The organism is Runella sp. R5_40, assembly GCF_057652295.1.
This window is the reverse complement of sequence record NZ_JBYFCH010000001.1, coordinates 921,006-978,676: the sequence shown is the minus strand read 5'-3', so window position 1 is coordinate 978,676 and position 57,671 is coordinate 921,006. Positions and strand designations below refer to the sequence as shown.

At 45.6% G+C, this 57,671-nt stretch carries 49 protein-coding genes (2 of these 49 cut by a window edge); 26 read left to right on the top strand and 23 right to left on the bottom strand.

Annotation, left to right across the window (positions count from 1 at the left end):
• The 5 genes from AC23N5_RS04245 to AC23N5_RS04225 form a co-directional block, all read left to right on the top strand.
• Positions 1–22, top strand: the end of a protein-coding gene (locus tag AC23N5_RS04245) for a serine/threonine-protein kinase (protein ID WP_487754583.1). It extends 869 nt beyond the left edge of the window; 22 of the gene's 891 nt are visible here — the last part of the coding sequence; its start codon lies beyond the left edge, outside the window; the stop codon is at positions 20–22.
• Between the two features lie 14 nt (positions 23–36).
• Positions 37–885, top strand: coding sequence for a Stp1/IreP family PP2C-type Ser/Thr phosphatase (locus AC23N5_RS04240; protein ID WP_487754582.1), 849 nt, complete (start codon positions 37–39; stop codon positions 883–885).
• 24 nt (positions 886–909) lie between these two features.
• Positions 910–2,694, top strand: coding sequence for a serine/threonine protein kinase (locus tag AC23N5_RS04235; RefSeq protein ID WP_487754581.1), 1,785 nt, complete (start codon positions 910–912; stop codon positions 2,692–2,694).
• A gap of 13 nt (positions 2,695–2,707) precedes the next feature.
• Positions 2,708–3,322, top strand: a complete 615-nt coding sequence (locus AC23N5_RS04230) for an outer membrane protein (protein ID WP_487754580.1) — start codon at positions 2,708–2,710, stop codon at positions 3,320–3,322.
• Between the two features lie 192 nt (positions 3,323–3,514).
• On the top strand, positions 3,515–4,624 hold the full coding sequence (locus tag AC23N5_RS04225; RefSeq protein WP_487754579.1) for a hypothetical protein: 1,110 nt from the start codon (positions 3,515–3,517) through the stop codon (positions 4,622–4,624).
• 6 nt (positions 4,625–4,630) lie between these two features.
• Here the strand turns inward: AC23N5_RS04225 and AC23N5_RS04220 are convergent, their stop codons facing one another.
• Positions 4,631–5,323 carry an SGNH/GDSL hydrolase family protein gene (locus AC23N5_RS04220; RefSeq protein WP_487754578.1) on the bottom strand — a complete coding sequence of 231 codons (693 nt, stop codon included), beginning with the start codon at positions 5,321–5,323 and terminating at the stop codon, positions 4,631–4,633.
• 62 nt (positions 5,324–5,385) lie between these two features.
• Between AC23N5_RS04220 and aat the strand changes: the two genes are divergently transcribed.
• The 3 genes from aat (at position 5,386) to AC23N5_RS04205 (ending at position 8,820) form a co-directional block, all read left to right on the top strand.
• Positions 5,386–6,006, top strand: coding sequence for a leucyl/phenylalanyl-tRNA--protein transferase (gene aat, locus AC23N5_RS04215; protein ID WP_183977273.1), 621 nt, complete (start codon positions 5,386–5,388; stop codon positions 6,004–6,006).
• 142 nt (positions 6,007–6,148) lie between these two features.
• Positions 6,149–6,640 carry a (2Fe-2S)-binding protein gene (locus tag AC23N5_RS04210; RefSeq protein WP_183977275.1) on the top strand — a complete coding sequence of 164 codons (492 nt, stop codon included), beginning with the start codon at positions 6,149–6,151 and terminating at the stop codon, positions 6,638–6,640.
• A 26-nt stretch (positions 6,641–6,666) separates the two neighbouring features.
• Positions 6,667–8,820: a xanthine dehydrogenase family protein molybdopterin-binding subunit gene (locus tag AC23N5_RS04205; protein WP_487754577.1), complete on the top strand. Its 2,154-nt coding sequence runs from the start codon at positions 6,667–6,669 to the stop codon at positions 8,818–8,820.
• Between the two features lie 58 nt (positions 8,821–8,878).
• On the opposite strand, the gene AC23N5_RS04200 is transcribed toward AC23N5_RS04205, so the two are convergent.
• Positions 8,879–9,877, bottom strand: coding sequence for a glycoside hydrolase family 43 protein (locus tag AC23N5_RS04200; protein WP_487754576.1), 999 nt, complete (start codon positions 9,875–9,877; stop codon positions 8,879–8,881).
• A gap of 257 nt (positions 9,878–10,134) precedes the next feature.
• Here AC23N5_RS04200 and AC23N5_RS04195 point away from each other — a divergent pair, with 257 nt between their 5' ends.
• From AC23N5_RS04195 to AC23N5_RS04185, 3 genes are all read left to right on the top strand, one after another.
• A complete protein-coding gene (locus AC23N5_RS04195; protein WP_487754575.1) occupies positions 10,135–11,928 on the top strand; it encodes an acyl-CoA dehydrogenase in 1,794 nt (597 codons plus the stop codon).
• 112 nt (positions 11,929–12,040) lie between these two features.
• On the top strand, positions 12,041–12,556 hold the full coding sequence (locus AC23N5_RS04190) for a uridine kinase family protein (RefSeq protein WP_487754574.1): 516 nt from the start codon (positions 12,041–12,043) through the stop codon (positions 12,554–12,556).
• Positions 12,557–12,643: 87 nt separating this feature from the next.
• A complete protein-coding gene (locus AC23N5_RS04185; RefSeq protein ID WP_183977285.1) occupies positions 12,644–13,048 on the top strand; it encodes an Hsp20/alpha crystallin family protein in 405 nt (134 codons plus the stop codon).
• Between the two features lie 104 nt (positions 13,049–13,152).
• Here AC23N5_RS04185 and AC23N5_RS04180 read toward each other — a convergent pair whose 3' ends face one another.
• Positions 13,153–14,709, bottom strand: a complete 1,557-nt coding sequence (locus AC23N5_RS04180; protein WP_183977286.1) for an OmpA family protein — start codon at positions 14,707–14,709, stop codon at positions 13,153–13,155.
• Between the two features lie 638 nt (positions 14,710–15,347).
• Here AC23N5_RS04180 and AC23N5_RS04175 point away from each other — a divergent pair.
• Complete coding sequence (locus AC23N5_RS04175; RefSeq protein WP_487754573.1) at positions 15,348–17,057, top strand: VRR-NUC domain-containing protein; 1,710 nt, start codon at positions 15,348–15,350, stop codon at positions 17,055–17,057.
• Between the two features lie 65 nt (positions 17,058–17,122).
• Here the strand turns inward: AC23N5_RS04175 and AC23N5_RS04170 are convergent, their stop codons facing one another.
• From AC23N5_RS04170 to AC23N5_RS04125, 10 genes are all read right to left on the bottom strand, one after another.
• Complete coding sequence (locus tag AC23N5_RS04170) at positions 17,123–17,845, bottom strand: SIMPL domain-containing protein (protein WP_183977291.1); 723 nt, start codon at positions 17,843–17,845, stop codon at positions 17,123–17,125.
• An 82-nt stretch (positions 17,846–17,927) separates the two neighbouring features.
• Positions 17,928–19,913, bottom strand: a complete 1,986-nt coding sequence (locus AC23N5_RS04165; RefSeq protein ID WP_487754572.1) for a family 10 glycosylhydrolase — start codon at positions 19,911–19,913, stop codon at positions 17,928–17,930.
• 141 nt (positions 19,914–20,054) lie between these two features.
• A complete protein-coding gene (locus AC23N5_RS04160) occupies positions 20,055–20,408 on the bottom strand; it encodes a calcium-binding protein (RefSeq protein WP_487754571.1) in 354 nt (117 codons plus the stop codon).
• Positions 20,409–20,452: 44 nt separating this feature from the next.
• A complete protein-coding gene (locus tag AC23N5_RS04155) occupies positions 20,453–20,674 on the bottom strand; it encodes a hypothetical protein (RefSeq protein ID WP_487754570.1) in 222 nt (73 codons plus the stop codon).
• Between the two features lie 94 nt (positions 20,675–20,768).
• Positions 20,769–20,903, bottom strand: a complete 135-nt coding sequence (locus AC23N5_RS04150) for a hypothetical protein (RefSeq protein WP_487754569.1) — start codon at positions 20,901–20,903, stop codon at positions 20,769–20,771.
• Positions 20,904–20,915: 12 nt separating this feature from the next.
• Entirely contained in the window at positions 20,916–22,928 is a 2,013-nt protein-coding gene (locus AC23N5_RS04145; protein WP_487754568.1) for a response regulator, read from the bottom strand.
• A complete protein-coding gene (locus AC23N5_RS04140) occupies positions 22,925–23,773 on the bottom strand; it encodes a hypothetical protein (RefSeq protein ID WP_487754567.1) in 849 nt (282 codons plus the stop codon). Before AC23N5_RS04140 ends, AC23N5_RS04145 begins: the two co-directional genes overlap by 4 nt.
• Positions 23,774–23,777: 4 nt before the next feature.
• The gene (locus AC23N5_RS04135) at positions 23,778–25,895 is read right to left on the bottom strand and encodes a reverse transcriptase domain-containing protein (RefSeq protein WP_487754566.1); all 2,118 of its coding nucleotides are present in this window, start codon (positions 25,893–25,895) and stop codon (positions 23,778–23,780) included.
• A 415-nt stretch (positions 25,896–26,310) separates the two neighbouring features.
• Positions 26,311–26,628 carry a hypothetical protein gene (locus AC23N5_RS04130; protein ID WP_487754565.1) on the bottom strand — a complete coding sequence of 106 codons (318 nt, stop codon included), beginning with the start codon at positions 26,626–26,628 and terminating at the stop codon, positions 26,311–26,313.
• Between the two features lie 53 nt (positions 26,629–26,681).
• The gene (locus AC23N5_RS04125; protein WP_487754564.1) at positions 26,682–28,025 is read right to left on the bottom strand and encodes an ATP-dependent DNA helicase; all 1,344 of its coding nucleotides are present in this window, start codon (positions 28,023–28,025) and stop codon (positions 26,682–26,684) included.
• Between the two features lie 87 nt (positions 28,026–28,112).
• On the opposite strand from AC23N5_RS04125, the gene AC23N5_RS04120 reads away from it, so the two are divergent.
• Entirely contained in the window at positions 28,113–29,093 is a 981-nt protein-coding gene (locus AC23N5_RS04120; protein ID WP_487754563.1) for a helix-turn-helix transcriptional regulator, read from the top strand.
• An 11-nt stretch (positions 29,094–29,104) separates the two neighbouring features.
• On the opposite strand, the gene AC23N5_RS04115 is transcribed toward AC23N5_RS04120, so the two are convergent.
• Positions 29,105–29,338, bottom strand: a complete 234-nt coding sequence (locus AC23N5_RS04115) for a DUF433 domain-containing protein (protein WP_487754562.1) — start codon at positions 29,336–29,338, stop codon at positions 29,105–29,107.
• A 140-nt stretch (positions 29,339–29,478) separates the two neighbouring features.
• Between AC23N5_RS04115 and AC23N5_RS04110 the strand changes: the two genes are divergently transcribed.
• A complete protein-coding gene (locus tag AC23N5_RS04110; RefSeq protein ID WP_487754561.1) occupies positions 29,479–30,522 on the top strand; it encodes an IS110 family RNA-guided transposase in 1,044 nt (347 codons plus the stop codon).
• 147 nt (positions 30,523–30,669) lie between these two features.
• Here the strand turns inward: AC23N5_RS04110 and AC23N5_RS04105 are convergent, their stop codons facing one another.
• Positions 30,670–33,264, bottom strand: a complete 2,595-nt coding sequence (locus AC23N5_RS04105) for a carbohydrate-binding domain-containing protein (protein WP_487754560.1) — start codon at positions 33,262–33,264, stop codon at positions 30,670–30,672.
• On the opposite strand from AC23N5_RS04105, the gene AC23N5_RS04100 reads away from it, so the two are divergent.
• Positions 33,263–33,415, top strand: a complete 153-nt coding sequence (locus AC23N5_RS04100; RefSeq protein WP_487754559.1) for a hypothetical protein — start codon at positions 33,263–33,265, stop codon at positions 33,413–33,415. The two genes, AC23N5_RS04105 and AC23N5_RS04100, sit on opposite strands and share 2 nt — an antisense overlap.
• Before the next feature lie 11 nt (positions 33,416–33,426).
• Here AC23N5_RS04100 and AC23N5_RS04095 read toward each other — a convergent pair whose 3' ends face one another.
• Positions 33,427–35,406, bottom strand: a complete 1,980-nt coding sequence (locus tag AC23N5_RS04095) for a M1 family metallopeptidase (RefSeq protein ID WP_487754558.1) — start codon at positions 35,404–35,406, stop codon at positions 33,427–33,429.
• 127 nt (positions 35,407–35,533) lie between these two features.
• On the opposite strand from AC23N5_RS04095, the gene AC23N5_RS04090 reads away from it, so the two are divergent.
• Positions 35,534–36,550, top strand: a complete 1,017-nt coding sequence (locus tag AC23N5_RS04090) for a CobW family GTP-binding protein (protein WP_487754557.1) — start codon at positions 35,534–35,536, stop codon at positions 36,548–36,550.
• 6 nt (positions 36,551–36,556) lie between these two features.
• Positions 36,557–37,834, top strand: a complete 1,278-nt coding sequence (locus AC23N5_RS04085; RefSeq protein WP_487754556.1) for a hypothetical protein — start codon at positions 36,557–36,559, stop codon at positions 37,832–37,834.
• Here the strand turns inward: AC23N5_RS04085 and AC23N5_RS04080 are convergent.
• On the bottom strand, positions 37,754–40,045 hold the full coding sequence (locus tag AC23N5_RS04080) for a T9SS type A sorting domain-containing protein (RefSeq protein ID WP_487754555.1): 2,292 nt from the start codon (positions 40,043–40,045) through the stop codon (positions 37,754–37,756). The genes AC23N5_RS04085 and AC23N5_RS04080 overlap by 81 nt on opposite strands.
• 52 nt (positions 40,046–40,097) lie before the next feature.
• Between AC23N5_RS04080 and AC23N5_RS04075 the strand changes: the two genes are divergently transcribed.
• Positions 40,098–41,183 (top strand): patatin-like phospholipase family protein, encoded by a 1,086-nt coding sequence (locus AC23N5_RS04075; RefSeq protein WP_487754554.1) that lies wholly within the window; start codon positions 40,098–40,100, stop codon positions 41,181–41,183.
• Here the strand turns inward: AC23N5_RS04075 and AC23N5_RS04070 are convergent.
• On the bottom strand, positions 41,172–41,870 hold the full coding sequence (locus AC23N5_RS04070; RefSeq protein WP_487754553.1) for a YjjG family noncanonical pyrimidine nucleotidase: 699 nt from the start codon (positions 41,868–41,870) through the stop codon (positions 41,172–41,174). The genes AC23N5_RS04075 and AC23N5_RS04070 overlap by 12 nt on opposite strands.
• A gap of 59 nt (positions 41,871–41,929) precedes the next feature.
• Here AC23N5_RS04070 and AC23N5_RS04065 point away from each other — a divergent pair, with 59 nt between their 5' ends.
• The 3 genes from AC23N5_RS04065 to AC23N5_RS04055 all read left to right on the top strand — a co-directional run bounded on the left by AC23N5_RS04065 (position 41,930) and on the right by AC23N5_RS04055 (position 45,370).
• Positions 41,930–42,775, top strand: a complete 846-nt coding sequence (locus AC23N5_RS04065) for an MOSC domain-containing protein (RefSeq protein WP_487754552.1) — start codon at positions 41,930–41,932, stop codon at positions 42,773–42,775.
• A gap of 27 nt (positions 42,776–42,802) precedes the next feature.
• A complete protein-coding gene (gene crtD, locus AC23N5_RS04060; protein WP_487754551.1) occupies positions 42,803–44,272 on the top strand; it encodes a 1-hydroxycarotenoid 3,4-desaturase CrtD in 1,470 nt (489 codons plus the stop codon).
• Positions 44,273–44,350: 78 nt separating this feature from the next.
• Positions 44,351–45,370: a PorP/SprF family type IX secretion system membrane protein gene (locus tag AC23N5_RS04055; RefSeq protein ID WP_487754550.1), complete on the top strand. Its 1,020-nt coding sequence runs from the start codon at positions 44,351–44,353 to the stop codon at positions 45,368–45,370.
• A gap of 5 nt (positions 45,371–45,375) precedes the next feature.
• On the opposite strand, the gene AC23N5_RS04050 is transcribed toward AC23N5_RS04055, so the two are convergent.
• Entirely contained in the window at positions 45,376–46,521 is a 1,146-nt protein-coding gene (locus tag AC23N5_RS04050; RefSeq protein WP_487754549.1) for a hypothetical protein, read from the bottom strand.
• 116 nt (positions 46,522–46,637) lie between these two features.
• Here AC23N5_RS04050 and AC23N5_RS04045 point away from each other — a divergent pair, with 116 nt between their 5' ends.
• Both AC23N5_RS04045 and rlmN read left to right on the top strand, forming a co-directional pair.
• A complete protein-coding gene (locus AC23N5_RS04045) occupies positions 46,638–47,651 on the top strand; it encodes a quinone oxidoreductase family protein (RefSeq protein WP_487754548.1) in 1,014 nt (337 codons plus the stop codon).
• A 78-nt stretch (positions 47,652–47,729) separates the two neighbouring features.
• Positions 47,730–48,797 (top strand): dual-specificity RNA methyltransferase RlmN, encoded by a 1,068-nt coding sequence (gene rlmN, locus AC23N5_RS04040; protein ID WP_487754547.1) that lies wholly within the window; start codon positions 47,730–47,732, stop codon positions 48,795–48,797.
• A 223-nt stretch (positions 48,798–49,020) separates the two neighbouring features.
• Here the strand turns inward: rlmN and AC23N5_RS04035 are convergent, their stop codons facing one another.
• The 3 genes from AC23N5_RS04035 to prfA all read right to left on the bottom strand — a co-directional run bounded on the left by AC23N5_RS04035 (position 49,021) and on the right by prfA (position 51,852).
• Entirely contained in the window at positions 49,021–50,145 is a 1,125-nt protein-coding gene (locus AC23N5_RS04035; protein ID WP_183977315.1) for an acyltransferase family protein, read from the bottom strand.
• Positions 50,146–50,210: 65 nt separating this feature from the next.
• Positions 50,211–50,645 (bottom strand): (4Fe-4S)-binding protein, encoded by a 435-nt coding sequence (locus tag AC23N5_RS04030; protein WP_183977317.1) that lies wholly within the window; start codon positions 50,643–50,645, stop codon positions 50,211–50,213.
• 130 nt (positions 50,646–50,775) lie between these two features.
• Positions 50,776–51,852, bottom strand: a complete 1,077-nt coding sequence (gene prfA, locus AC23N5_RS04025; RefSeq protein ID WP_122932851.1) for a peptide chain release factor 1 — start codon at positions 51,850–51,852, stop codon at positions 50,776–50,778.
• Positions 51,853–52,041: 189 nt separating this feature from the next.
• Between prfA and AC23N5_RS04020 the strand changes: the two genes are divergently transcribed.
• The 3 genes from AC23N5_RS04020 to AC23N5_RS04010 all read left to right on the top strand — a co-directional run bounded on the left by AC23N5_RS04020 (position 52,042) and on the right by AC23N5_RS04010 (position 56,993).
• On the top strand, positions 52,042–54,873 hold the full coding sequence (locus AC23N5_RS04020) for a sensor histidine kinase (protein ID WP_487754546.1): 2,832 nt from the start codon (positions 52,042–52,044) through the stop codon (positions 54,871–54,873).
• A gap of 25 nt (positions 54,874–54,898) precedes the next feature.
• Entirely contained in the window at positions 54,899–55,522 is a 624-nt protein-coding gene (locus AC23N5_RS04015; RefSeq protein WP_183977323.1) for a response regulator transcription factor, read from the top strand.
• A 115-nt stretch (positions 55,523–55,637) separates the two neighbouring features.
• Positions 55,638–56,993: a CotH kinase family protein gene (locus tag AC23N5_RS04010; protein ID WP_487754545.1), complete on the top strand. Its 1,356-nt coding sequence runs from the start codon at positions 55,638–55,640 to the stop codon at positions 56,991–56,993.
• Positions 56,994–56,999: 6 nt separating this feature from the next.
• On the opposite strand, the gene AC23N5_RS04005 is transcribed toward AC23N5_RS04010, so the two are convergent.
• A protein-coding gene (locus AC23N5_RS04005; protein WP_183977327.1) for an outer membrane beta-barrel protein crosses the window boundary here: on the bottom strand, positions 57,000–57,671 show its 3' portion. It continues 192 nt past the right edge of the window; 672 of the gene's 864 nt are visible here — the last part of the coding sequence; its start codon lies off the right edge, out of view; the stop codon is at positions 57,000–57,002.

Sequence of the window (57,671 nt, the reverse complement as noted above, 5' to 3'; positions counted from 1 at the left end):
ACGTTGGTTTAAAAACAGATAACTCCCTATAAAGCTATGTTTTGGAAAAAATGGTTATCGGGCAAAACAGCGGAAGCCTCTTCCTCAAATTCGGTGGATTTGCGCGCAGTGGTGGTGTCGGATGTCGGGTGTGTGCGGGTCAACAACGAAGATGCGGCGCGGTTTGTTCGCCCTGCCACGGCCTTGATTCGAACTACTAAGGGCTTTTTGGCCATTGTTGCCGATGGAATGGGTGGCCACGCTGCGGGCGAAATAGCCTCCCAATTAGCGGTAGAAACGGTCGCGAAAACCTATTACCAACGCGAAGAATCGCCCGAAGAAAGCCTGTTTTTTGCGTTGACCAAAGCCAATCGGGCTATTTGGCAAACAGCAAGCAAAAATACGCGCTACCGAGGCATGGGCACGACTTGCACGACGATTGCGGTATGTGAAGACCAACTGTTTTTGGCCCACGTGGGCGACAGTCGGGCGTATATCTTAAAAAATGGACAACTGTTACCGCTTTCCAGCGACCATACCTACGTTCAGTCGCTGGTTCAACAGGGTATTATTACGACGGCTGAAGCCGAAAAACATCCCGAACGTAATGTACTCACGAGAGCGATGGGTACGCACAACAAGGTAGAGATTGACGTGCAAGCGTTGCCCCAAGTATTTGAAAATGATGACCGCTTGCTGCTTTGCACCGACGGACTGTATGACTACCTCAACAACGATGAAATTGCGCAATTACTCATGATTCCCCTGCTCAACGAGGCCGCACATCAATTGGTCGAATTAGCAAAACAGCGAGGCGGTCACGATAATATCACGGTATTGCTGGTTGAGCGCATGAGTAACGAATCGTTTCAGTCGGTTCGACCCACCGAAGAAATCAATGGATAAACGTTTACGTAAAGAAGGACAACTATGATTGGGCGCACGATTCAGAACTACCACGTCGAAGAACTTCTCGGAGAAGGAGGGATGGGGACGGTGTATCGAGGAACGGATACGCTCCTTCGTCGCCCCGTAGCCATTAAAATGCTGCATCCGCATCTGTTGAAAGATTCGACGTTTATGGAGCGTTTTCGGAACGAGGCCGTATTGTCGGCGCAGCTCAACCACCCCAACGTTGCCACGCTTTATAATTTGTTGCACGACCGCACCGATAACCTCATGGTGATGGAGTTAGTGGATGGTTTTACAATTGAGCGGTTGTTGACCAAACACGGGAAGTTGTCGTTAGAAACGACGTTTCGGATTATCGCGCAAGCGTTGGATGGCTTGCAACACGCGCACAACAAAGGCATTTTACACCGTGATATCAAACCTGCCAACCTGATGTTGACCCACGAAGGCGTGGTAAAATTGATGGATTTTGGCATTGCTCGATTGATGGGCAGCCAACGATTGACGCGGGCTGATAGGGTAGTTGGCACCCTCGAATACATGGCGCCCGAGTTGCTCAACGGAGCCGAGCCTTCGGTGCAGTCAGATTTGTACGCCATGGGGGTGTTGATGTACGAAATGTTATCGGGAAAAATGCCCTTTGAGCCAACGACGGAGTCCACGCTCATTACCCAAATTTTGACCAAAAAGCCGATTCCCATCCGAAATCGCATCGCGGATTTGCCAAGGTCGGTTGAGGAAATTTTGGATAAATTACTTCAAAAAAAGCCCGAAAAACGCTTTGAAAAGGCATCGGAACTGAAATATGCGCTGTTGTCGGTGGTAGCGGCGGGGCCGATTGTGTGGCAAACGGCGGAGGGGAAATCAGGGAAAACCCTGCCTGCGACGAAATTGGCCAATGCCCAACCGAATAAACCACAGGTAGGGCCGACGCGGTTGGCGTCCTCTACCTCCGATACCCTTCCCAAAAAAACCTCAAAACTACAATCTCAGCTGCTGAGTTTGGAAGGGTTGATTTTATTAGGGGCGATTGTGATAGCGCTTGGAATCATTGGTTTTTGGTTTGTCAATACCGACCCTACGCCAACGTCACAAGTAGCCCAAGACACGACCACACATTCTAAATTACATCCAACCATTTCGCCTACGGTCAAAGAAATAAAGCCTGATTCGCCAAACGTAGCTGTTGAAAACCGCCAACTGATAACAACACCGTCCACGACGTCGCCCGTAGTTTCCTTGCCGCCTGCGCCAAAGCAAATTGAACCTGAACCTACCGAGCCCAAAATGCAGAAGCCTGTTCGTAAAAAAGAGTCCCCCAAAACGCCTGTCCAAGAAAAACCTCGGGAAGAGGCGCCCGTTGCCGTTTCGCCCAAAGAAGAGCCTAAGCCCGTTCAAAAAGAAGAACCCATTGTGAAAAAAGAACCTGCCAAACGAAACGTAATGGTGGAGGTGAGAAACGAGCCATTTTCGGTAGCGTTTGTGCAAACGGTGACTTCCGAAGCTTCGGAAGGACAAACGGTTTGGTTGCAAACGGTTTCGGAGATTTCGATTGATGGCGTCACGGTGGTGCAAACGGGGGCACGGGTGCGGGCAATCGTGCAGGATGCGCGCTCGTCGAGCAATTCCCAAAAGGCCCTCTTATCGCTTCGTTTTGAAGCAGTCGAAGCCGTCAATGGGCAGTGGTTGCCCGTCAAATTTCCTGAATACAGCGATAAATCAAGCGATCAAGTCGTATTTCAACGAGGGCGCCGCGTCAACAATCTTCGCGTGTCTCGTAGCACACTTACACTCCAACTTTAAACAACATTTACTCATGATACGGAAAAAATTACTTGTAATGGTGATGGGCTTTTTAGGCTATGTCACAAGCGTCAAAGCACAAGATATTCAATCTAACACCGAAGGATTCAACATTGGCGTTCATGCGGGAGTGGGAAATTGGTCGTCGAGTTATTTTTTAAATCTTGATGAATTAGAACCCATAGGAGTGGGAGGTGGGCTGCGTTTGGGCTATGGGCTGAATCAGCGTTTTGAGGTATTTGCGCAGTACAATGCCAAAACATTTGCCATTAAAAACGACTGGGATACCTACCGCATTTCGTCATTAGGGGCTGGCATTAGGGTGCATTTTGGCGGTACGCTCCAGCGGTTGCGACCCTACGTAGAAGGAGGAGTGGCAGGAGTAAATTTGCTCATCAATCCTGTTTTGTTCAATGGAGATTTGGTCGAATACCGTCTTAAAGGCCCTTCCTTGGCATTGGGGGCAGGGGTAAACTATTTTTTATCTCCCAATTTGGCCTTACACGCCAACGCCACGGGCACTTTTGGGAAATTTAACTCTTTCCAAGTGAACAGTCGCGGTATCCAAGACCGACCCGATGTGCGCACGCTCCAATTTTCGCTAGGTATCAACTTTTTTTTCAATTAGAAATCGGTGACTTTGTTTTTTGCTTCTCGTCTTAAAATACGTGAGAAGTTCAAATTGCCCTACTTTATTGCATAATGTAAGGGGTTCTGTATGAAATGAAGGGTAATTTCCGACAAATCGTACAGAACCTTTTTTTATGCTTTACATTCCCATTTTTAATAAATTGCGTCTCTAACATTATCTAAACTACTTATGAAACATATCTTATTTGGGGCCTGTGTCGTATTTTTAAGTATAAGCTCTTTTGCTCAAAAAGTGGATTTAGACCGCTTTTCTTTTGATTATAGTTACCTTAAACTTCCCAAAGAATACATCGACCCTGCGAAGCGTACTTTTGGAGTGCGAGTGGAAACATCCAAAAGTCTCGGAATTGTAACGGATGTCAACCAAATCTACGACCGAATTCGCGTCGGTGGGTTTGATAAAGTAAGCCAGAACCCCACGGTAGGCGTGGAAGTACAGTTTAATAGCTTCAAAATCTTGGGTTATGAAATCAAAGAGCGGGTAGAAGAGAAAAAAGACAAAGACGGGCGAGTGACGGAACGAAAAGTATTTTATTGGGCGGAAGTAAAATACAGCTCAGATGGAAATTATGCCATTATGGGGCCACGTACGCCTACCCAAAAACAAGCAGAGGCACAGGCCAAAGAGATGGAAAAAAACCGTTTTTTACAGCAAGCCAATGTTTCTAATGAATCTTTCAAAGTGATGTCTGGTTCAACGGGTTCGTATAGCCAAATGTACAAAACGAGTGAATTTAAGAACTCAATGGATGTTCGTGATTATTACCGCGATAACCAAGTCTTGATTCGGGAGGAAATTACGAGAGAATGGGTGAACCGAACCATTTCAACCATCAATCAACAATTGACGGATTTATACGGGTTTGACGAATCGAAAGGCCGCGATCATTTGTGGATTTTGGATTCAAAAAGCCACCCAGAGTACCCTATTCAGCAAGAAGCCATCAAAGCCGTAAAACAACTGATGACCGAAATGTCGGCGTTTCGCAACATTAAGGTGTTGGAAAAAAACTTGGGGCCAGTGATGTCTTATTTTGAAGAATTAAAGAGAAAATACAAGGGTAGCGACAAGCGCGAACAAAAAATGCGCTATTCGGCTTATTACAACTTGGCAAAATTGTACTACCTACTCGACCGCCCAGACGATAGCGAAAAAGAAGCCCTTGGCTTGATTCAAAACGGGTTTGATACCAGCGATGGCGACATGTTTGTAAAAATGGCGAAAACACTCCGCGATGACTTGGCTCGGCAAAAAATGGAGACCCGCCATTTTGAATAAATAAACTTATTTGAGCAATCTACGTACCGTTGGTAGTGCTTTCTCAGCCCACTGACGGTACATTTTTTCCGAAAAATGCAATTGATCGTAGGTAATCATGGACGCATCGTTTTGGGCAGTTCTTGAAAGGGTTGTAATGTCAATAAAGGCAATTCCTAGTTTTTCACATTCTTGTTGGGCCACTTCATTAAACGCGTCAATCTCTGACGCGATTTTTTTTGTGTCTGAGCCACGGGCAAAGGGCGTCACGCCCCAGTCGGGTGTCGAAAGCATAAAAACACGCTGGATATTTCCCCCCGCAAACCCAATCGCTTGTTGAAGCAAATCTTGCAACTCCGTTCGGTAGCGTTCCAAACTTTGGCCACGGTATTGGTTGTTGACCCCAATCAGCAACGACACCAAATTGTACGGTCCTTTGGGGTTCTTATTTTTAATGCCTTCTGCCAATTCGGCCGTTGTCCATCCCGTACGGGCAATGATTTCGGGTGTACCAATTTTTACCCCCTCTTGGCGGAGCATTTCGCTCAGTTGAACACTCCATCGTTCATTTTCGGCAACGCGCTCTCCAATTGTATATGAATCTCCAAGGGAAAGGTAGCGGTATTCGCCCTGATTAATAGGGGTTTCGGGTGTCATAGAGGACGAGTTTTGAGCAGAACAAGCTGAAATCAGCAACAATATACTATAAATCCACTTCATGGTTTTTTTGTTTTTCAACGTGTTGGATACTATTTTTGTTTGTAACCACCTTCAATAATTCTATGTCTTTACTTTCTGCCGACGATCTTATTTACGGATATATGAATGGTATATTTCCGATGGCAGATTCCGACGGTACATTGTATTGGTATTCTCCCGACCCTCGGGCTGTTATTCCGTTGGATACGTACAAACCTGCCAAGTCATTGCGTCCTGTTCTCAACAAAGGCACGTTTGAAATACGCATCAATGCCGATTTTGAGGGCGTCATGCGGGGATGCGCCGCGCCGCGTCCCGATGAAGAAAACACCTGGATTTCGGAAGAAATCATTGATGCCTACACCGAACTGCACCGACTTGGTTTTGCCCACAGCGTTGAAACCTACGTTGACAACCAACTCGTTGGCGGCTTGTATGGGGTGGCTATTGGGGCAGTTTTCTTTGGCGAATCCATGTTTCATACGGTTAGTAATGCTTCTAAAGTCGCGTTTCATTACCTGATTGAAACCCTTCGTCGGCAAAAGTATGAATTGCTCGACACCCAATTCATCAATGACAATGTACGTAGATTTGGGGCGATTGAGATTCCGAAGTCAGACTATGTTCGACTTTTAAAGCGCGGTATTGCCCAAAAAGCCCGTTTTACCGATGATTCAGTAGCTCATTTGTTTACTTCATTGTAAGAAAATTGGCTTCTCAAATTTTGTCGATTCATCCATCGTTTGTGTAGGATGAGGCTGCAAAAATGTATCTTCGGTCATGGCGCTTGGTTTTGACCGTTTTTATCCTAAACTTTACTTAAAAAACAAAGCTATTTTATCTTCTATGGCAGCTATCACTTTAGATATCAATGGAAAAAAACATGACCTTGATATCGACCCTAAAATGCCACTTTTGTGGGCCATTCGCGATGTTGTTGGATTGAAAGGAACAAAATTTGGGTGCGGAATGGCACAGTGTGGCGCCTGCACTGTTCACATGAACGGTCACCCCACTCGCTCGTGTGTATTGCCAGTTCAGTCAGTGGTAGGAAGTAAAATTACGACCATCGAGGGAATTGGTACCGAAGAAAACCTTCATCCTGTTCAAAAAGCTTGGATTGACGAACAAGTACCGCAGTGTGGCTATTGCCAATCGGGACAAATTATGGCGGCCGCGGCGTTGTTGAAAGACAAACCTACCCCAACTGATGCCGACATTACCAGTGCCATGCAAGGCCACATTTGTCGGTGTGGTACCTACGACCGCATTCGTAAAGCGATTCATACGGCGGCAAAGTCTAAATCACCCAAAGGCGAAATGTCGGGAGGTAAGTAATCCATTCTCAAAACGCAAAAAAAGACATGAGTAATAGAAGAACATTCCTAAAAACCCTCGGACTTTCGTCGGCGAGTTTTGTGCTGGGGGTATCGAGTTTTGCGAAAGGCAATGCCGTCGTGAACATGACTACCGACCCACTGTCGTTGGCCCTCGAAATCAACCCCTTTATTGTGATTCAGCCTTCGGGACAAATCACCCTCATTAACCCGCGCCCTGACATGGGGCAAGGCTCTACCCAAGCGGTTCCGTCGTTGTTGGCTGAAGAGCTGGAAGTAAGCCTCGACCAAGTAACCATTGCGCAGTCGGACGGAAAAGGAAAATACGGGAATCAAACCTCGGGTGGAAGCAGTAGCGTGCGCGCTTTATGGACGCCGATTCGGCAAGCAGGAGCGGCAGCCAAAGAAATGCTTATCAAAGCCGCTGCCCAGCGCTGGAGCGTTCCTGAAAGTGAATGTTATGCCGAAAAAGCAAAGGTGATTCACCGTCCAAGCGGAAAATCGTTGACCTACGGGGAAGTAGCAGACGATGCCTCAAAGCTCGAAATTCCGAAAAATCCTAAATTGAAAGACGCCAAAGATTTTAAAATCATTGGAAAATACGCACCTCGTTTGGACGTGCCTGCCCGCGTAACGGGAAAAGCCGTGTATGGTATCGACGTAGAAGTGCCAGGCATGGTGTATGCCGTGATGCTACACAGCCCGATGATTCACGGAAAAGTAGTATCCATCGACGACTCGGAAGCGTTGAAAATCAAAGGAGTACAAAAAGTGTTAAAATGCGAGCGTCCGATGCCGCACCGTACGTCGGAAGCCGTTGCGATTATTGCCGATAATTATTGGGCGGCGCTTTCGGCCAAAAAAGCGGTAAAAGTGCAGTGGGATAACGGTACGTTGGGGCAAACGTTGACAACGGCCGCTTACTTTAAAAAATGCGCCGAAGCCGCGACCAAAGAAGGGCTAAAAGCGGAAGAAGAAGGCGATTTTGCCGCGACGTTTGGAGCGGCTGCCAAAAAATTAGAGGCTGTGTATGAAACACCGTTTTTAGCGCACGCACCTATGGAGCCCGAAAATGCCATTGCGCACATCAAAGACGACGGTACGGCCGAAGTTTGGGCACCGATTCAAGGGCCTGACTGGGCATTGCGCGATTTGGCAGGGTACTTGAAAATAAAACCCGAACAAATCAAAATCAACGTAGCGTTGTTGGGTGGAGCATTTGGACGTAAAGCCTACCACGATTTCTTATTGGAGGCTTGTTTTCTTTCAAAAGACGTGAAAAAGCCCGTAAAATTGGTTTGGACGCGGGAAGATGACATCACACAAGGGCCTTACCGCCCAGGCATGATGGCGCGGATGCAAGGAGGGGTAGATGCCAAAGGAAATATCGTGGCTTACCACCACCACCCGATTGGTGAGTCGATTCAGTTTCAGGTATTTAAAGCGCCTAGCAACAAACCCGACGACTGGGTATGTGGCGAGTTGAGTCAAAAAGAACAGAAATATAATATTCCTGCGTTTAAAATTTCTTATACCCACGTTCCTACCGAAATCCCTATCGTTTGGTGGCGTTCGGTGTATGCGTCCAACTTTGGTTTTAGTCAAGAAGGGTTTTTCGATGAGTTGGCACACGCGGCCAACAAAGACCCGTTGAAAGCTCGTTTGGAACTGATGAGCGATGCCCGTTTCAAAAAAGTACTCGAAACGTTGGCCGAAAAAGCCAATTGGGGTGAAAAACTGCCTGCGGGACAGGGAAAAGGTATTGCGATTTTTAAATCGTTTGGAAGTATCAGTGCCTGTTGCGTGACAGTAGCAAAACAAGGTACGGGCGTAAAAATCGAAAAAGTAGTGTCGGTGATTGACTGCGGTCATTACGTAAATCCCGATAACGTAAAAGCCCAAACTGAAGGAAATATTGTGATGGGGATTACGGCTGCGGTGAAAAAAGGTATCACCTTTACCAATGGCCAATCAGACCATACCAACTTCCACCAGTACCAAGTGATGCGGATGAACGAAATGCCTAAAGTGGAAATTCATATTGTGGAAAGTGGTGCAGAGCCAGGAGGCGTAGGCGAACCAGGTCTCCCACCGATTGCCCCTGCATTGGCCAATGCCGTTTTTGCCGCCACAGGAAAACGCATTCGTCGATTGCCTTTTGATTTGAATACGTTGGCGTAACTATTATTTCTTACCATCAAAAAAGCCCAATGAGTTCATTGGGCTTTTTTGATGGGGGTTAGTTTCTGACTCGCTTTGTTGGAATAATTACGGGTACAATGACCTCCTTTCCTTTTACGCTAAACGTGTAAACATTGGCTTTTTCATCCCATTGTTTTTCGACTGGTACAATGCGTGTCCTGCGCGGGCCAACTTTTTCTGAAGAGTTGTGAATGTGGTAAACATAATACAGTTGTTTGTCAAGTCCTTCAAACAGGTCTCCATGTCCTGAGCCGTTTTCGCCAACAATGGAACGATGAATAATAGGGTTGTTTTTGTATTTTACCCAAGGGCCGTAGGGCGAATCGGCCACGGCATAGCCAATGGCATAATCGATATTCTGGAAATGGTTGGCCGAATAAAACAGGTAATATTTATTTTTCAATTTTATAACCGTAGGGCCTTCCATAATGGGGCCTGATTTAAAATTAGGCGTTGCCTCCCAAGGCTCGGTTTGGTCAAAACATCTTTTCATGGTTTCGGGTTTTATCTTTCTGGTTTTCAGGTTAAACTCGGCGGCATACAAGTAGTTTCCTTTGTCAAAACGGACACAATAGAGATAATATTTGCCATCAGAATCCTTGAAAATATAGGAATCAATATTTTTCTCAGTGCCATCAATAGGCCCGATTTCATTTTGTCTGTAGGGACCCAATAACGATTTTGATTCTGCCAAAACGGTTTGTTCATCGGCCGTATAGGTCATATAATAAGTGCCCTTATCTTTGAATAGTTGGGGTGCCCAGAAGCCCTTGGTGCCGAAGGTGTGGTCGCCTTTGGTCAGAATCATTCCCAGCGAATCTTTTGACTTCGCAGGGAGTGTCCATGTTTTCAGGTCTTTTGATTCTAAAAACGCAAATCCTTGCGGCCCATCGTTTCCACTTTTTGACCCAGTAAGGTAATACTTGCCTCCTTCTACATAGACGGTCACATCTGCAAAAAAAACTTCTCGCTTTGCCTGTGCTGATGCCTGTAGAGCGGAAAATAAAAGGAGAGGATAAATAAGAATTGATTTCATTTTTTCGGGTTACGATTAGTTATTTTATCTGGTAAACTAAACCCTACCTACTTATCTACTCAACGGCACCTCCTATTTATCCTACCAGCCCGATAAAAAACGAGATGCTGCTGGTGGCTGTACTTCTACGATACGTATTGAAGACGTAAATAGAGTGTGTCTCAGTGCGTTCATAATCTCCCTTTTTTGTTTCAATGAAATTCCTCCTATATTTGCAAACCGTATGCTTGCATAATACCCAAAACACTTAACCTCCAATGGCACAATACTATAGCCGTCGTAATCTCAACTTTTTACTTCACGAAGTATTCGACGCCGCCTCGCTTAACAAATACCCGTATTTCAATGCTCACGACCGCGAAACGATTGATATGACGATTGATGCGGTAACCCAAATCGGGGATAATTTGATGTATCCTTACTTACGCGACCTTGACCGTAATCCCCCCGAACTGCATAATGGCAAAGTGACCGTTCATCCGAAAGTGGGCGATTACCTCAAAGCGATGGGCGAAGCGGGTTTGATTGGAACAAGTTTTTCGTTTGAAGATGGTGGTCAACAACTGCCTGAAACGGTGAGTTCGTGCTTGGGCTTTATTGTCATGGCGGCCAACAATGGCATGATGTACACGGGTTTGACCTCAGGAGCAGCGGGGTTGATTAACTCGTTTGGTACGGATGAATTAAAACAAACCTACGTAGCCAACATGCTTTCGGGCAAATGGCAAGGAACGATGGCGTTGACCGAGCCTCAGGCGGGTAGCTCGCTTTCGGACATTACTTCTACTGCTGCTCCGCAAACCGATGGAAGCTATTTGGTTAAAGGGCAAAAAGTTTTTATCTCGGCGGGCGACCACGACCAGTGTGAAAACATCATTCACTTGATGTTGGCGCGTATTGAAGGCGCTCCCAAAGGTACCAAAGGCATTTCGCTTTTTGTGGTGCCAAAATACCGCCTAGATGGCGCTGACAACGACGTGACTTCTACGGGAGTATATCATAAATTAGGACAACGAGGCGTGCCTGCCATGCACCTCACCATGGGCGACCGCGACGACTGCCGTGGTTGGTTGGTGGGAGAGCCACACAAAGGGCTTTCGTACATGTTTCAGATGATGAACGAAGCGCGCATTGGTGTCGGGATGACGGGCGCGGCGATTGCGTCGGCGGCTTATTGTGCATCGGTGCAATACGCCAAAGAACGTCCACAAAGTCGCCGTTTGAACGAAAAAGGCGCATTGGATAGTCCGCAAATTCCGATTATTCAGCACCCCGATGTAAAACGGATGTTGCTTTTACAAAAAGCCGTGGTAGAAGGTTCACTGTCGTTGTTGCTTGAAACGGCGCGTTGTGTTGACATTGCCCGCGCCAGCGAAGACCCCGAAGAGAAAGAAAAATACCACCTCATCCTCGAATTGTTGACGCCAATTGCGAAAACGTACCCTACCGAAATGGGTTTGGTAGCTGTGAGCAATGGCTTGCAAGTGCTTGGAGGTTACGGATTTACGGAAGATTTTCCGTTGGAGCAATACTACCGTGATATTCGTATTACGCCTATTTACGAAGGTACTACGGGCATTCAGTCGCAGGATTTGTTGGGACGTAAAATGACCATGAAGGGCGGGAAACCTGCGCAATTGCTGTTTGCCGAAGTGGCAAAAACCATTGCTGAAGCCGAAACCCACGAGGAATTGAAGCCTTATGCCCAAAAATTAAAAGCGGAATTGGGACGTTTGCAAGAAGTAACGATGGCCTTGATGCCGTATGCCATGCAGGGCGACATTGAGCGCTACTTGATGGATGCAACGTTGTTTATGGAAATGTTTGGGATTATTGCCGTGGCGTGGCAGTGGCTGAAACAAGGAGTTGTGGCCAAAAATGCGCTCCTCACCCAACAACCTGAAGGCGATGAATTGGCATTTTACGAAAGCAAAATTCATACAATGAAGTTTTATTTCCACTACGAAGTGCCAAAAACGCTTGGATTGGCGGTTCGCTTAAAAGATACCGAAGTGTTGACCATTGAAACCGAAAAAGAGTTAGCACTTTAAAAGATAAAAATCAACAATTGAAAACCGAAGCAACAGTCCCGACAATTGTCGGGATTTGTTGTTTTTGAGGGACTTTGCTTTTAAGTTTGTGCTTTAACCTACCACAGACAAAATGATTATTGGTATCGGCGGCCGAAGCCGTTCTGGAAAAACTACCCTCGCCGAAACACTGGTTTGGCACGAACGTTCGCAAAACAAAAAGGCCATTACGCTGCACCAAGACGATTTTGTGAACCGAATAGAAGACATCCCACTCGTTCGCGATCACATTGATTGGGAAATCCCTGCCTCGATTGACTTTGAATTGTTGCGTAAAACAGTCGCTTTTTTGCAGACTCAATTTGACGTTGTGGTGGTTGAAGGGTTTTTAGCGTTTGCCGATGTTGAATTAAATTCGATGTACGACCGCTGTTTTTTTACAGTTATTTCGGAAGAAACCTTTCGGATTCGGAAAGCGGCCGATACGCGCTGGGGGCAAGAGCCCGAATGGTACGTGACGTACATTTGGGAAAGTTTCTTAGCCTACGGCCAACCTCCTGCTTCGCTGGCCAATCTGATGGAGATTGATGGGGCAAAACCGTACCCAATGGAAGAAATTGTGGAGTTTTTGCGCCATTCTGGCAGTTAGCATATTTGTTAAGAAGCCATTTTGTCGTGAAAATGGGGTTGGTATGTGGTTTGTACTTGTATCATCACACAGCAACCACTTACGACAATGAAAGCAAAGATTGAAATTCCGCAAGATATAATTACCGCCATCGACTACGCCAATACCACCAACGGAGGTATGAGCGAGCCTACTTTGGCAGTGCAGCAAAACGAAGAAGGGTATGAAGTCAAAGTCAAAAAAGCAGGAGTAAGTGCCGACAACTTTGGCCTAGATGTCGTCAATGACCGTCTTTGGGTATATCACTTCGTTGATCTTTTTGCCGAACGTCCCGAGGGACTAGACAACCTAAAAACAGCCCATACAATTGGTAGTTTGTTTTTGCCAAATGACGTGAATGTAGAGGAAATTGTGGCACGCTTTGATGCTCAAGCCAACGTGCTAAAAATTTCGATTCCCTTTAATCACGCCAAGCGAAACTTCCGTCGTCATATCGACATTGAGAAATGGTAAGTGCGAAGCGGCGCTCACACCCCGATTGACGTGCGAAGGGGTGCTCACACCCCGACGTATGCGGAAAACTGTGAGCACCCCTTTATTTGAGTAAAATAGCGTCTTTATTTCTTCAAAATCTTGAACTCTACCCGACGGTTGATTTGGCGTCCTTCTTCGGTGTCGTTGGTGGCTTTTGGTTTGGCTTCTCCGTAGCCTTTACTTTGCACGCGGTCGGGTTCAATGCCCTTGCCAATAAAATATTCCCGTACTGAATCAGCACGTTCTTGCGAAAGTTTTAAGTTGGCAGCATCCGTACCAACGTTATCGGTATGCCCTCCAATTTCCATCACCAAGCCTGGATTTTCGTTGAAAGTGAGAACCATACGGTCTAGCTCGGCATTAGATTCGGGACGTAAAGCTGCTTTACCAGTATCGAAAAAGAGGTTGTTTAGTACCCCAACCGCATTGATTTCAATCGGTACAAGCGTAAGGTTGGTTCCGTTTACTTCCTGAAACCCACCTTTCATGTTGGTAAGGTCGATGCTTTGAGCTTCGGCAATAAAGTCTTTCGCCACTGCCCGCACGCCATACTTCACACCCTTGGGCAACACAATTTTGTATTCTCCCGTGCGGGGGTCAGTTTGAGCAGTTCCCACTTCCGTACCATCAGCAAGGTTTTCGTAAATGATGCGAGCGTCAATCGGTTTACCCGTTTTGGTATCAACAACCTTTCCACTCACCAATGCTACTGGGTCAGGCGCAGGTACGATAGGTGCGGCAGAAGGCTCGTCCGATTTGATTTTAATGCGAACGATGTCTCCTTTGCCGAGGGTATTTTTCTTTGAAACCATGTAGGCATAATCACCTGCTGCTGCAATGGCATAATAGGCATCGTAGCCATCGGTGTTGATAGCTGGGCCTAGATTGACAGGTTTTGACCAGCGCTTCCACGTTTTATCAATGCGTTTGGTATAATAAATATCGTTGCTACCTTGTCCCCCTGGGCGGTCGCTTGAAAAATAAATGGTGGCACCGTCAGAGGCCAAAAAGGGTGTTGTTTCCGTAAAATCGTCGGTATTTACTTCTACGCCGAGGGTTTGTGGTTTGGTCCAAGTGCCATTTTTTTGGAGAAAACTTACGTACAAATCGTCTTTGGTACTGCGTTTTTTCTCGCTAAAAGCCATGAGCAATGTTTTGCCATCGTTCGATAAAAAACCGCACATGTACTCGCCTTTGCTCATTCCTTCCAAGCCTGGAATATTCAATTTACTGGGCGCTGACCAGCCATTGACGGTACGCTTACTAAACGAAAATCCGCGCGTTTCGTAAGCGCCACGGTCGTAAGCGCCCATAATGAGCAAGGTGTTACCATCGGGTGTGACACTGTACGCACAGTTGTATTCTTCTTTGTTGAGCGGAGGAGTCATTCGTTTGGCCAAACTCCATTGGCTATTTTGCCACTCCGAAAACCAAATGTCTTGGCTTCCTTCTTGACCGTGGGCGTTTTGGGGATGACTTACCCGCCCAAAATAGAGGGTTTTGCCGTCGGGAGAAATGACGGGGTTGATTTCGTTGTATTCGGAGTTGATGGCATTGCCCAAGTTTTCGACTTTAGGCTGGGCAAAAACAATCGCAGTTGGAAAAATAAAACAGCTAAAAGCAATAAGAGTTGACTTCATTTCAAAATGGAAGTTAGAGGCTTTTCTACGCTAAAAAGCGAATTTCGTACCATTTTAACGAAATAGTTGCTAAAATTGATATTCAAAACATTTTTGTGGGCAAACTTACGACATTTGTCCGCAAAAGCGCGTGCCAGCGGTTACAATAACTGCTGGTCGGTTTCTCAAAACCGAATGTTGTGAGCGAGGTTTTGAGAAACCTCAGTGTTGGATTTGAGAATCCAACGACACGTTTTTGTGTCAGCGGTTACAATAACCGCTGGTCGGTTTCTCAAAACCGAATGTTGTGAACGAGGTTTTGAGAAACCTCGGTGTTGGATTAGAGAATCCAACGGCACGCATTTGCACGTTTTTGTGTCAGCGGTTACAATAACGGCTGGTCGGTTTCTCAAAACCGAATGTTGTGAACGAGGTTTTGAGAAGCCTCAGTGTTGGATTTGAGAATCCAACGGCACGCATTTGAGAATCCAACGGCACGTTTTTGTGTCAGCGGTTACAATAACCGCTGGTCGGTTTCTCAAAACCGAGAGTTGTGAATGAGGTTTTGAGAAACCTCAGTGTTGGATTTGAGAATCCAACGGCACACCTTTGCGATTCCAAAGCTACAATCAAACAATAACCCATTCAAACCCTCACAAATGGAGTCGCTAGTCCCCAACGAAGCCACACCTCCCGTCGAACTTCCGCCCAAGTATTACCTTGATTACTTTTTGTTTCTGGTTGAGTTTGTGGAAAAACTTTACGGAGAAATCCTCAATGAAGCCGAACAACAGTTTATCGCCGATTTTCGAGCGCTGTCGGAAGATGCTCAGTGCCTTTTTGTGCGATTCAGTAATCGGAGAGGGCTTTTTTTTAGAACCAATAAGTTGAAATACAATGAACTCGAAGATATTCCTGCGGCGCTTTACGAACTGGAAGAACGCGGTTTTATTGAACCTTTGGAGGTAAAACACGAAGCTTATGCCAGCGAAATCCTGAATTTATTTACCAAAGACGAATGGATAAAATTGGCACCTCCGACCGAATTATCGCTCAAACCCCTCAAAAAGCCCGATTTAATTCGGTTTTTGAGTCATACGTTTACGTTTGAGCTGGTGGTGTCGCGCATCAATTCGCCCGAATTGCTGGGGGAGCCCGTGATTAAAGTAAGCTACGAAGTGGAAGTGATGATGCTGAAATTCTTGTTTTTTGGCAATCGTCATGCCGACATGACGGAGTTTGTGGTGCGTGATTTGGGTAAAGTGAATTTTGAACGTTACCGAGACGATGCCTATACGGCACGTTTTGCCACGCGCCAAGACGCCGAGGATAAATTTATGGTGTCGCTGACGGCGCAGCAATTCTATGAATTTCAGGAAGCAGCTACTCCGCCCGAAGAAATTTTCGATTGGTTTATGAACTGGCAAGCGGCTCTGCACACGCTCAGCGACGTAGCCCAACCTGGGTATGTCAAGCTGATAAATCGAGTGGGGGCGTTTTTGGAGCGACAAAAACTACCCGAACAAGCGCTAACGGTGTATCAGTTGACCGACCAGATTCCGTCGCGGGAGCGTCGGGTTCGACTGTTGCATCGGATGGGGTTTGTGGAAGAGGCGATGGCGTTGTGCGAGGCGATTGCGCATACCCCCCAAAATGCCGATGAACGTTTTTTCGCGCTCGATTTTCAAGAAAAAATTACGAGTACCAAAAAACGGGTGAAAAAGAGTGTCACGCGGTTTTTGCAAGAATCGAGCAGTGTACAGATTCCGATTAGTTATCGGTATCGGGTGGAGCAAGGAGTAGCCGATTATTTTGTGGAAAAAGGCTACGGGGCTGTTCATGCCGAAAATTATCCGTGGCGGGGGCTATTTGGGCTTATTTTTTGGGAAATTATCTACGACACCAACGTTCAGGCCATTCACCATCCCTTGCAACGGATGCCATCGGATTTTTACCAACCTGATTTTTACCGAAAACGTGCTCCCCAAATCCGTGAGCGACTGTCGGAGTTGGATACCAACGAAAAAGTTGCCCAAGTGCTTGAAAGTACGTTTATCGAAAAGTTTGGGATTGCCAACGTATTGGTCGATTGGAATGACATCTTGTTGGAATTGGTGAAATTGATTGCGCAAAGTCTCAGCCCGATGCAGCTGCGGGCTATTTTGCTCGAAATGGCGACGAATTTACGCGAAAACACCCGAGGTTTTCCCGATTTGATGGTGTGGAGCGAACAAGGACTGGAGCTCGTGGAAGTAAAGTCTCCGACCGACCATCTTTCGGCTCAGCAGCTGCATTGGATGCACTTCATGGCCGATTTGGGGGTCAATGCGCGGGTATTGCGTGTGGAATGGAAGGCCGATTTAGGCTAAAAAAAAACCTCCCGAAAGTTCTAAAACTTTCGGGAGGTTGGAGTAGGTTGAAGATTGACAACCAATTATTTAATGCGGAAGGTCGCATTCATACGGTAGCTGTACTTGATTTTTTCGTATTCAAGTCCACCGCCCGACTCAGGCATGGCATCAGCGGCCATCATCCGTACGTTGTACTGAGCTTGTTTGTACATCGGATAGACGTTGCCCTCTTCTACTTCGTGGATTTCGAGTACTTCGCCTAGTTTTTCGCCAATCGACTCCAACAAATAGCCTGCTTTTTCCTTAGCCGCTTTGAGGGCGTTGATTTTTACTTGGCGGCGAAACTCCTCTTTTTTCGAGTGTTCCACCCGACTCATGTTTACGTATTCGACGCCACGGTCATCGACTTTGGCCATGAGGTCGTTGATATTATTCGCGTTTGAAAGTTTCAGTTGAAATTGCTTGGCGGCCAAAAAGTGTTGGGGTTTTTTCTTGCCCGTCCATTCGCGGTAGCCTGTTACGCCACTGACCGAGAGATTTTCTTTGGGCAAACCTGCACTTTTAACGGCTTCAATCAATTGCTTTTCAAGCGTTTCGAGCGACACTTTGTCTTTCTGATTTTTTTCGTCTTTAAAATATTCTTTCAACGAAATAGTGAAATAAAGCTCGTCGGGTACAATTTCGAGTTCGGCAGTGCCTGTCACCTCGATTTTTTTGATGGGGTCTTTGTCCACGGTGGTAGATGTTTGAGCAAACATGGATAGGCTTGATACAAGCAAAACGGCTGTTAATACGAAACGTTTCATGGTTAGTAAAGAAAAATTAGATGGTTTTGGGCTAAAAACGTCAAAGTAGTCCCCAAATTGTGAATAGTTTTGTTAATGATTCCTAACGCTTCAAGGTGATTTTGGCGGTTTTCTGCACTTCTCCCGCCATGAGTCGGGCGTAGTAGGTGCCTTCGCTCATGAACTGTACATTGAAGTGAACGGTGTAATTCCCAGCTTCTTGCTGCTTGTTGACAACCAAAGCACCCACCCGCGTTCCGCGCGAATCATACACATAAAGCGATACTTCGGCGGCTTCGGGTAAGCGGTAGCGAATGTTGATTTGTTGATTAAATGGATTCGGAAAAATTTGAAGAAACTCATCCGATTCGGTCGAAGCGACAGAAGTGCTTTGTGGTTTTGAAGGTGTTTTTGGTTCTTCCACTTCTTCTTCTTCGTCCTCTTCTTCTTCATTGGCGGCCGCAACGGCTTCCATTGGTTCTTCCGAATTAGCTACTATAGGCGCGTTCTTAAGTTGGGTTGCCAAGGGTAGAATAATCTTTTCAGGCTCGGGCGCTGCCTCAATCGGTTTGGAATTGGTGGTTAAGCTACTGGCTTCCGTGGGTTGACTTTCGTTGTGCAGGCGATTAAAAGCACTCACCGTGTAGTTGTACTTGGTGTTGGGTTTTACTTGGGTATCGGTAAAAGTGAAGGTAGATGCACCTTCGGTTTTTACCACAATGCTTCGAATGGCTTGGGCCGAGCGCAGGTCAATCGACGATTGTTGGCTGCTGCGATACACTACAAAATAGCGAGCTTTATCGCGCTCGGACGTCAACTGGTACGGAAAAGACCACGAGACAGTAACCGTGTTGTTATCGTTCAATTTTGCGGTCAGTTCTTTAGGGCTCGGTGGAGCTGCTTGGGTTTTCCAAGGCATGGCAGGTACCAAGGCGGGACTTTGATACACTTCCTGACAAAGTGCATCGCAAAATCGGTTGGGGTTGTTCCTCAGGGTTTTGGCGCTAAATAAAATACTTCCATGAACATTCTCAAACGAACGATTATAGCGCACTTGATTGGGTACTTCCAGCCGACGTTTCCAGTAGGAATCACTGTTGACTTTATAAACGCCGTGGCCGATGTAGAGATGAGGTTCGGAGACGTTATCACTCCACCACGACACCAATTGGGCATAATTGGCGGTCGTACTTCCCATGCTCCAATAGACTTGCGGGGCGATGTAGTCCACCCAGCCTTCTTGTACCCATTTACGAGAATCGGAAAAATTGCCCGAAAAAGCCTCAAAACCGCGAGAATTGGAGCCTTCGGGCGAGCTGCTGCGGTTGCGCCAGATACCAAAAGGCGATACCCCAAATTTAATCCAAGGTTTGACGCGACGAATACTATCAGACACGGTTTTGACGAGCAAATTGACGTTATCGCGCCGCCAATCGGCTTTGTTGGTAAAACCTCGGCTGTAATTTTGGAACGTTGCTTCGTCGTTGAGGCTTACTTTAGGAACGGGATACGGGTAAAAATAATCGTCGAAATGAACGCCGTCTAGGTCGTAGCGGCGAACGACGTCCATAACCACGCGGGTGACGAAGGTGCGCACTTCGGGCCGCCCTGGGTCGAGAATCCGTAGCGTTCCGTACGAAAGTAGCACATCGGGGTGCGTTTTGGCGATGTGGTTGGGTGCTAACGACGCCCGACGAATATCAGTAACGGCGCGGTAGGGGTTTATCCAAGCGTGAATTTCAAGGTTACGCTTGCGGCATTCTTGAATGGCAAAAGCGAGCGGGTCATAGCCAGGAGATTGCCCTTGCTGCCCCGTTAGCCATTCCGACCAAGGTTCGAGCTTGCTCTCATAAACGGCATCGCAGGCGTTGCGAATTTGGAAAAAAACGGCATTTAACCCCCTTAGTTGAATCAAATCCAGTAAATCGCGAAGTTCTTGCTGCTGTTGCTGCGCCGATAGCCCTTTTTGAGAGGGCCAGTCAACATTGCCCACATTGGCAATCCAGACTCCTCGAAACTCACGTTTGGGTTGGGCAAAAAGCGAACAACTAATCAGCAGTAAAAGAAGTGTATATTTCAAAAATGACATGGTATGAAAGCTCAACGTAGAAAACCCTGCAAAATTAACGCCAATCTCTCACATAATGGTACGTTTGGGGAAGAACAAACCTCAAATGCTGGATGTGTTAGTGGATTTGAGGAGTGTGTATGAGGACTTTAAGGGGGAAAATTAGTATTCGTTGATCCAGAAGTCCCAAATTTGAAACATTTCAAGGGTTTCGTCATCGGCTTCAATGTTGCTGAGTTTGGAGTATTCAATCGGAACAAGATAATTTCCATGCTCCATTTTGAGTTGGAAATCTTCTTCAGTGAAACCTTCTGCATCGCTGTGCAAACCGACGACTTTTACCCGTTTTACTTCTATATCGCCGTCCTTCTTTTTGAGTTGGGCGGTAGCATAAAATGGAAAAACGAGTGTTTCGTCAAAAGTACAGTGCCAGCCCGAGCTCATTTCATACTCGTCGTAGGTATCTACGATGATTTCGTAGTCAATCTTATAGCGGATTTCTTCGGGAGTAAGCATGTTTTATACTTTTCTATTCAAATAATTGCTTGACGATTTTAACTTCATTGGGCATTGTGTATCTCCTTTTTTAAGTCTGCAAAAGTGCGAGTAGGAATTTTTCCTTCCTTCATAAGCTTCACTTCTTTCAATCCCTCCTCAATCTCTTGCATAAGCGTGAGCGGCGGGTCTTGGTTGTCTTCGCTGATAATCAGTGCTTTGAGTTCTTCTCGGACACGTTTGGGGAGAACTTTGTATTGTTCGTAAATAATTTGTGCAGTGCTCATGGTTTGTCTGTTTTATCTAAACAAAGATAAGGGGAAATCTTTTAAATTTCTTCTGAATAGGTTACTCCTCCCATCCGACGGATATTCATAAAACTCAAACCCGCTCGGCATTTCTTCCAACAAATCCGCCGCTTTGGGGGTAATAGCGCGTACCGCCTTTGGCAGTAGGTGTTGCTCTGATATAGGCCGTAGCACCTTGGTGGTTGGTGTGGGAGAGTTTAGGGTGCATGAGTTTACAATTTTACGAAGTACATTCTTGTCCAGTACAGAGGAAATAGACGATTTTGAAAAGTTTTTCGATATGAGTTTGCCAAACTGTGTCACTTTTCCTTTGGGATTGATAGAGATCTGTAAAGTCTGGACTTGCTGAATCCTCGCCGTGTGTAAGGTAGAGTTTGTTGCGAATATTCTTATTAAGGTCGTCTAAATCCGTTAATAATTGCACACTTGCATTTTTTTTCAACAAAAGAAATCCTATTTGTACGTGTAAAATTTGTTGATAATCTTTTGGTGGACGTTCAGGAATTGGTAGAATTAAATATTTTCCAGTTTTTGGATCATATTTCAAAGGGCTTTTTTGCTTTCCATCAAGTTGATAGGTATTGTAATTGGTTACGACCTGCCCATTTTTTTCTATCAAACTGTAATCATATTCCAAGAATATCTCAGAACCATAAACCCATTTATAATGCTTTGTAAATAGTAAATTCAAATAAGTAATCGGTCGATTATTATTGCCAAGATGATGGGTATATATAGTGCCTTGTGAATCCGTTAATGTCAAATTCGGTTGGGTCTTCTCATAATACACCTCCTGTATCTCATTCAATGTACTCCAAAGCGTCAAAAAAGCGAGTTCCCAATCAGAATAGAAAAATGTTTTTTCATCAAATTTGGTTTGCTCATAGGCTTTTTTGAGTAATCCGACAAACATAGTCAATCGCTCCTCTATACGCTCTTTGTTTTTTTGATTTCCCTTATTCGTGAAATTCCAATGCTGTTTTATCAGATTAATTTTACTCCAATACTTCCTTAGTAGCTCTCCCTTTTTCAAGCATTTTTTTACTGTTTCGTGGAAGTTTTTAAAGTTTTCCACCGAAAAGTCTGCATCGTGGGCATTTTCGGGGTGTTCTTTTACATAGTAGCCATCGGCTCCTGCTTCGTAGAGTTCATCCATGTTCCATGCCTTGTTGGAGGCGGTGAACATGATAACGGGGACGACGGGGTTAGCCTCTTTTATTTTGGGAAGTATTTCAATGCCTTTTTTTTCTGAAATATAGTAATCAAGCAAAATTAAATCGTATTTATCGTCTTTAATATCAGGCAAATACGATTCATTCCATAAACCTTTTGACTCAATAGTTATACTTTTCCCATCTTTCAAAATTCTTTCCCTAAAAACTCCTTCTAAGCACTGTTGCCATCCGTTTTCGTACTTGTCATCAATAAATAAAACCTTTAAATCTCGTTCCCAAAACGGTACATATTTGGAGTAGTCAAATGTCTCTGATACATCAATATTTGATATTAAATATTTGAAAAACAGAGTCTTAGGGTATATGTAATCTATTTCCTTTTCTATACCCGCTACCTGAGCCATACGGTAAGCCCCCCACTCGTTGGCAATATCGTGGTTAGATGTATCGTGACTTCTAATGTACAGTGTTTTTTGAAAGATATGCTCCGATTTTTTAACTTGCTCTTTGTTACAAATACCTACTAATTCTTCTATCGTTAATAGAGAGGGGATGATGTATCTTGTTGATTTTGATAGCCTACTTGGTTTGTTTTCAGGAGGTTTTACCCAAGTTTGAATAGGTTGTTGCGAAATAAAATTAGGATTAACCAAAAATATACCTTCTGTTTTAAGGATTTGTGGATAAACATTAGTTTCTGAAAATATTTCCGACAGTTCTTTGAATGAGAGGATAACGATTGGAAAATTTCTTACTTCTTGGTTTTGGTGCAAGCGTATATGTAATGCAAAGTCAAAAGCAGATAATCTACAATCTTTTTCATCTTTTAAATAGTTTTCATTATCAAAGAACAACAGATTACTAATGACCAATATATCGTTGTTTTGGGCGAAATCCTGAATTTTACTCAGGGCCCATTCAAAGGCTGGAATTTCTTGTTCGTGCGATTTTTTATATGTTTCTGGTAAACTAAAATCAGATAAATCAACAACTTGATTAAGTAAACTAACATGCTTAAAATCAAAGTAAGAGCTATTTTGAAGGAGAAGTATTTTCATCGGGGTAAAATTTTTATTTCTGTTTCTATGATTTCGTCAATGAGTTGTAAAAAATCGTTAAACTGAGTATCATTTTTATGGAGTTCACTTACAAACTCACGAGTTATATCTTCATCGAAACCAGCCAAATTGCAGACAGTAATAAAATCAGCTTCGACAATATCTTTCCAATTAGCTTTTAACCGTACTTTTTTTTGTGGTTTTGAGGTTTGTGTAAGCTTTTCAGAAAGGGTCTTAGGGGGCTTAGGGACAACGATATATTCTTCCCAACAGCTATTTTTAATTCTTACTTCTATTTCTTGTGCTTTTCCCTTGTTTGCTTTTTGTCCATATTTTAAAATAAAGAAATTGGGGTTATTATACAACTTCAACCAATACCTAACAAACATATCAAAATTGTCGTATAAATCATCTCGTTCGATTCTTACATCGGTTTCAATAAGCGGGCGTCCTCTTTTAAGGTTTTCTACCCCTAATTTATGTACCTCCTCATCACTCAAACCTCGTCGATACATATTGCCACTGAAACGTATTACGCTTATTTTTCCTTGTAGTGCTGTTTCTAATTGCTCTACAACATTGTCGGGGAAAAGCGTCCCATTACTATCTTTTTTATGCGGATGACTATTATGGATAAATATAAAAATTCGGTCAGCTGTAATCTGTTTAAACTCATTTGAACTTGTATCAAACGGAAACTCATCATATTTTTCAAAAAAGAACTCTACTTCATTTATACCTCCAAAATCTGACAATCGTTTTCTTAATGAGCGTAAGGACTCCTTTGCAATATTATCATTTCCCCAAAAAGGCTTCTCATCAATAAATAATATTGGCTTGTTCATTGCTCTACGAATGGTAAAAAGTGAGTTTATGGGTGATGCCCTCATACCAAGGGGCGGAGTGCGGTTGGTTGTCGGCAGAGTTTAAGAAAAAGTATTCTTGGTTTTCGCCGTCAGTATCTTGGTACAACACCGACCAATCGGCCAAAGACCAGAGACGTTGTTTGGTTTTTTCTAAACGAATGTTTTCAAAGGCACTCGCATCATTGATGCGTCCTTTTTCCAAATGTACATAGATTACCGTTGCAAAAAATGGGGCTTGTTCTGTACCTCTTTGGATAACGGTTGAGCGTAGCCAAATTACTCTATCTTCAGAATTGGCTTGATAATCAGTGTTTATGGCCAAATCTTTCAGTAGAGAACGAATGGATTTAACTGTTTCCCACGTGTCTGTAAAGAATGAACAATTGATATTGAACTCTTCAAGGCTTGGTTTAAAAACTCCTCGATGCGGTTTGTCAAATAATGATTTGATAATTGAAATAACTTCTTCTTTTTTAGATGGACTTATAGTATCCATTGTTTTTGGAAGCTTAATTCCTTCTGAAAAATGGTTAGGTACAACAATATTTTTATCTTCAATTAGAGATAATATCGTTGGTTTGAGTGCATTGGCTAGAATCAAATCTTGAAAATAGTCGCTGCCTACTCGTATTTGAGCACGAAATACTTTAGCCGCTTTGCTTACGGCTTTATTGGGTGCTACGGCTTCGTGAGTTTCTTCTGCGGGTTCGGCCATTTGTATTTTTGCCTTTCGTAACAAGAGCTTTGCTAATGGGCTTACCATCTGTTTGGGTCGTCCTTTCAAAGGCAGTAGTCCATGTTCCTGAAAGTAGGCTACACCATCGGTATTGTAGGCTTTTACAAAGGCTGATAGCTTCTGATGAAGGCGTGGCGTAAGCACCATTTTCAACCCATCCATTTGGGCGTTGACCTTGGCTAAGTTAGCCATAAAATCAAAGTCGCTGACATCAGGGTCGTGCAATAGCTCCCGAAAACCCGTATCGTTCACCACCCTGAAATTTCGTAAAAACTCAACTACCCTGCGTGGGTTATGGTCAATAGGGGATTTCCATTTACTGATAGCTTTGCTTTGGGTTTTAACTGCGTCGTCACCCTGTTCTACCCGTCGCAGTTGTGCTTTTAGTGTCTGATACACAGTGTCCTCCCCCCCCCGTACCATTTTGAGGTAGTTGATTTTACCTGCTACTACGTTACGAAGTTGGGCTTCTTCCTTCTTTTTATTCGCTTTTTTAGGGATATAGTGCTGTAAAAACTTTTGCTGGGCAGTTTCATAGCCCAATGTTTCCCAATTGTGCAGCATAGCCCGTACTTCACGAATGAATTTTTGAGGAACGTTCACTCGTTCATTTACGGTTATGCCCGTTACTTCTTGTCGGCTATTTTTGAGTTGTAGCCTAACTTTCTTCATATTAATGGTAAAGCCTTCTTCTTTGATAATGCTATCCAGATGGCTCAAAAATCCATTTTGAAATGGCTCATCACTTGAAAAAGTCAAATCGTCGGCATACCGAGTATAGATGATTTGGTGTGTTTTTACCAAGCCTTCAATACGTCTATCTAATCGCTGACAAATCAAATTGGACAAAAGTGGGGAGGTGGGTGCTCCTTGTGGCAATGCTTCTTCAAAACAACATAGTTTTGCAATCATACCTGCTACTTTGGGGTGAGCAGAGACAGGGGGCAGTTGGAGTACTTTTGATACTCTTTTGATAGAGATAGAGGGAAAGAAATTTTCGAGGTCAAGGTTTAAGACAAAGTTTTTATTTGCATGGCCAATGGCATTAGTTACGACATTTCGCTCAATCACATAGCCATTAACCGATTTTGTGGGGGAATAGGTCTCTTGCAAAATAAAAGCCAAGCAATGCTGAATAAATTTCAGTGATTTTTTGGGAGCATTAATCGTCCTGACACCACCAGTCTTTTTAGGAATCTGAAAAGATTGGTAGAGTTTACCTACGTTTTTGAGGTGATAAATGAGTTTTTTGTTGGAGATGGGAAATTCAAGAGCAGCATTTATAACACACAAAAAGTCATCAAAACTTTCTGCGTTTTGTAACAACTGCACTAATGCTTCTTTATCTGATTGAGGGAAGGTCATTTAAAAATAAGGGTGTCTGTCGGGTTTCTAAATCCCAATATAATATTTCTAAAATATCAAGTATCACAAAAATACCCAATAAGAAGATATATAAGAGAACTCAACAAAATAGTCAAATTCTTGAAAAGTCAATGAAGCAACCCTTCATTGGAAGCACCGCGAAGCGCGATACAGAGGTCAAATCCCATTGACAGACACCCATAATGGTTTACAAAGTTAGTGTTTTTACCCAAATATACATTTTTTCACTACGCAACGTAGCTGCGAGCGCATTGGAGGTCTCAATCAAGGTTCGGCCATAGCCCCGCTTTGAAACCCAGCAAAAGGAAAAACATCAAATAGATTGTTACCTGTACCCATGCGGCCAGCAAAATGGCACAAACGAAGAAACCAATTTTCAAGAACTTCAAGATTTTCATTTTCTTCGGGGGATTAGCATGATGATAGTGGTGATGGCCATGGGATATAAAATACAAAAAACGATGGAGGCTTTGGTGTAGTTGTAGCCGTATTTGGCCATGTACTGCAAAAATTTTACCAGCAGGTCGTAATAAAACAAATAGCTACGCAGACTGAGCATAACGGTCAGGCCGACAAAGTAAATGAGTGTTATGTAGGGCAGCGTTTTAAACTTGTAGTCTAAACTGATGCACCATGCGCCTGCAATCAAAACAAAATAGACAAAAATGTTTTGCGCTTCGTAGCCCAAGAAATTGAAGGTGGATTCAAACATAAAAGTGGTCGTGAGGTTGTGCTAAAAACGTCATTAACTAAATAATATTTTCACTACGCCGCGTAGCGATGCGCTCCGTTGGTGAAAAGCTCGCGCCGCGCCCGTGTGATACCCGTGTAGAGAAAACGCAAATCAAGTGTCTTCATCGAGGTGTTCATAATCACCGTATCCCACTCGCTGCCTTGTGCTTTGTGTACGGTGAGGGCGTGGCCGTAGTTGAGCTGGAGAGCGCTTAGATAACGGCTCTCGCGGATGTCTTTACTTTCCCGAAATGCCTTGTTCTCGCGCATTTCAGAAGCGTAAAGCCCTTTGAGCTGTTCCTTGGTCAGTTTACTAATCAAGGAATTTGCCAAGACCAACGACAGAATGCTAAAGTCTTTGTTATGTTCGTCTTTGAAGGCGATTTCAGCCTCGACAAATTCCAAATCAGCCACGCGATGACGTTTGGAGTCAACGGCTTTTACTACACCTACCTCGCCATTGGCTACGTAATGTTGGCCCATGTGCGTTTGGGTAAGAACGACGGTATCATTCGTTGCCAAACTCCCCATTAACCCTAATTCCTGGCGAATGAGGGCGTTACATTTGTCGCGGTAGCTGTTGCTAAGTGATAAAATCGCTACGCGCTCGTGCTGCCCTTGCTCAAAACGCTCCAGATAAAGGCGTACGGCGTCTTGATCGCCTCGGTAAAGTTGACCGATGTAGTTAGGCATCGCCAACCGTCGTGTTTCCATGCTTTGGCGGAGTTGATGAGCGACCTGCAAAATAGGAGAGCCATTGGCTTGACGTTTTACCTCTGACAATTCCACGGTACTTCCTCGTAATCCGTAGCGTTGCTGTAGGTGTGAGGCAAGGAGCGCGGGCGCCTCTTCGTGAACGCCGTAACCTACAGGCGGTAATTGGTAGGCATCGCCCACAAAAATGATTTTGTTTTGGGCGTGACCTTGTCGTACAAAATCTACAAAGTCGGCCAACAATGGATTGGCAGCCACAAAATCGCCCGAAGCATCAAGGCGGTCGCTGACCATCGAACTTTCGTCCGCGATGAATACCTGTAATGTGGTACAATCGTTGGCGCGTCGAATCAGGCGGACTACGGCCTGTTCCACGTCCGTTTGAGGGGTATAAAAACAGCTGTGCATGGTGCGAGCAGGAAGCCCCATTTTACGACCAAGATTTTTGGCCGCCCGCCCCGTTGGGCCGAGAGGAACTGGAACAATACTTTTGCTGGCCAAGTACTGCGTGACAGCACTCATAATACTCGTCTTGCCTGTTCCCGCTGCTCCCCGAACAATCAAAAAATGGTCGTCGCTGTCAAGAAATGACTCAATGCTACGGAGCGCGTTGGCTTGTTCGGTAGTAGGAGTAAAGGGGAGGAAAGAGAGTAAATTCGTCATAATGGTCAGGGCTTTTGGTTAGAAGCCGCTGCAAAGATTAGGCAGTCAATTGCCATTTTGTTAGATTTGACAAGAAATTTACCAAAAATGAAAAAAGGCAGGGAAAGTGATGGCAAGCGTTTGAAAAGGGTTCTAAGGCTACATCAGTTGCTGAGAAGTGGCGATTCTTTTTCGACTGAGCAGTTGCAAGAGGCGTATTTTGACCTAACCCAAGAACGGGTAGAGTTAAAAACGCTGCAAAATGATTTGCGGTTTATGAGGAAAGAACTGCACGCACCTCTGCCCGAAAAAGCCAATAAGCATGATGGGTATTATTATAATCCTAAAGAAAGCTATTCCATTTTAGAAGCCTTGGATGACAGTTATTTTGGTACGCTCAACGAAGCTATTGCGCTGCTACGTCAAGCCTCAAAATCAAAGGAATTTGTGGGGTTGGAAGACATTTTATTGCGGTTAGAGCAACGGATTTCAGTGACGGAAGCTGAAAAAAGCACGACCATCGAATTCGAGGCAGTGGAATTGAAGGGTAAAGAATTGCTTCCTAAAATCCACCAAATGATTCTGAAAGGATATTTTTTAAGAATCCAATACGCGCCATTTGATCGACCTGCTTATGAAAGACATATCTTTCCATTATTGCTCAAAGAATACAACAAGCGTTGGTTTTTGATTGGGTGGGAAAACGACAAAGCATCGCCTCAAACCCTAGCGATAGACCGCATAGATTCATTACGTGAAAGTCAGTTTGATAGTTTTGTCTTTGATAGAAAGGCCAACTGGAAACGCCCGTTTGAGGAGATGATAGGAGTGACGTTTGAAGGTGCTTTGGAGACGGTTATTTTACGTTTTTCCACCAATCGGTTTCCTTATGTTGAAACCAAAAAATTGCACAAAAGTCAGAAAGTGCTTGAAAATCAACTCTGTACTGTTGCATTGCACATTTATACCAACCGTGAGCTAAAAGCCAAAATCCTTGAATATGGTGCTGATGTGGAAGTGCTTTCTCCCGAAACCCTAAGACAAGAAATAGCCGAAACACTGCGTAACGCCTTGGCTTTGTATGAGTGACTCCAAAAGCCTCATGCTGCTGTAATCAAAATCTTTGTGTTTTCTTCGCGATTAGCAGCAAAAGCTAATGAAGCTAAAATGTCATCTTGGGTAAGTTGTGGGAAATCTTCAATGATTTCTTCGTGAGTCATTCCACTAGCTAACCAGCCCAAAATGTCCCAAACAGCAATGCGAGTACCTTTGATGCAGGGCTTGCCAAACCGAATTTCGGGATTGATACTAAGCCGTTCTTGAATATTTTTCATCTTAATTTTGAGGTTACAGAATTAAATTTTGTTTTTAACTCAATCGACGGATTGATAGGTAGTAGGATAAGACTATTAGTTTTCATAAGTCATCAAGACTGTAAACAATGTGAGTCCCTACTACCATTTTGTTGAGTACCTTGGACAGTTCATTAGGCATCGAGCCTGTTTTTAAGATTGATAAGTTCTTCAACGACTTCCGTCATCACTATAAAATGATTACCACAATGAGTACTCATTACATTGGCATAGACATTGCCAAAGACACGTTCGAGGTTTACTTTCCCTCACAGGCTTGCCAAAGTTTAAGCAATGATTCATCGGGCTGGCAGGCTTTATTGCCACTACTAGGAGCTAATTCACATTGCATCTTAGAGTATACTGGCGTTTACTCATTAGGATTAGCCACGTTTTTGTATGATAACCAAGTTGCATTGTCGGTACTAAATCCACTGACGACCAAGCACTTTGCAGCCATGCAACTAACGCGTGCTAAGACCGACAAAGCCGATGCTAAACTTTTGAGCGAGTATGGTCAACTTAACAATCCTCCTCTTTGGAGGCCACAAGCGGAACATATCCAGCAGATTAGGCAACTTTATGCTTTGTTGAGTCAATACCAAAAACAGTATCATGCTCTCAATAATTTTGCGCATCAACAGACCAAACAGGTCGTTAAAGCCAAGTTAGTCAATCAGAGCCTAGAACTGATGATGCTGCAGCTTGAAGACCAAATCACTCAAATTGAAGCTGAACTCAAAACGTTAATTGAGAAACATCATGGCGATTTGTTTGACCGTCTACAATCTATTCCTGGTATCGGGCCAGCCACAGCTATGTTACTTATTAGCATGACACAAGCTTTTGAGTATTTTGATTCTGCTAAACAACTTATTGCTTATGTAGGACTTGCTCCAAAAATCGTCCGTTCTGGTAAATCGGTTCATCGAAAAGCTTCCATTTGTAAAATGGGAACAGCTCGACTTAGACGCGGACTTTACATTGCTACTTGGTCAGCGATTCGATTTAACCAGCCCGCAAAAGACCTTTATAATAGGCTTAAATCAAAGGGAAAAGCTTCTAAAGTTGCTCTCATTGCCGTGGCCAACAAGTTGATCAAACAGGCTTTTGCTATCGCCAAGTCAGGTCAAAAATTTGACCCCTTGCTCGCTAAAACAAAATAATATTTTACGTTTTATTTGAATTTTAATACAGTGCATTGTTTTTCTCTTTTTCTTTCCAAATATACACTTTTCTCGTTTTACGAATTACAAAATAGCCGAGACACTGCGCAGTGCCTCGGCTTGGTATGATGTGAGTGAAAGTAAGACCTAAAAAGAAATGGTATTGACCGTCGCTGAACTCGAAGTGGTAGTGGTTGACTTGAGCGTAGCTCCTGTGTTCGAGTACGCTCCACCTGTGTATAAGCCCCATCCCGACGAGTTGCCTACGTAGCTTCCGCCCGTGTACGTTCCGCCGAAGTAGATTTTATACTGACCTCCTTTGGTTAAACTTGGATTTGAAAAATGGAAATAAGCCGAGGCCGTTTTGGGCTTAAACGTCAACAAGTCTTTCCCAGAGGCATCTTCAATATGAATCAGAGAGGTAGTGGCTACAGACGCACTTGATTTGATAAACATTCCAACTTGGGTAGAGGCCGTTCCCATGGCTTTGGTCATGTTACTAGCTGGTTCGGCTCCAATCAAAAAGCCTCCATTGACCAAAAAGTTTCCATTGACGTCGATGTCCTCATTTCCGTTTGCAATAACCGTTCCGCCTGAAATAGTGAAGTTGCCATTACTGTCAATGGCGTCGGAACCTGTCACAATCACAATCCCGCCGCTTACCGTCAATTGGCTGTTGTCGTTCGACTCGGTTCCGCCCGAAACGGTGCCGTACGAGGTATTTAAGCCATCATTGGTTGCGGTTAAGTTAACAACTCCGCCTGCAATTTTAATAATAATGGATTCCATGGCTTCGTACGATTTAGTAACGTTTACCGTGCCATCATTGATGGTAATCGACGTTTCTGACTTTAAGCCATCGTCGGTAGCGGCAATGTTGAGTTCACCATTGTTCATCACAAAAGCACCGTCGCTCTTAAAACCTTTGGCTTCGCTGGTATTGGCCGTGTTATAGGTATATTTTGTACCAGTAGCAGAAATAGTGGTGGTACCTCCGCTGATGGTTGCTGTTCCGTCAACGCTGATGCCTTTGGCACCCGTTCCTGTGCTGGTGACGGTTAACGTTCCGCCTTTGATGGCGAGGTTTTTGTCGCAGTTAATTCCCGCTGGGGCGGCAATGTCGGCGTCGGCTGTGTCGTAATAAGCTGCTCCAGAGGTGGTTATTTTAACCGTGCCCGAAGTAATGGTGCAATCGCCGCCCGTTTTGATTCCTTTAGAACCTTTGCCCGAAACCGTAAGTGTAACCGCATCGGTTGTGCCAATTGTTGTGTAACTTTCGCTTTTGATGGCGTTGCCTTTATCGCCCGTTGTTGTGACCGTGATTTTACCTCCTTTTATCAATACATAAGGCGTAACAGTGGCATCAGTACCTTCGTAAGAGGCGGCAATTCCGTCGTTGACACTATTGATGGTGACCACCCCGCCGTTGATAGCAATGTAGCCTTCTTCGGCTTCGATACCGTTACTCGTTGCGGCAGTTACAGTAACACTTCCGTTGTCCATCGCAAAATAATCGTTCGCGTGAATACCGTCACTAGCCGCCGATTTGATGACGATATTGGCTTCGCTGACGTAAATGTAGTCGTCGGATACAATGGCGTGTTTGTTATTACCCGTCACGTTCAGCGTACCTGTTCCCATAAAACTCAATTGCCCTTCTCCGAAAAGTGTTCCTTTTTGGTCTTCTGAGCTGGTGGCATAGGTGGTGCCATCGACAAGGGTGTTGGTTCCGATGACAATGATGGTTGCTTTTTTGCTCGACTGGCTATTGATGGCAGGGCCTGCGCTGTTGGTAATGCTAACGCCTTTGAGGGTGATGTTGAATTTGTATTCGCTGTAAATCTTAAAGCTGCCTTTGGTGGCAGTACCCGATAAGAGATACACGATTTCTTTGGACGTATTGGTTGACTTTACGGTGACATCGGCCCCGCTGGTAGTCACAGTTACGCCGTCGTTTTGGAAGGCATTGCTAACGGAAGCGCTGGTTCCTGAATAAACGATGACGACGGTATCTTTGGCGGTAGAGGCGGTGCTTGAAGCACTGATAGTTACCGAAACCGTGCAGGTTTGTCCGCCCAAACTCAAGTTAAAAACGGCTGTGCCTGTTGAAGTAGGCGTTCCCGCAATGTTATAGACCAGCGTTCCCGAGCCATTCGCCAATGTACCTGCCGCCAAAGTAGCCGTAAGCCCTTCTACGCCCGTCGATGAAGCGGTGGAAACATCATAAGCACCGCCATTTCCGCCCGTGTAGGTGATGGTCACCGTACCCGTGTATGCTACGCCGTTGGTTCCTGTGGTAGGATTTACGGTCCCCGTAAGTGTGGTTACACTTGCCTTAGAGGCAGTGACAGGCAATGCCAAGGCACAGGTTTGTCCGCCTAAATCAATTGAAAAGTTGGCAGTTCCAGCCGAGGCAGGGGTGCCCGTAATCACAAAACTGGCGGTGCCGTTTCCATCAGCTAAAGTACCTGCCGACAAGGTAGCAGTTAATCCCGTCACGCCTGTAGAAGCAATGGCCGTTCCTTCAGCGTAGGAGGCGCCGTTTCCTCCAGTATAGGGAACGCTTGCCGTGGCAGTAAATGAAGCTCCGCTCGTAGCAGAAGCCGAGAAAGTAACATTAGAGCAGTTTAAGGCGCTGATTTTAGCAGATTCTGCGGCCGTAATTTCTTTGTCTTTACATGCTTGGACAATCAAAATAAATGCTAGAGCAAGCCCTGCTAATAAAAAACGTTTTTGATTCATGGTATCAGATTATAAAAAGAGTATTGGTGTATCAATGTGTGTACTTTTGAGATTTACGTACCTTTTTGCGTTTGCGTTGCAGTTGGAGGCTGTTCCTTGGGGAATAAAACACAAAAAAGCCGAGACCATTGCGGGCCTCGGCTGGAAATGAAAGTCACTTGATTAGTTCTCGTCGGGAGAAATGTAGCGAGCAGGCCGCCACGTATTGTTACGAGGGTTGACGTCAGGAGTTTTGGAGTCTGGGTCAATCGTGACCGATTTAAGCGGCCCTTTGGTCGGGGCTTTAAATGTCCAGGAACCACTGCGTTGAAATACCTCAACGGGGAGTTGAATTCGCGTTTTTTTACCGTTCGTTTCTTCCAATTCTACGACGGCAGGTAAGGCCCACTGTTCTAAGTTTTCAATCGTAATGATGGAACCTTTGGCGGGAGTTTGTTCTACGTATTGTACTTCTTTGACGGCTTGGTCGAGTTTGTAGTTTTCGTAAAACCATCCTTTCCAAAACCAACCCAAATCTTCGCCTGTGCCATCTTCCATGCTGCGGAAAAAGTCGTAAGGGGTAGGGTGTTTAAAAGCCCAACGTTTTACGTACTGTTTAAAAGCATAATCGAAACGGTCGCGGCCTACTACCACTTCCCGCAGAATCTTGAGGCCAATCGCAGGTTTATAGTAGGCATCCCAACCAAGATTGGTCGTTTTGATAACGTCTGGAATGGTAATGATAGGATCTGCACCGTCGCGGAAAAGCGTAGGGGCAATGTTCTGGATATCGTCCAAACGGTCTTGGTTGTACTCGCCGTCGTTGAACGCTTCGGTCGAAAGCATGTTGATAAAGGTGTTGAAACCTTCGTCCATCCACGCAAATTTACGCTCGTTGTTTCCCACAATCATCGGAAACCAAGTATGTCCAAATTCGTGGTCGGTAACGCCCCAAAGCGATTCTTTTTTGTCGTTGTGGACGCAAAAAACAATGCCAGGGTATTCCATCCCACCCACAATTCCTGCCACGTTACTGGCAACGGGGTAGGGGTATTCGAGCAAATATTTTGAATAAAATTCTAAACAGCCTTTTACGTATTCTGTGGAGCGTCCCCAACTGTCATTGCCCGCACTTTCGACAGGGTACACCGACTGCGCCAAAGCAGGTTTACCGCTGGGAAGGTTCATTTTGGCGGCATCCCATACAAACGACTGCGAAGTAGCCCAGGCTACGTCGCGGGCGTTAGTACAACGGAAGCGCCACGTGAGCATGCCTTCTTGTTTGGGGCGAGAGTTTTTGTCTTTTACTTCTTTTTCGGTGCGAATCATCACCGTTTTGTCGCTTTTACGGGCTTCTTCAAGGCGTTTGAGTTGTTCGGTCGTGAGTACTTCGGTAGGGTTAAGCAGCTCACCCGAACCTACCACAATGTGGTTCCAAGGTACAGTGACGCTGTATTCGTAATCGCCGTAATCCAAGTAAAACTCCCCTGCACCGAGGTAAGGCAATACATTCCAGCCCTCAATGTCATCAAAAACGCACATACGCGGATACCACTGCGCCATTTCGTAAACTATGCCGTTGCGCGTGTCGAGTTTTCCCATGCGGTCGGAGGCATACGACGGAATTTTAAACGAATACGTGACTTTGACTTTGATAACGTCGCCACCCGACTTGAGCGGCTCGGCTAGGCGAATCTGCATACGGGTATCATCGACAATGTACTCGGCAGGTGCCGCTTTGCCTTTTCCTTGCTGGACGGTCACGGTGCTAACCACGTAGCCGCCTTCAAACCCCGAATTGCCATAACGCCCACCACTGAGCGGCGTTGTTTTGCCGCTGCGAGAGTTATCGTTGAAGGCGTTTTGGTCGAGTTGGAGCCAGAGGAAAGGGAGTGTTTCGGGGCTGTTGTTGGTGTACGTAATTTCTACTTCTCCGCTGACTTGATTAGTGCCCTCATCGAGGGTAGCTGCAATTTTATAGTCGGCACGATTTTGCCAATAACGAGGCCCTGGAGCACCGCTTCCTGTTCGAAACTCATTGGCAGGTTGGTAGTTAAACAATGGGTTAAATAATACGTGTGGATCGTATTTGGAGGTCGTGGGTTGGGCGTGGCTCAACGTGGCAAGACCAATTAAAAATAAAAGACAGAGTTGTCGAAACATTTTAGTGAAATTTGCAGAAAAACGAAGGTAAAACAGAATTGTTGTAAAACGTAACAAAGACAATTAGAATCGCCAATTTTGGGCGTATTTTCCCCCAATTTGGGGTAAAAGAAAAAAATAAGAACGAATGGCATTACAAAAAATACCCGTCAATTTGATTACAGGTTTTTTGGGCGTAGGCAAAACGACAACGCTCCAAAATATCCTCAAACGCAAACCCGCCGATGAACGCTGGGCGGTGATTATCAATGAATTTGGGGCGGTTTCCATTGACCACACGCCTTTTGCGGGTGCGGACGAAAATGGACTAGTAGTGAAAGAGGTTGCGGGGGGCTGCATTTGTTGCTCCGCCAATCTGCCTATGCAAATGACCCTGACGCTGGTGCTACGCCAAATCAAGCCGCATCGGATTTTGATTGAGCCCACGGGAATGGGGCATCCAGAGGCCATTTTGGACATGCTTCGCGGAAAGTTTTTGAAAGACGTCCTTGATATTCGAGCGACGGTGTGCTTGGTGGATCCTCGGCAGTGGGACAAAGAAGAATACCGCGAACATGAGACGTTCATTGACCAAATTACGCTTTCCGATGTGTTGATTGCCAACAAAATAGACCTCGCAGGGGAAGAATTGACGCGTGAGTTTTTGGGCTGGGCCAAAGAACTGTTTCCGCCGAAGATTCTAATTGGAGCGGTCGCACAGGGCGATGTTGACCCTAATTGGTTGAATATCGAGCCTTTTCCCAATCGCAAAGCGTTGCACCCCAATGCCCATGAGCACGAACATCACCACCATCATCATCACGATGAAGCACACGACTTGCCGATTCCTGAAGTGGGCAAGCCGTTGATGAAAGAAAGCCACGGTTTAGGAAGATACAGCTGCGGTTGGGTATTCTCGCCCGATGAGGTCTTTGATTTGCAAAAGTTAAAAGCTTGGGTGACTTCCCTTAAACATGTCGAACGAGTAAAAGGAGCGTTTCGGACGGGCGTCGATTGGGTCTTGATTAATTCAGTTCGAGGCGAGTTTTCGATTGAGTACCTTGCTTACCGCCGCGACAGCCGCGTGGAGTGCATCGGAGGTAACCCGCTTCCGTGGAAGACCTTGGAAGAAGGTTTGAAAGGTTGTTTGTTGGAACAAAAATAACCCAACATGAAAAAAAACGTTGGGATAGCGATGGGTTTGAGCGCCATGGTGTACTTGACGTACGCGATGGTGCAGCCCACGTATTCCTACGAACTGTTGGATAGGCGTTTTGACGCCCATAAATACGCGGAAAGCTATCGGTATTTTCGAGGTCTTACGCCTGATTATCTCTCTTTTTTTCCGTTCAATACCCGAATTTTGAGCCCGTGGTTGGCAGCGCATTTTCCCTTCCATGACCTAAAAATGGATTTTGTCGGCCTCAATGGTCTGTTTGTGGTGCTGACTGTGGGGCTACTGACGTTGATTTGGCAACGACTACATCTTCGCCTTTCAGTGATTGGACTGGGATTGTTTTGGCTACTTTTTCATTGGAAAGGACTGGTGCGCATGTACCTGCCCGACCCCGTAACGGCAGATGTGGGAAGCTATTTTTGGTTAACGCTCTTGCTGTTTTTTGGGGTTGTAGAAAATAAAAAATGGCTTTTTATAGTGCTTGTGGCCGCTTTAGGAACGCTACAAAAGGAGTCTTTTATTGCCGTCATTGGCTGTATGGCTTTGTGGAATGGGGTGAATAGCTTTGTTTTCAACCAGTCAAAACGCCCTTTTTTTATTGCATTATTAGCCCTATTGGTGGCCTTGTTGGCACATTCCATAGCTTCACATTTTTTCCCACCTCCCACGTCCGATTGGCGAAATAACTCCCTAGTAACATTGCTTCGGGTGGCAAAAAGATACTTGGTAGAGCCAGAATTATTAGCACGGATTCCCATAAGCTGGTTATTGGCCTTTGGAACGTTGTGGCTATCTGCCTCACCCAATAAGCGTTTTATTTCTCTCCCCTGGAAGGAGAAAAGCGTTCAAAATCCCCCTCTCCTGCAAGGAGAGGGGGACTCAGGGGGTGAGGGGAGTGCCTATTTACAATTCCAGGTGGTTTTGTGGCTGTTTCTCAGCGTGTTTGGAGGCGGAGATACGAGTCGAATTTTATTTAACGGAATGCCGTTTGTGTTGACATTTTTGCTGGTACGATTAAATCAGCAGCCTACTTGGGTTATTGGCTATGTGCTATTTACGTCGCTGCCGTTGATGCATTTGTACGAATTAGAGCCCGATTTAGGTCGATTTCCTGCCCAAACACATCGCTGGTGCGTAGAGTGCTGGACTGTCAGCGAAAGTTGGGGCTACGCGGTGTATGCTTTGGCGGTCTTAGCGGGTTATTATTACCTTTTGCGACATTTTAACGTCATTGGCGGTCGTAAAACGCAGGACATACAAGCCCGCAGGTAATTTGCTGGTATCCATTGGGAGCTCGGTAGTGGCTTGTGGAACAACGAGGCTGCGGATGAATTGTCCACTGATGGAAAACAACTCAAGCGTTCCTTTTTCGAGAACTTGAGCGTAAAGAAAGTTGGAAGTAGGATTTGGATACACGATAAACTCCAGCTCGTTGCCAGTGGGAGTGCCCTTGGGAGAGTTGTTTTTCAAAAAGCGAATCCCACCCGTATTGCTGCCAATAAGGAGTTCAGGCAGTTGGTCGCCGTTGATATCACCTACCGCAGGGAACAGCCCCACGCCAATGCGGATAAATTCAGATTTATTGCTAAATGCGTTGAAAATGAGGTTGCTGTCGCTTTTAAACGTAGTCAGTGTGGTAAAGTTTTGGTAAACACGCAAGCGTCCCAGCAAATCCCCCATGATAAGTTCGGGTTTTTGGTCAGCATTGAGGTCGGCTACGACCATTCCTTGGGCTCGGCGTTCAAAATCAACGTCAATTCCGCCAAAAGCTTCACTTTTAAGTTCGTAGATGGGGGATGCTGTACTTCCCACATTTTGATGAAACTCCACATTTCCCGAATTTTTACTCACCAGTACGTCTAGTTTTCCGTCCTTATCAATGTCATAGTAGAGCAAGTTTTCGCCGTTGGTAAAGTTTTTAGGAAGCGGCATTTTGGTGATTCGACTCGTATCTAGCCGCATTGCTTGTCCGCGCGGGGCGAGATTAGGCAGGTAGCGAATGTCCATTCCTCTAAAAGTATTGGCCCAAAAGCCCAAATCAGTAGTGCCATCGCCGTTCAAATCCGCAAAAAAAGGTTTGACATTCACCAAACTCACGTTTTCTTTTTTAAAAAGCTGGGCGCTCAACCCGAGAAAGTCTTCATTGATAAATTCAAAGGCTGCTTGGGTGGCGTTACCTGTATTTCGGAAAAACGCAATGCCTGCCCGATAGCCATCGGTGGCGCGTAAACCACCGTAACCCGCAACTAAATCTAAGTCACCATCGCCATCAATATCCGCCAAGGCAGGGGTGGCGTTTTCCCCCAAATCAATCATCCCATCTTGGAGAAAATCCATTTGACGATAGGTAAACTTAGGGTTGGTAGTGGTTCCTTCGTTTTTATACAACCAATTGGATTGCCGCAAATTGAGCAACGGATTGGTAGCAATGTCAGTACTGCTGGGGCTGGCAATCAAGTCCTTTTGGCCATCGCCGTCGATGTCTTCTAAATAAGGAGAAGGAAAAACGGGGAAATTGATGGGGGTGATGGAAGGGAAGGAAGCTTGAGCACTGCCAATCAGTGCCGCCATTCCGTTTCCACCTACGTTGGTCAGCATCACTACGTTGTCACAAGCAACGTGGCCGTGCAGGACGTCTTTTTTGCCGTCGCCGTTGAGGTCGCCGACCCAAAGGGTGTTTCCTGCGTGGGCAATGCGCGCGTTGGAGGGGGTTTGAAGCGCAACGTCGATAGGTGGAAGATTAAAAAGATATTGGTCACAAAAGGAAGTGGCGCTGAAGCGTCCCCAATTGTTGGTGGTTTTCTTAAAAATGAACGGAGTTGTACTTTTTTGCTCTTTGCTAAAATTTTGATGAAGTTCGACCGAAGTCCCCGTAAAATCGAAAGTCAGAATGTCAATGTCTCCGTCGTCGTCGATGTCGGCAATCGCGGGTAAGTCGGTGGAAGGAACGTATAAGTTGATATTTCCTGAAAAGCCTTGCGTAAGAATGGGGTCAGCAATTAGTGACCACGAAAAGCCGTTGGAGGTAGCTACATTTCTAAAAACCCGAATACCGCCGTTGGTGCTGGTAAACAGGTCTTTGCGGCCATCTTGGTCAAAATCAACCAGCAACATCCAATGAAGCATGTCCGCTGGGAAGCGCGTTTCGTACTCAGGGGCGTGTTTCCATTGCAATCCAGTGGCTTGCGGTACGGCCAAAAAAGTATTGACGGAATGGCTCGAACGTTCAAAAACAACCAAATCCTCGACTCCATCGTCGTTGAGGTACATCTTAGAAAACTGAGCATTGTTGAGCCCACCCGCCCAAGGGTTAAGAAGCTTTTTCCCCTGCATTGTCACGGGAATGGCATTGTCCCACTGAAAAGAAAACGACTGAGCCAATGCCGAGAAAGTCGTGCATACACCTAAAATAATTCCCACCAAACCGCGACAAGCGCAGAAATGGACGAGTGGTGTGGTGAAATTTGGTAGCAGAAGCTTCATTCGTTGTTCAATTTTTCTTTAGCAAAATCGTTACACAACAAAAAACGTTTTTATGGCCCAAAAAGTGTTACCTAGACTCCTACTCAACGGACTTTTCATTCATTTTGTTTGGGGTTTGTCAACGGCATTGGCGCAGCCAAAGTACCATAATCTAGTGCTTGAAGGGGGCGGGATTCGCGGCGTGGCGTATTGTGGAGCGTTGCAAGAATTGGAACAAAGAGGGATGTTGCACCATATTCGTCGCATTGGCGGAACGTCAGCGGGTGCCATTCAAGCGTCGTTGCTGTCAGTAGGGTATTCGGCAGCAGAATTGACGGACTTGGTTTCCGAGATGAAAGTGGAGTCGTTCAACGACGGTCAATACATTTTTGTGGGAGGGGCTCAGCGATTGGTGGAGCGTTTTGGCTGGTACCGAGGCGATGCGTTTCGACGCTGGATGGGTGAAAAGATTGAGATTAGAACGGGTAATTCAGGGTTGACTTTTGGGGAACTGCATGAACTCGCCAAACGCGATAGTTGCCTCAAAGATTTGTACGTAACGGTGACCAACCTCACGCAGCAAAAACCAATGGTGTTGTCGTACGAAAACTTTCCCAACCTCGCGATTGCGGATGCGGTACGGGCATCCATGTCGATTCCTTTGTATTACTGTGCGGTGTTTATGGATAGTACGGGGCGTTTTTATTCGCGCCCTCCGCGCACGGTTCCCGCCGACGTGCTGGTGGACGGCGGGTTGTTGCTCAATTATCCGATTGGTTTGTTTGACCAAAACCGCTTTTTGAGTCAACCGCAGCCCCAATTGTCGCCCGATGCCTACGTTTTTAACCACGAAACCCTCGGTTTGCGCCTCGAAAGTGCCGAGCAAATCAAGGCCGACGCCCAGAACTTCGGGTTAGCACCTTACCCCATTCGCAGTTTCAAAACCTACATGGGGGCGTTTTATAACCTCGTTTCGGAAGCTGCCAATCGAGCCAGTTTTCGCCCTGAAGATTTAAAACGAACGATTTCGATTGATTTTCAGAGCATTGGCGTTAAAGTCCGAAAGCTATCTTTGTTGGAAAAAAATACGTTGATTGAAAGTGGGAAAAAAGGTGTTTGCGATTTTTGTAAACCCACCACCACGACCTCAGAGAATTGACATCAACTCGTTCAAATGCTGCACATCGTAGGTGGGTGTTTGCTCAAATTTTAGGCTTTTGGGGTTGTAAAAAGCAGCATCGATGCCAAAACGAAGCGCTCCCATAATGTCAGCTTCCCAGTTGTCGCCAATCATCAAACTTTCTTCCGAGCGGGCGTTGGCGGAGCGCAGTGCAAACTCAAAAATCTGAGCATCAGGCTTTTTAGCCCCTGCTTTTTCATTGGTAATGACGTGCTCAAAATACTGCTGAATGCCCGAACTGGCCATTTTGGAGGCTTGAATCGAATCAAAACCGTTGGTGACGATGTGGAGTTGGTAGTTTTTGTTGGCACAATAATCCAGTAATTCCACGGCGCCATCGAGCAAATGAGCTTTTTGGGGTAAAAGCCGCAAGTATTCTTCTCCCATGTCTTTTCCAACAGCGAGGTTATCGACGTTGAGCGCTTCAAAAACCAATCGAAAACGATTTTCACGAATAAAACCGTGGGCAATGTGGCCACGGTCGAAATCGGCCCAAAGTTGCGTATTGATTTCAATAAAGGTTTTGACAAAATCGCCAAGCGATAAAATACCGTGGTTATGCAGTTCAAACGTATGGTAAATTTCAGAAAGAGATTCGGCCGAATTACGCTCAAAATCCCATAAAGTGTGGTCGAGGTCGAAAAAAAGGTGTTTGTAAGCAGGCATTGTGGACAGCTAGGTTGCTATTTTTTCCAAAAATACGAAAATCGACGTTACTTTGTTTTATGAACACTTCACTCATTCTTTCCGACATTTACATTTATCCCGTCAAATCATTGGGTGCAATTCGGGTTTCGCAGGCCGAAGTCGAAGAGCGGGGGATACGCTTTGATCGCCGTTGGGTGGTGATTGATGACACCAATCGCTTTGTGACCCAGCGCCAACATCCGACCATGGCGCTAATTGAGGTAACCTTGACCGACCATGGCTTGGAACTTCGGCACCGTACGCGCGATTTGGGCGCGTTGACCGTACCTGCACTTCCTGAAACCTTCGATTTGGTACCTGTGACCGTTTGGGACGATACCATCGAAGCCGTAGTAGTCAACGATGCCTGTAACCGTTGGCTGACGGAGGCGTTGGGCTTTTCGGTGCGTTTAATGTATTTGCCTGATACTTCGCCGCGTTTGGCTGATCCAGATTACGCCCCTTTCGACGTCAACGTAAGCTTTGCCGATGGCTTTCCTTTTTTGTTGATTGGCCAATCTTCGTTAGATGATTTAAACACTCGACTGCCCGACGCAGTTTCTATGGTACGCTTTCGCCCCAACTTTGTTTTTGAAGGAGGCGAACCTTACGACGAAGACCAATGGTACGAGTTTACGATAGGAGGAATCCGCTTCTACGGCGTAAAACCTTGTGCCCGCTGTATTCTGACCACGGTTGACCCAGAAAAAGGGGAGATTTCGGGCAAAGAACCTTTGCGTACGTTGTCCACTTATCGAAAAAGAAACAATAAGATTTTCTTTGGCCAAAACGTCGTCACGCAAGAATCGGGTCGTATTAAAGTAGGAGATGAGGTCGTGGTCGTTAGTCGGAAGGTGCGTTATACAATGAGTGAAGGAATTTAACCAACGGATGGGACGTCCGTACCACAAATGAAAACAGCAGCGGTCATTGGCGCAGGAATTGCAGGGATTGCCACCAGCATTCGGCTGGCCAATAAAGGATATGAGGTACACGTTTTTGAGGCCAATACCTATCCAGGAGGTAAACTTTCGAGTTTTGAGTTAAACGGTTATCGTTTCGACGCGGGGCCGTCGTTGTTTACCATGCCGCAGTTGGTCGATGAGCTTTTTCGTTTGTCGGGAAAAGACCCTAAAGCCTATTTTGATTATATTCGACTAGAAGAAGTGTGTCGGTATTTTTGGGACGATGGGGTTCGACTAACGGCCCATGCCGACCAGCAAAAGTTTGCGCAAGCGCTCGAACAAACGCTAGGAGTACCCGCCCAAGACGTGTTGGAACACTTGGACGACAGCGCCCTAAAATACGATGTTACCGAGAAGCTGTTTTTACACCGCTCGTTGCATAAATTGGGGACGTATTTTAACCGAGATGCGCTCAAAGGTTACGCAAATTTGCACCGTTTAGACGCTTTTACCACCATGAACCGCGCCAACGAGCGGCGGTTTTCTAATCCACGGGTGGTACAATTGTTCAACCGCTACGCTACCTACAACGGTTCTAATCCCTACGAAACTCCCGCGACGATGAACATCATCCCGCATTTGGAGTACAACATTGGGGCATTTTTTCCAAAAAAAGGAATGGTGGACATCACCGATAGTTTGGTGAAATTAGCGCAGGACTTGGGCGTGACGTTTCATTTTGGAACGAAAGTAACCAACATTTTAACGGAAGACAATCAGGTAAAAGGGTTACAGCTAACTAATAACGGAAAAGTAGAAGAGCGAACCTTCGATGTCGTCGTCTCTAACATGGATGTAGTGAATACTTTTCGAAAATTACTACCCAATGCCCGCCAACCTGAACGTATCTTGCGTCAACCCAAATCAAGTTCGGCCTTGATTTTTTATTGGGGGGTAAAAAAGCAATTTAACGAACTAGAGCTTCACAACATCTTCTTTTCCAACGATTACCGTACGGAATTTGAGCATTTATTTCAAAAGAAAACCATTTATTCTGACCCGACCGTTTACATCAATATTACTTCCAAATATAAACCTGACGACGCGCCAGCGGGAGGTGAAAACTGGTTTGTAATGGTCAATGCCCCCAATAACGAAGGACAGGATTGGGACGCTCTTATTGCCCAAACGCGGGAGGCAATTGTGCAGAAATTAAGCCATAATTTAGGTGTTAACTTAGCTGAATTGATTGTGTGTGAGGCGGTTTTAGATCCGCGCACCATCGAATCTAAGACGTCAAGTTCGCAGGGAGCACTGTATGGCAATAGCTCCAACAATCGCTTTGCGGCGTTTCTTCGTCACGCCAATTTTTCCCGTCAGTTCAAAAACCTTTACTTTGTAGGAGGAAGCGTACACCCTGGAGGCGGAATTCCGCTGGCAATTTTGTCGGCTAAAATTGCAACCGCCGAGCTTTGATAAAGTTCGGGTAAAGGGTATTTTAGGCGCGATTTTTGCAATAAATCCTTGAATCTGATACCCTTTTGAAAAAATAAGTTGAACAGGAAGAAACGTGTGTTTGGGCAGACTACCTTGTGGGCCGTGATGGGGGTTTTGGTAGTGGGAGCAAGTTTTGCGCAACAGGTGCCACATTATTCGCAGTATTTACAAAATCATTTTCTCATCAACCCTGCCGTAGCTGGAATCGAAAGCTATGCCGATGCCCGAGTGGGCTATCGACAGCAGTGGGGCGGCCTCGAAGATGCGCCTCGAACGTTTTATTTGACGGCTCACCTGCCTTTGGGCAATCCTGATTTTAGCGTAGAACCCGCTTCGTCTCCCCGTTTTCGTTTTGGGCGAGAAAGGTATTCGTCGCAGCCCGATGCGCACGCAGGGGCAGGGCTGACGGTGGTGCGCGACCAAACTGGGCCGTGGACACGGTTTTCGATGGGCGCAACGGGCGCCTATCATTATCCAATAAATGAAGAGTGGCAGGTAAGCGCAGGGCTAACGGCAGGGCTAAGTCAGCATACGCTTGATTTTGACCAAATCCGTTTGGCAAATCCACAAGACCCTTTGGTGTCATCGGGAAAACTATCCGTCATTCGTCCCGACCTAAACGCGGGTGTTTGGGTGTATTCGACCGATTTCTTTGGTGGGTTTTCGGTAAACCAACTTTGGCCTTCAACGCTCTCCTTTAAAAACAGTAGCAGCAATTGGCAAGGCAAGGTCGTGCCACACTTTTTTCTGACGGCTGGGTATCGTTTACCGTTGGTGGAAGATTGGGATTTTACCCCTTCTATTTTGCTAAAAAAAGCACCTAGTGCGCCGCTATCTTGGGATTTGAATTTAAAAATAAGCTATTCTTCCGATTGGTGGTTTGGGACGTCCTACCGCCAATTAGAGTCTTTTGCGGCCTTTTTTGGGGCAAAAGTAGCGCAGCAACTAAGGGTTAATTATACCTACGAATACCCCATTTCTACGCTACAAGTGGCTACGAGAGGGTCGCACGAAATTACGCTGGGAGTCACGCTTGGCCCACGAAGTCACTATACTTCTTCGCGCACTTTTTGGTAATAGAATCACTCTTTTCGGTAAAAATCTTGGAGGCGTTTGCGCAGCCGCGATGCCAGTGACTTGCTCATGTCTCGGAAAAAATCAGTATCCGAAGGCGGAAAAAGGTTTTTGGAAGTAGTCAGCACTTTGCCGTTCAAGGCCCGGGTGTCTCCGCTAAACTCATGCCATTCGTCGGCCCAATCTGCCCAATCGTTGATATGATCAGAATGAAGCGGGCGCTCGGTGTCCAAATCAATGATTTTGAACTCTAACCGACAACTCGCTGACAACTCCCGACGGTGCGTAGTGAGGCTTCCTTTTACCTTTTCCATCACGTCCACCTCGGTGGTATCATTGATTTTTTTGGTACCCACTTTGTACGTTTGGTTACTTTCAACGGTCGTACAACTCGACGACAAAGTTTCGCTTTGGGAGCTGTATTTGGTAAAACTAAGTTGAATCAAATGGTGAGGCAGAATGCTGTCGTAACGAGCAATGGCAGGAGGGTAAAAGCGGACTAATTCGTGCGGTTGGCGAGTATCAAATAGCGCATCTGCTAGTTTTTCCTCCAAATACCTGTAGTCATTCTTGGAAAGTGAATGCACGTCTTTAAAAGGCTCAATCACCACCCGCAGCGTAGCATATTCTTTGGCCAACGGCAGCAATTTATCCACGTCTTTGTACGACGACCGCAGTTGTTTCACTTTTGTAAAATGCTCAAAAGCTTCTTTGCACGCTTGGCGGTTGCCTCGGTATTTCAACGCAAGAACACCTGCTTCGTAGCGTTCGGCGGCGGCGAGGTCGCGTACCTGTTCTATACTTTCGGTGTAAGGGCGAGGCAGGGGCTGAATCAGCGAACGACAAGCCGTACACTTCGAAAACTGTTGAAAGTTTTGTTGTAAACGCTGGTATTGGTACAAGACGTCTTCCCATTTAAAGGGTTGATTGTTCCTGATTTGTAACTGTATGTTGTCTTGATGAATCCGTTCCTGTGCTTGGTAGGCAGCGATGAAGACCTTCGCTGCTTTGGTATGCGAAGGCCGTTTGGTCAGGCGGTACGACGATTGCTTAATGGCAAGGTCGAGCCTTCCTTTTTTAAGAGCTGTTTCGCCCGTCGCGCATCGGACAAAAAGCGAAGCAATTACTAGCAAAAGTAAAGAGGGGGCTTTCATAACTATTCATGGCTTATTAGTTCAAAAATAACGAAATTTTTGGAGGTCTGTCAACCATTCATCCCAAAAGGTTGTTTGTAATGGAAGTTGACACTCAAAAAACTTTTTTGTTTTGTATGAAAGCCGCTATTCTTCCAGAAATCAAACAAACCGTTACGGTACAAGAAGTCGAAAAACCAAGCGCGGGCACGGGTGAAGTGCTGGTGCAAATCAAAGCCGCCGCCCTCAATCACCGCGACGTTTTTATTCAACAAGGTCTTTATCCTGGGATTAAACTCCCCGCCGTTTTAGGCTCCGACGGTGCAGGTACGGTGGTAGAAGTAGGAGAAGGAGTTTCGGAAGAATGGCTAGGGAAAGATGTGATTATTAACCCGTCGCACAATTGGGGGGAAAATCCTGCTTTTTACAGCAAAAGCTTTAAAATTTTGGGAATGCCCGACCACGGAACGTTTGCCGAATACCTGAAAGTTGAAGCAAAATACCTTGCCACAAAGCCTACCCATTTGTCGTACGAAGCCGCAGCGGCCGTGCCATTGGCAGGTTTGACGGGCTGGCGGGCGCTCATGTCGCGCGCAGGTATGAAAGCAGGCGATCGTGTGCTGGTGACTGGTATCGGTGGCGGAGTAGCGCTGTTTGTGCTTCAGTTTGCAGTAGCGGCGGGAGCTGAGGTATGGGTAACGTCTGGTTCGGACGAAAAAATTGCCAAGGCAGTTGCGTTGGGAGCCAAAGGCGGCGTGAATTACAAAGATGCCAACTGGGCCAAAAACCTAATCGCCGCCACGGGGGGCGACCGTAGTGGGTATTTCAACGTCATCATCGACAGTGCAGGCGGGGCAAGTTTTGCCAAATTGATAGATGTGGCCACGGCAGGAGCAAGTATTTGTTTTTTTGGCGGAACTACGGGGAACATTACCGACATCGTGCCTGGGAAGGTATTTTTCAAACAACTCAATATATATGGGTCAACAATGGGGACGGAGGCGGAATTTGCCGATATGATTCACTTCTTAGCCGCGCACAAAATTGAGCCTATTGTGGATCAAGTGTTTGCCTTAGAAGAGATTGAAACCGCCTTACAACACATGGATAGTGGTGCCCAATTTGGGAAGATTGTCCTGAAAGTTGGATGATTGCCCTGAAAGCCAGTAACTTTGCAGAAAATAAGACAGTTTGGCTCATCGCAATGGCCAAACTGTCGTCTTTATAACATGATAGAAACAACAACCATAAAAAAGCAAGATATTCGTAAACTGTCGGTAGCACAGTTGAAAGACTGGTTAGCGGCCCACGGGGAACAAGGTTTTCGTGCTAAACAAATTGCCGAATGGCTGTGGAAAAAATCTGCCACGTCGTTTGACCAAATGAGTAACCTCTCGCTCAAAACGAGGGAGTTATTGGATACCCATTTTGAAATAAAGTCCATCGCAACGGCCAAATCCCAAAAAAGCTCGGACGGAACCATCAAGTCGGCCTTCCGACTGCATGATAGCCATCTAATTGAAGGGGTCTTGATTCCTGCCGACGACCGTATGACGGCCTGTGTGTCGAGCCAAGTAGGGTGTTCGCTGACGTGTAAGTTTTGTGCGACGGGCTACATGGATCGTAAACGTAACCTCGACGCGGCTGAAATGTACGACCAAGTGGTGGCTATCGACCGCCAAGCCAAGGAAAACTACGGAATTCCTTTGTCGAACATTGTGTATATGGGAATGGGTGAACCCCTGCTCAATTATGCCAATGTAATCGAATCAGTGGAAAAAATCACTTCGCCCGATGGATTGGGAATGTCGCCCAAACGAATTACGGTTTCTACGGCGGGTATCGCCAAAATGATTACCAAACTAGGTGACGATGGTGTAAAGTTTAACTTGGCATTGTCGCTTCACGCGGCCAACGATGAAAAGCGCAACAAAATCATGCCTATCAATGAGTCGAATTCGTTGAAAAATTTGGCGGAGGCGTTGCAGCATTTTTACCGTAAAACCCAAAATCGCATTACGTTTGAATACATTGTGTTTCACAATTTCAACGATACGATTCAGGATGCCAGAGAATTGTGGGAGTTCACCAAAAAAGTGCCTTCAAAAGTAAACATCATCGAATACAACCCCATTGCCGAAGCCGATTTTAAAAACACGGGGGTCGATAAGCTGACGCAGTTTGCTAAGTTTTTGGAAGACAAAGGGGTAGTAGTCAACGTACGCCGCAGCCGAGGTAAAGACATTGATGCCGCCTGTGGGCAATTGGCTAATCGCGAAAAATCGGAACAAGAATAAAATTTGATGTTTATATTGCTTCGGAGAAGCGTAACCTTTGTAGCCGTTCATAAAGTTCGAGTCCTCTTGCTTCGGAGAAGCATAACTCGTTGGCGTTTGTTATGCTTCTCCGAAGCAAAAATTTAAAAAAACTCCTGCTGCTACTACAAATGTTGCGCCTCTACCGAGGCTACATTGTATTACTCAAAAACTTTTGATTAGCTACTTAACTATGCTTTAGCACTTACACTTTCAAAAAGACTTTCTTCTTATAAAGGAAGTACAAAACGAGCCACTCGACTACGACAAATCCGATGTGATAAAATACTTTCTGGAAGGGTTCCGAGAAATACTTGACGATTCCTACAAACAAGTGCTCCGAAGTATAATGAAAATCGAAGAAACTATCGCTCATATATATAAGGATGGAGTTCATACCAATAACGGCTAGTACCCACGCCCAGCGGTTCCAGTTTTGAACGTCAATAATCCAGTAAAAAATGGACAATAAAACGAGGCTCCAGCCACCTACAAACAACACAAAGGAGCTCGTCCAAAGGTTTTTATTGATGGGAAAAACGTAATCCCAAAGTTTTCCTAGCACTAAAAATACGATGCCTACCACAAACAAATAAAGCGTTTTTTGTTGGCGGCTCGTAGAGCGTTCATCGGCGTGGAGTAAATTTCCCGCAAAAATCCCCAATAATCCCGTAGCAATGGCAGGGAAGGTAGAAAACAAACCTTCGGGGTCGTGGATGCCCTTGTGCAAATGCCCTGGAATAATTAAATGATCAAGATAACTCACAGGGTTACACTCCATCGTCATGTGGCCTGCTCCGCAACCTGGCACTGGCACAAGCATCACAAAGGCCCAATAGCCCAGCAACAGCGAAACAAACCAGATGTATTGCGCTTTTGTGCTGAAATAAAGGTAAATGATTTGGGCAAACATCCCTGCCAAACCAATCCGAGCCAAAACACTTGGGAAGCGCATTTCGGACAAGGGTTTAATCTCTAATCCATTGTTATAAATAATGCCCAGCAAAACGAGCGTGAGTCCGCGTTGGATGATTTTGCGAAGCAACTGTGAGCGGTCGGCACCTTGCTCCATACGGCGGCCAAGTGAAAAAGGGGTTGAAACACCCGCCAAAAACAAGAACAAAGGGAAAATAAGGTCATACGCTCGAAAGCCGTTCCATTCGGGGTGTGAGAGCTGTTCGGCCATTAAGATGGCTCCCGTCCAGCCAGTGGCTTCGGCCAGCGAATGAAAAATGTTTTCGCCTCCCGCAATCCAGAACATATCAAAGCCTCGCAAGGCATCGAGCGACAGTAACCGTTTGGGGCGAGAATCGGTAGAAGGTGAGTTCATAGGGTGTAGTTAGATAGTTCGGGTTTTAGAAAGGTACGCTCACAAAGGTCGAATGTACTATTTACTTATCCTTCAAATTTGGCCGTGACGTGTGAGCCATCGCAATAAGGCTTGTTGCCCGATTGGCCACAACGGCAAAAAGCCGTTACTTGTGATTTTTTGGTTTCGTTGCCTGCTGCGTCTTTGACCTTTAAGTTGCCATAGACCAACAAAGGCCCTTTAGGAAGAATTTCGATGATGGTTTCGGTTTCTACTTCTACGGGTTCTTGCTCTTCTACTTGGGTATTCATAAAATAAGATAAAGCCCCCGAAGGGCATTTCTGGATTTGCTCCACAATAGCGACGGTGCTTCCACCTTCAGTTGTTATCCAAGGGCGTTTGCGTGGGTCGAAAACGGTAGGAAGCCCTCGAAAACAAATGGCAGAGTGAACACAGAGGTGCGGTTGCCACACAACGGTTACTTCACCATTGGTGTAATGTTTGGTAATTTGCTTTTCCATGTGATAAGGTAAGATGATAAAGGGGAACAAAAACTACGAAATCTAACGAAAATCTGTCATGCCCGCTACGATGTGGCACAAAAAAACCTGACAGCATTTTCTGCTGTCAGGCGGTATAAATGTGAGCGTGTTACGCCGTGATTCCTTCTTTCATGCGTTCGGCATTGTCGGCAATCCGAAGTTGCTCAATAAAATCGCCAATTTCACCTTCCATAAAAGCAGGTAAGTTGTAAATGGTGTAACCAATGCGGTGGTCTGTCACGCGGCTTTGGGGGTAGTTATAGGTACGAATTTTATCCGAACGGTCACCACTTCCGACCAACGACTTACGCTGCGACGAAACGGCTTCGTTTTGCTTCTTCAATTCCATTTCGTATAGTTTTGAACGAAGCATATTCATGGCGCGCTCGCGGTTACCGTGTTGGCTACGTTCTACCTGACATACTACCACGATACCCGTTGGTTTGTGGGTAAGTTGTACTTTGGTTTCTACCTTGTTGACGTTCTGTCCACCCGCACCTCCCGAACGCGAAGTGATGATTTCGATGTCGGCAGGGTTGATTTCTACTTCTTCAACGTCTTCTACTTCTGGCAATACCGCTACCGTTGCTGCCGAAGTGTGTACCCGTCCTTGCGATTCGGTCACAGGAACGCGCTGTACGCGGTGAGCACCTGATTCAAATTTGAGCTTACCGTACACGTCTTCGCCGATGATACTGGCAATGATTTCTTTATAGCCGCCCGTACTTCCTTCGGTAAAGTCCATGATTTCGACTTTCCAGCCCATACGGTCGCAAAAACGCTGATACATGCGGAACAAGTCTCCCGCAAAAATCGCTGCTTCATCGCCGCCCGTTCCACCACGAACTTCAAGAATGACATTGTGGCTATCGTTAGGGTCTTTGGGAATCAACATATCTTTGAGCGTTGCTTCAAGTTCTTCGGCTTGCGGTTGAAGCTCCGTCAATTCCGCTTTAGCCATATCGCGCATATCTTCGTCGCTTTCGTTGGCAACGAGGTCTTTCGCGCCTTCGATGTCGCTCAGTACTTTTTTGTACGCTTGGTACTTCTGTACGATTTTGTCTAAGTCTTTGTATTCTTTGCTCAATTTTGAAAAGCGTTTTTGGTCAGAAACGACCTCAGGCTGCACAATTTGTTGCGAGACCTCTTCGAAACGCTCTTTTATAGCTTCTAACTGTTCTAACATTGGTATTTTGTGTTTCTTTGATGACTACATAGCCCCGCAGATAATCAGAAGTTTGGCCTTGCGAGGGGGTATGTAGAGCAGATACTCTGATGAAATCCGTTTTGAATATGCAAAGGTACGACAAAAATACATTTCACCCACTTTGGGGGAAGCGTAAACCCTCAGTTACCAATACTTTTGTTTGAAAGTATGAAAACGAAACTACTCATCGGGCTTATGTGGATGTGGGCGGCTTGGGCAAACGCTGCACCACCGATTGGCTTTGACTTTTGGAATCACCTAGGAACCAACGAGGGATTAAGCCAAAATGAAGTCCACTGTATTTTACAAGACCACCGTGGTTTGATGTGGTTTGGGACGCAAGATGGCCTCAATTGCTACGATGGGCAGCGAGTGCAGGTCTTTCGTCAAGCGCCTTTTGATTCTACCTCCTTGTCTGATGATTTTATCACGACGCTTCACGAAGACTCCAAACAGCGTTTTTGGGTAGGTACTGCCAAGGGGCTCAACTGCTATGATTTTGCCAAAGGGACGTTTCGACGTAGTTCGCAGCTCAAAACGGTCATTTTACAAATCATTGAAGATAAAAATAAGGCCATTTGGGTTCAGACAAAAACGACTTGGTGGGTTATGGCCACCAATGAAACGGAGTTTAAAGTAACAAAACGTAGTCCCGACGATGCTAAAAAAGCATTATTGGCTCAAATTACCCCCTTACTTCCTGCGAAGGTATCCGTTTCTTCGCTTATGACCGACCACCTGGGCATTGTGTGGGTCGGAACGCGCGGCCAAGGCATCTATCGGTTTCGCTATGAAGCGGATAAGCAGCAATACGTGCCTTTAGATATTTTTGACGAAGATTTTTTTGATACCAACGGCTTGAAAAGTAGCCATATTACTTGTTTGTACGAGGGAAATGAGGCCGATGAAGATATTGTTTGGATAGGAACGCGCGAAGCGGGCGTGCAATTATACAGTCGTTCCAAAAACACTTTTAAGCATTGGGAACGCCTTTTTACCCAAGAATCGGCGGCTACTCGTACGTTTTTTGGGTTAACGACCGATAAAAAAGGGCATCTGTGGGTGGGCTCTTATTCTGGCTTGTACCGTATTCATCGGGCAACGCATGACATCCGAACGTACAAAACGCCCCCCAACACCATCGTCGAAACCTCTTTGGAAGATACACAGGGTAGTTTTTGGGTAGGAGGAAACACGGGGTTGTTTCATTTGGACAATACCCAGCAGCAATTTGAAACGTTTAATCTGCCACTGTACGAAGGTCATCAGCCGTGGGTGCTGCGAATTTATGAAGACCCAAGCCAACAAGTTTGGGTAGGGACGCGGGGATACTTGGCACAAATTGACCCGCAAAAAAAAGTTCGTACGTGGAAAGAGCTGCCTGTTTCTAAGACCACCAAAGCAAAGTTGGAATCAGTAGGAACGATTCAGCGTGACGCCAAAGGAGGAATGTGGATTGGAATGCGGCAAGGACTTATCTATTGGCCTTCCCCAACTCAGTACGCACGTTTGTTTCAAAACAACCCCAACGATGCCAAGTCGCTCATCAGTAATATGATTTTGGACGTGCACGTGGACGCCAAACAGCGCGTTTGGATATGTTCAGCCAAGGGGTTGAGTTTGGCAAAACACCAAGATGGAAAGGTAGAGTTTGAACATTTTACCGAAAAAAATGGCCTTACCAATTCGTTTGTCTATGGTGCCATGAGCGATAAAGCAGGGGATTTGTGGTTGACGACCAACGGCGGGCTTATTCGCTTCAATCCTGAAAAGAAAACATTTCGCACCTACACCAGCCAAGATGGCTTGGGAGGCTTGGAGTTCAACTCGGGAGGGTTTCATCGCAGCCCCGATGGGGAGTTTTTTGTGGGTGGAAACGGAATGTTGCTCAGTTTTCGCCCCGATGAATTGGTGATAAACAAGCACCTCCCACGGATTTTGCTACGTTCTTTTAAAAAGTTTGAAAAGCCAGTTCTTCATTTAGATAGCATCATTGCGAGCGGTCAGCCCATTCGTTTAGATTACGACGAAAATTTTTTCTCCTTTGAGTGGGCAGCATTGGACTATACCAATCCTTCAAGCAATCAGTTTGCATACCGTCTCGAAGGATTTGATAAGGACTGGGTCTATACGGGCACGCGCCGCTTTGTCGATTTTACTAATCTTAATCCTGGCAACTATAAATTATGGGTAAAGGCGGCCAATAACGAAGGAAAGTGGAACGACCGAGATTACCTACAACTATCGCTGGTGATTACCCCGCCTTTTTGGAAAACGTGGTGGTTTTATGGACTCCTTTTTCTATTGGTGGCGGCAGTGGCAAAACTGCTGTATGATAATCATGTTCGACAACTGCTTGCCCTTGAGCGAGCGAAATTGGAGGAAAACGAGCGTGTTCGGAAACTAGCTGCCCAAGATTTACACGATGAATTTGGAAATACCCTCACGCGGATTTCCCTATTGACTGAATTAGTAAAAAACCGAATGAATGGCCAAGCGGGAGGTGAAGTAGGGGAGTTGTTGACCAAAATCAGCGACAATGCCAATCGAATGTACCAAGGAACCAAAGATTTTATTTGGGCGATTAACCCCGAACATGATAGCCTGTATGAAATCGCGGTTCGTTTGAAAGACTTTGGGGACGACGTTTTTGACAAAACAGGAATACGGTTCAACGTGGAAGGGTTAAACGATGCGCTTCGTGGCGTCAATTTGCCTACGGGTGCAAGTCGGCATTTGGTGCTTTTGTTCAAAGAAGCCATGAGCAACACCCTCAAACACGCTCAAGCGACCGAAACAACCCTTTCGTTTGTCCCCACTCCTGACTTATTGCGCATCGAATGGCAAGACAATGGCCGAGGCGTGGACTTAGAACGAAGCCGACCAGGAAATGGCTTGATGAATATTCAAACGCGGGCCGAAAAAATTGGCGGTGTAGCGACACTCACTTCGCCTAAACACGGAGGTTTTGTCGTTTTATTTGAGCGGCCTTGTGTATAATTAAACTAAAAATCAGTTACTTAACATGATAAAAACACGCCTTTGTTTGGTCGAAGACGACTACATTATCCGAGAAGGCTTTGCGGCACTTTTAAGTCAGACGCCTGATTTTGAGGTGGTAGGAGCCTATTCTAACTGCGAAGATTACCTCAAAAATCTAGCCAATGACCGCCCCGATGTTGTTTTGATGGATTTGGAACTACCTCGCATGGGAGGAGTGGAAGGGATCGAACGTACCAAAAAACTCCGCCCCCAAACCCAGCTCATCGTCGTGACGGTATATGAAAACGATGGGTTAGTGTTCAAGGCGTTGTGTGCAGGAGCGGGAGGCTATTTGACCAAAAATATGCCCCCAAGTCGTTTGATTGACGCCATTCGAGAAATCCGCCAAGGCGGAGCGCCCATGAGTACCAATATCGCTCGAATGGTGGTTGCGTCCTTCCAAAAAAATTACCAATCGCCCCTAACTGCCCGCGAAACGGAGGTGTTAGAGCGAATTGCCCAAGGAAAAAGCTACACGACCATTGCCGATGAGCTGTTTGTCGATAAAGAAACGATTCGGACTCACATCAAAAATATTTACTGGAAGTTAGAGGTTCATTCCAAAGCGGAAGCGATAGAAAAAGCGCGCAAAGAAAAATTGATTTAGAAGAAATCCGCAAGAATAAATAGTATTTTGCATCAAAACAGAAAAAGTCAGCGTAATCCAAACTAACTAGCTGAACTTAAGCCCTATTTCTGACACCCTTCTCTTTGATGCTTGTATGAAACCTATTCACGCACTTGTTGTCGTTAGCCTTTTGGTAGGAATAATCGTAAGCTGTAAAAATCCAGAAGAAACTACGCCCGACCATGCTGGATTGTCCGATTGGACGGACGAAACTCACGGAAAGAAAGCCGATGCTAACTATTCGGTTGTTTTCCCACAAGATAACGTCAATTCGTTAGAAATTAGGATGACGAAAGACGACTGGACGGCCATCCGTGCCGATATGAAAACACTGAAAGGTTCTGATTTTGGCGCGGGCGGGGGTGGCGGAGGTGGTGGAGTCAATACAACCACCGAACCGCGTTATGTGGCGGTTTCGATGAAATTTAACGGAAAAGAGTGGTACAAAGTAGGTTTTCGACTAAAAGGAAACTCAAGCTTATCATCTATTTGGCGAGCGGGTATCTACAAATTACCGTTTCGGTTAAAAATGGATGAATTTGAAGACCAGTATCCCGCAATTTTAGACCAACGGTTTTATGGATTTAAGGAGTTGTCGATGTCGCCTGCATTTAAGGACAACTCACTTATTCGAGAAAAAGTAACGGCTGATATTTTTCGAATGGCGGGAATTCCTGCGGCGCAAACGGCCTTCTACAAAGTCTATATTGATTTTGGCGAAGGACTAAAATACTGCGGGGTTTATACCATGCTCGAAACCATCGAAGACGAAATGCTCAAGGCTCAGTTTGGAGAAGATAAGGGGAACGTATATAAACCAGAATCAAACTTCACGGCCTTTAACCAAACTCAGTTTGAGAAAAAAAACAACGAAGATTTGGCTGATTGGAGTGATATTCAAGCGACGATAACGGCACTTAATGCGCCTATCCGAACGTCAAACCCAGTCCAGTGGCGTACTAATCTTGAAAAAGTATTCAACGTTGACCACTTTATAAAATGGTTGGCTGTTAACACAACCATGGTCAATTGGGATACGTACGGAGCCATGGCGCATAACCATTATCTATACAACCATTCCTCGAAAAAACTAACGTGGATTCCGTGGGATAACAACGAAGCCTTGACCAGTAATGCAAGAGTCCAGCTTTCCTTGGCGGGTGTTGCGGCTTCTTGGCCCTTGATTCGGTACATTGCCGACGATGCAGTGTATTATCAAAAATACAAAACGTACGTGAAAGACTTCAACGATAACGTCTTTACGACCGCGAAAATGAACGCGCTTTTTGATAAAAATACAAACCTGATTACCCCATTCGTAAACGGCACCGAGAAAGAACAAGCACCGTATTCAAATCTTACCAATACGACAAGCTTTACGGCAGCGCTTCCATCATTGAAACAGCATGTTGTCGCTCGAAATCAAGCGGTTGCTAGCTTTGTTCCTTGAGAGGTGTCAATAATAGCACTTGAGTTTGCGGCGCTCCGCACGGCGGGCTTGGGTTCCCAAGAGATATTCTGCCCGAAAAGATAGAAAACCGTACGAATCTTTTACTTTGGGGTTTCCGCGTTGCGCACCTGCCTCATTTCTAACAGGATACCCTGTTGGAAGTGTCGCAGGGTCAAGCTCTGGGCGGCGATCAGAAAGTTGGAGTGCAAGTTCAGACATTCCTGTCGGATTAGGATAAACTGTACTGACGTCGTCCAAATAGTCGGAGTTCGCGTAGTTATTACTCAACTCGACGGCAAAACTCCAACGCTCGTTGAACTTCCAAGAGGTACCAATCCCGATGACCCCAATGCGCACATTGCGTTTATAGGCAACACCTTCCGTTTGTAGCGGTGCAAGGCTATGCCAAGTTCCTTGGTACTGCGCTTTAGGGGTAATGCGAGTGATTCCGATTCCACCAAATAAATAAGGATTCACTGCCCGTTCATCGTGATAACGGAACAAATCTGCTTGTAGGCCCACATACCCAGCAGGGTTGTCCGAACGAAACGAAAGATTATTGTACCAAATAGGCCCGCCTTCTTGTTTTCCAGAAATACGATAAAAGTCAATTTCTCCGCGTACCGAAAAGCGTTCGGCCAACCGATAAGTAATGGCCGCCGCAATGTGAGGTTGAAT

Bases quoted from the DNA above. Each gene is read 5' to 3' on its own strand.
- AC23N5_RS04240 (WP_487754582.1), top strand. From the start codon at position 37: ATGTTTTGGAAAAAATGGTTATCGGGCAAAACAGCGGAAGCCTCTTCC.
- AC23N5_RS04235 (WP_487754581.1), top strand. From the start codon at position 910: ATGATTGGGCGCACGATTCAGAACTACCACGTCGAAGAACTTCTCGGA.
- AC23N5_RS04230 (WP_487754580.1), top strand. From the start codon at position 2,708: ATGATACGGAAAAAATTACTTGTAATGGTGATGGGCTTTTTAGGCTAT.
- AC23N5_RS04225 (WP_487754579.1), top strand. From the start codon at position 3,515: ATGAAACATATCTTATTTGGGGCCTGTGTCGTATTTTTAAGTATAAGC.
- AC23N5_RS04220 (WP_487754578.1), bottom strand. From the start codon at position 5,323: ATGAAGTGGATTTATAGTATATTGTTGCTGATTTCAGCTTGTTCTGCT.
- aat (WP_183977273.1), top strand. From the start codon at position 5,386: ATGTCTTTACTTTCTGCCGACGATCTTATTTACGGATATATGAATGGT.
- AC23N5_RS04210 (WP_183977275.1), top strand. From the start codon at position 6,149: ATGGCAGCTATCACTTTAGATATCAATGGAAAAAAACATGACCTTGAT.
- AC23N5_RS04205 (WP_487754577.1), top strand. From the start codon at position 6,667: ATGAGTAATAGAAGAACATTCCTAAAAACCCTCGGACTTTCGTCGGCG.
- AC23N5_RS04200 (WP_487754576.1), bottom strand. From the start codon at position 9,877: ATGAAATCAATTCTTATTTATCCTCTCCTTTTATTTTCCGCTCTACAG.
- AC23N5_RS04195 (WP_487754575.1), top strand. From the start codon at position 10,135: ATGGCACAATACTATAGCCGTCGTAATCTCAACTTTTTACTTCACGAA.
- AC23N5_RS04190 (WP_487754574.1), top strand. From the start codon at position 12,041: ATGATTATTGGTATCGGCGGCCGAAGCCGTTCTGGAAAAACTACCCTC.
- AC23N5_RS04185 (WP_183977285.1), top strand. From the start codon at position 12,644: ATGAAAGCAAAGATTGAAATTCCGCAAGATATAATTACCGCCATCGAC.
- AC23N5_RS04180 (WP_183977286.1), bottom strand. From the start codon at position 14,709: ATGAAGTCAACTCTTATTGCTTTTAGCTGTTTTATTTTTCCAACTGCG.
- AC23N5_RS04175 (WP_487754573.1), top strand. From the start codon at position 15,348: ATGGAGTCGCTAGTCCCCAACGAAGCCACACCTCCCGTCGAACTTCCG.
- AC23N5_RS04170 (WP_183977291.1), bottom strand. From the start codon at position 17,845: ATGAAACGTTTCGTATTAACAGCCGTTTTGCTTGTATCAAGCCTATCC.
- AC23N5_RS04165 (WP_487754572.1), bottom strand. From the start codon at position 19,913: ATGTCATTTTTGAAATATACACTTCTTTTACTGCTGATTAGTTGTTCG.
- AC23N5_RS04160 (WP_487754571.1), bottom strand. From the start codon at position 20,408: ATGCTTACTCCCGAAGAAATCCGCTATAAGATTGACTACGAAATCATC.
- AC23N5_RS04155 (WP_487754570.1), bottom strand. From the start codon at position 20,674: ATGAGCACTGCACAAATTATTTACGAACAATACAAAGTTCTCCCCAAA.
- AC23N5_RS04150 (WP_487754569.1), bottom strand. From the start codon at position 20,903: ATGCACCCTAAACTCTCCCACACCAACCACCAAGGTGCTACGGCCTAT.
- AC23N5_RS04145 (WP_487754568.1), bottom strand. From the start codon at position 22,928: ATGAAAATACTTCTCCTTCAAAATAGCTCTTACTTTGATTTTAAGCAT.
- AC23N5_RS04140 (WP_487754567.1), bottom strand. From the start codon at position 23,773: ATGAACAAGCCAATATTATTTATTGATGAGAAGCCTTTTTGGGGAAAT.
- AC23N5_RS04135 (WP_487754566.1), bottom strand. From the start codon at position 25,895: ATGACCTTCCCTCAATCAGATAAAGAAGCATTAGTGCAGTTGTTACAA.
- AC23N5_RS04130 (WP_487754565.1), bottom strand. From the start codon at position 26,628: ATGTTTGAATCCACCTTCAATTTCTTGGGCTACGAAGCGCAAAACATT.
- AC23N5_RS04125 (WP_487754564.1), bottom strand. From the start codon at position 28,025: ATGACGAATTTACTCTCTTTCCTCCCCTTTACTCCTACTACCGAACAA.
- AC23N5_RS04120 (WP_487754563.1), top strand. From the start codon at position 28,113: ATGAAAAAAGGCAGGGAAAGTGATGGCAAGCGTTTGAAAAGGGTTCTA.
- AC23N5_RS04115 (WP_487754562.1), bottom strand. From the start codon at position 29,338: ATGAAAAATATTCAAGAACGGCTTAGTATCAATCCCGAAATTCGGTTT.
- AC23N5_RS04100 (WP_487754559.1), top strand. From the start codon at position 33,263: ATGGTATCAGATTATAAAAAGAGTATTGGTGTATCAATGTGTGTACTT.
- AC23N5_RS04105 (WP_487754560.1), bottom strand. From the start codon at position 33,264: ATGAATCAAAAACGTTTTTTATTAGCAGGGCTTGCTCTAGCATTTATT.
- AC23N5_RS04095 (WP_487754558.1), bottom strand. From the start codon at position 35,406: ATGTTTCGACAACTCTGTCTTTTATTTTTAATTGGTCTTGCCACGTTG.
- AC23N5_RS04090 (WP_487754557.1), top strand. From the start codon at position 35,534: ATGGCATTACAAAAAATACCCGTCAATTTGATTACAGGTTTTTTGGGC.
- AC23N5_RS04085 (WP_487754556.1), top strand. From the start codon at position 36,557: ATGAAAAAAAACGTTGGGATAGCGATGGGTTTGAGCGCCATGGTGTAC.
- AC23N5_RS04080 (WP_487754555.1), bottom strand. From the start codon at position 40,045: ATGAAGCTTCTGCTACCAAATTTCACCACACCACTCGTCCATTTCTGC.
- AC23N5_RS04075 (WP_487754554.1), top strand. From the start codon at position 40,098: ATGGCCCAAAAAGTGTTACCTAGACTCCTACTCAACGGACTTTTCATT.
- AC23N5_RS04070 (WP_487754553.1), bottom strand. From the start codon at position 41,870: ATGCCTGCTTACAAACACCTTTTTTTCGACCTCGACCACACTTTATGG.
- AC23N5_RS04065 (WP_487754552.1), top strand. From the start codon at position 41,930: ATGAACACTTCACTCATTCTTTCCGACATTTACATTTATCCCGTCAAA.
- crtD (WP_487754551.1), top strand. From the start codon at position 42,803: ATGAAAACAGCAGCGGTCATTGGCGCAGGAATTGCAGGGATTGCCACC.
- AC23N5_RS04050 (WP_487754549.1), bottom strand. From the start codon at position 46,521: ATGAAAGCCCCCTCTTTACTTTTGCTAGTAATTGCTTCGCTTTTTGTC.
- AC23N5_RS04045 (WP_487754548.1), top strand. From the start codon at position 46,638: ATGAAAGCCGCTATTCTTCCAGAAATCAAACAAACCGTTACGGTACAA.
- rlmN (WP_487754547.1), top strand. From the start codon at position 47,730: ATGATAGAAACAACAACCATAAAAAAGCAAGATATTCGTAAACTGTCG.
- AC23N5_RS04035 (WP_183977315.1), bottom strand. From the start codon at position 50,145: ATGAACTCACCTTCTACCGATTCTCGCCCCAAACGGTTACTGTCGCTC.
- AC23N5_RS04030 (WP_183977317.1), bottom strand. From the start codon at position 50,645: ATGGAAAAGCAAATTACCAAACATTACACCAATGGTGAAGTAACCGTT.
- prfA (WP_122932851.1), bottom strand. From the start codon at position 51,852: ATGTTAGAACAGTTAGAAGCTATAAAAGAGCGTTTCGAAGAGGTCTCG.
- AC23N5_RS04020 (WP_487754546.1), top strand. From the start codon at position 52,042: ATGAAAACGAAACTACTCATCGGGCTTATGTGGATGTGGGCGGCTTGG.
- AC23N5_RS04015 (WP_183977323.1), top strand. From the start codon at position 54,899: ATGATAAAAACACGCCTTTGTTTGGTCGAAGACGACTACATTATCCGA.
- AC23N5_RS04010 (WP_487754545.1), top strand. From the start codon at position 55,638: ATGAAACCTATTCACGCACTTGTTGTCGTTAGCCTTTTGGTAGGAATA.